57 protein-coding genes and 2 riboswitches (2 of these 59 running past the window's edge) are annotated in these 55,427 nt (G+C 69.7%); of the genes, 43 read left to right on the forward strand and 14 right to left on the reverse strand.

From position 1 onward, the window contains the following. The 4 genes from ACZ3HV_RS02070 to ACZ3HV_RS02085 all read right to left on the reverse strand — a co-directional run. Positions 1-488: the 5' portion of a DUF4394 domain-containing protein gene (locus ACZ3HV_RS02070; protein WP_465679977.1), read on the reverse strand. It extends 445 nt beyond the left edge of the window; the window shows 488 of its 933 coding nt (coding positions 1-488); the start codon lies at positions 486-488; its stop codon lies off the left edge, out of view. A 132-nt stretch (positions 489-620) separates the two neighbouring features. Beyond that, complete coding sequence (locus tag ACZ3HV_RS02075; RefSeq protein ID WP_465679979.1) at positions 621-1,484, reverse strand: C40 family peptidase; 864 nt, start codon at positions 1,482-1,484, stop codon at positions 621-623. Continuing rightward, positions 1,481-2,545, reverse strand: a complete 1,065-nt coding sequence (locus ACZ3HV_RS02080; protein WP_465679981.1) for a mandelate racemase/muconate lactonizing enzyme family protein — start codon at positions 2,543-2,545, stop codon at positions 1,481-1,483. Before ACZ3HV_RS02080 ends, ACZ3HV_RS02075 begins: the two co-directional genes overlap by 4 nt. Further along, the gene (locus ACZ3HV_RS02085) at positions 2,542-3,345 is read right to left on the reverse strand and encodes a serine hydrolase (RefSeq protein ID WP_360378259.1); all 804 of its coding nucleotides are present in this window, start codon (positions 3,343-3,345) and stop codon (positions 2,542-2,544) included. The genes ACZ3HV_RS02080 and ACZ3HV_RS02085 overlap by 4 nt, the downstream gene beginning before the upstream one ends. 42 nt (positions 3,346-3,387) lie before the next feature. On the opposite strand from ACZ3HV_RS02085, the gene ACZ3HV_RS02090 reads away from it, so the two are divergent. The 7 genes from ACZ3HV_RS02090 (at position 3,388) to ACZ3HV_RS02120 (ending at position 11,543) form a co-directional block, all read left to right on the forward strand. Next, positions 3,388-4,317 carry a cobalamin biosynthesis protein gene (locus ACZ3HV_RS02090; RefSeq protein ID WP_465679983.1) on the forward strand — a complete coding sequence of 310 codons (930 nt, stop codon included), beginning with the start codon at positions 3,388-3,390 and terminating at the stop codon, positions 4,315-4,317. Further along, the gene (locus tag ACZ3HV_RS02095) at positions 4,308-4,988 is read left to right on the forward strand and encodes a phosphoglycerate mutase family protein (RefSeq protein WP_465679984.1); all 681 of its coding nucleotides are present in this window, start codon (positions 4,308-4,310) and stop codon (positions 4,986-4,988) included. The genes ACZ3HV_RS02090 and ACZ3HV_RS02095 overlap by 10 nt, the downstream gene beginning before the upstream one ends. After that, positions 4,979-5,947, forward strand: a complete 969-nt coding sequence (locus ACZ3HV_RS02100) for a DUF3500 domain-containing protein (protein WP_465679986.1) — start codon at positions 4,979-4,981, stop codon at positions 5,945-5,947. Before ACZ3HV_RS02095 ends, ACZ3HV_RS02100 begins: the two co-directional genes overlap by 10 nt. A gap of 309 nt (positions 5,948-6,256) precedes the next feature. Further along, positions 6,257-6,398: riboswitch (cobalamin riboswitch) on the forward strand. A 28-nt stretch (positions 6,399-6,426) separates the two neighbouring features. Further along, positions 6,427-10,134 (forward strand): cobaltochelatase subunit CobN, encoded by a 3,708-nt coding sequence (gene cobN / locus ACZ3HV_RS02105; RefSeq protein ID WP_465679988.1) that lies wholly within the window; start codon positions 6,427-6,429, stop codon positions 10,132-10,134. A gap of 12 nt (positions 10,135-10,146) precedes the next feature. After that, a complete protein-coding gene (gene surE / locus ACZ3HV_RS02110) occupies positions 10,147-10,911 on the forward strand; it encodes a 5'/3'-nucleotidase SurE (RefSeq protein ID WP_465679990.1) in 765 nt (254 codons plus the stop codon). Then, positions 10,908-11,117: an alpha/beta fold hydrolase gene (locus ACZ3HV_RS02115; RefSeq protein ID WP_465679992.1), complete on the forward strand. Its 210-nt coding sequence runs from the start codon at positions 10,908-10,910 to the stop codon at positions 11,115-11,117. The genes surE and ACZ3HV_RS02115 overlap by 4 nt, the downstream gene beginning before the upstream one ends. Positions 11,118-11,270: 153 nt before the next feature. Continuing rightward, a complete protein-coding gene (locus tag ACZ3HV_RS02120) occupies positions 11,271-11,543 on the forward strand; it encodes a hypothetical protein (RefSeq protein ID WP_465679994.1) in 273 nt (90 codons plus the stop codon). On the opposite strand, the gene ACZ3HV_RS02125 is transcribed toward ACZ3HV_RS02120, so the two are convergent. Together ACZ3HV_RS02125 and ACZ3HV_RS02130 are read right to left on the reverse strand one after the other, a co-directional pair. After that, positions 11,537-14,455: a helix-turn-helix transcriptional regulator gene (locus ACZ3HV_RS02125; protein ID WP_465679996.1), complete on the reverse strand. Its 2,919-nt coding sequence runs from the start codon at positions 14,453-14,455 to the stop codon at positions 11,537-11,539. The two genes, ACZ3HV_RS02120 and ACZ3HV_RS02125, sit on opposite strands and share 7 nt — an antisense overlap. An 82-nt stretch (positions 14,456-14,537) precedes the next feature. Next, entirely contained in the window at positions 14,538-15,155 is a 618-nt protein-coding gene (locus ACZ3HV_RS02130) for a TetR/AcrR family transcriptional regulator (protein ID WP_465679998.1), read from the reverse strand. 88 nt (positions 15,156-15,243) lie between these two features. Here ACZ3HV_RS02130 and ACZ3HV_RS02135 point away from each other — a divergent pair, with 88 nt between their 5' ends. The 11 genes from ACZ3HV_RS02135 to ACZ3HV_RS02185 all read left to right on the forward strand — a co-directional run bounded on the left by ACZ3HV_RS02135 (position 15,244) and on the right by ACZ3HV_RS02185 (position 27,286). Beyond that, positions 15,244-16,263: an aldo/keto reductase gene (locus tag ACZ3HV_RS02135; protein WP_465679999.1), complete on the forward strand. Its 1,020-nt coding sequence runs from the start codon at positions 15,244-15,246 to the stop codon at positions 16,261-16,263. A gap of 10 nt (positions 16,264-16,273) precedes the next feature. Next, positions 16,274-17,149 (forward strand): LLM class flavin-dependent oxidoreductase, encoded by an 876-nt coding sequence (locus ACZ3HV_RS02140; protein WP_465680001.1) that lies wholly within the window; start codon positions 16,274-16,276, stop codon positions 17,147-17,149. A 127-nt stretch (positions 17,150-17,276) separates the two neighbouring features. Next, positions 17,277-17,413, forward strand: a riboswitch (cobalamin riboswitch). 71 nt (positions 17,414-17,484) lie between these two features. Next, positions 17,485-19,497 carry a putative cobaltochelatase gene (locus tag ACZ3HV_RS02145; protein ID WP_465680003.1) on the forward strand — a complete coding sequence of 671 codons (2,013 nt, stop codon included), beginning with the start codon at positions 17,485-17,487 and terminating at the stop codon, positions 19,495-19,497. A 1-nt stretch (position 19,498) separates the two neighbouring features. Further along, on the forward strand, positions 19,499-20,113 hold the full coding sequence (gene cobO / locus ACZ3HV_RS02150) for a cob(I)yrinic acid a,c-diamide adenosyltransferase (protein ID WP_465680005.1): 615 nt from the start codon (positions 19,499-19,501) through the stop codon (positions 20,111-20,113). Beyond that, on the forward strand, positions 20,110-21,462 hold the full coding sequence (locus tag ACZ3HV_RS02155; RefSeq protein WP_465680007.1) for a cobyrinate a,c-diamide synthase: 1,353 nt from the start codon (positions 20,110-20,112) through the stop codon (positions 21,460-21,462). The genes cobO and ACZ3HV_RS02155 overlap by 4 nt, the downstream gene beginning before the upstream one ends. After that, complete coding sequence (gene bluB / locus ACZ3HV_RS02160; RefSeq protein ID WP_465680009.1) at positions 21,459-22,826, forward strand: 5,6-dimethylbenzimidazole synthase; 1,368 nt, start codon at positions 21,459-21,461, stop codon at positions 22,824-22,826. The genes ACZ3HV_RS02155 and bluB overlap by 4 nt, the downstream gene beginning before the upstream one ends. Beyond that, complete coding sequence (locus ACZ3HV_RS02165; protein ID WP_465680011.1) at positions 22,823-23,425, forward strand: LURP-one-related family protein; 603 nt, start codon at positions 22,823-22,825, stop codon at positions 23,423-23,425. The genes bluB and ACZ3HV_RS02165 overlap by 4 nt, the downstream gene beginning before the upstream one ends. A gap of 124 nt (positions 23,426-23,549) precedes the next feature. Then, the gene (locus tag ACZ3HV_RS02170; protein ID WP_465680013.1) at positions 23,550-24,635 is read left to right on the forward strand and encodes a LolA family protein; all 1,086 of its coding nucleotides are present in this window, start codon (positions 23,550-23,552) and stop codon (positions 24,633-24,635) included. 56 nt (positions 24,636-24,691) lie between these two features. Continuing rightward, a complete protein-coding gene (locus ACZ3HV_RS02175) occupies positions 24,692-25,570 on the forward strand; it encodes an ABC transporter ATP-binding protein (protein ID WP_465680015.1) in 879 nt (292 codons plus the stop codon). After that, positions 25,557-26,426 (forward strand): ABC transporter permease, encoded by an 870-nt coding sequence (locus tag ACZ3HV_RS02180; RefSeq protein WP_465680017.1) that lies wholly within the window; start codon positions 25,557-25,559, stop codon positions 26,424-26,426. Before ACZ3HV_RS02175 ends, ACZ3HV_RS02180 begins: the two co-directional genes overlap by 14 nt. Positions 26,427-26,449: 23 nt before the next feature. Continuing rightward, a complete protein-coding gene (locus tag ACZ3HV_RS02185; protein ID WP_465680019.1) occupies positions 26,450-27,286 on the forward strand; it encodes a putative RNA methyltransferase in 837 nt (278 codons plus the stop codon). Between the two features lie 108 nt (positions 27,287-27,394). Here ACZ3HV_RS02185 and ACZ3HV_RS02190 read toward each other — a convergent pair whose 3' ends face one another. Continuing rightward, entirely contained in the window at positions 27,395-28,063 is a 669-nt protein-coding gene (locus ACZ3HV_RS02190) for an FMN-dependent NADH-azoreductase (RefSeq protein WP_360378319.1), read from the reverse strand. Positions 28,064-28,180: 117 nt separating this feature from the next. Between ACZ3HV_RS02190 and ACZ3HV_RS02195 the strand changes: the two genes are divergently transcribed. Next, a complete protein-coding gene (locus tag ACZ3HV_RS02195; RefSeq protein WP_465680022.1) occupies positions 28,181-28,741 on the forward strand; it encodes a MarR family winged helix-turn-helix transcriptional regulator in 561 nt (186 codons plus the stop codon). Between the two features lie 87 nt (positions 28,742-28,828). Here the strand turns inward: ACZ3HV_RS02195 and ACZ3HV_RS02200 are convergent, their stop codons facing one another. Together ACZ3HV_RS02200 and ACZ3HV_RS02205 are read right to left on the reverse strand one after the other, a co-directional pair. Next, a complete protein-coding gene (locus tag ACZ3HV_RS02200; protein ID WP_465680024.1) occupies positions 28,829-29,485 on the reverse strand; it encodes a response regulator transcription factor in 657 nt (218 codons plus the stop codon). A gap of 1 nt (position 29,486) precedes the next feature. Beyond that, complete coding sequence (locus ACZ3HV_RS02205) at positions 29,487-30,845, reverse strand: sensor histidine kinase (RefSeq protein WP_465680026.1); 1,359 nt, start codon at positions 30,843-30,845, stop codon at positions 29,487-29,489. Positions 30,846-31,221: 376 nt separating this feature from the next. Between ACZ3HV_RS02205 and ACZ3HV_RS02210 the strand changes: the two genes are divergently transcribed. From ACZ3HV_RS02210 to ACZ3HV_RS02270, 13 genes are all read left to right on the forward strand, one after another. Then, positions 31,222-32,247 (forward strand): ABC transporter substrate-binding protein, encoded by a 1,026-nt coding sequence (locus ACZ3HV_RS02210; protein WP_465680028.1) that lies wholly within the window; start codon positions 31,222-31,224, stop codon positions 32,245-32,247. Between the two features lie 10 nt (positions 32,248-32,257). Then, the gene (locus ACZ3HV_RS02215; protein WP_465680030.1) at positions 32,258-33,079 is read left to right on the forward strand and encodes an ABC transporter ATP-binding protein; all 822 of its coding nucleotides are present in this window, start codon (positions 32,258-32,260) and stop codon (positions 33,077-33,079) included. Then, complete coding sequence (locus ACZ3HV_RS02220; RefSeq protein ID WP_465680032.1) at positions 33,076-33,855, forward strand: ABC transporter permease; 780 nt, start codon at positions 33,076-33,078, stop codon at positions 33,853-33,855. Before ACZ3HV_RS02215 ends, ACZ3HV_RS02220 begins: the two co-directional genes overlap by 4 nt. Before the next feature lie 118 nt (positions 33,856-33,973). Beyond that, on the forward strand, positions 33,974-35,062 hold the full coding sequence (locus tag ACZ3HV_RS02225; protein ID WP_465680034.1) for an Ldh family oxidoreductase: 1,089 nt from the start codon (positions 33,974-33,976) through the stop codon (positions 35,060-35,062). Continuing rightward, positions 35,062-35,457, forward strand: a complete 396-nt coding sequence (locus tag ACZ3HV_RS02230; RefSeq protein WP_465680036.1) for a RidA family protein — start codon at positions 35,062-35,064, stop codon at positions 35,455-35,457. Before ACZ3HV_RS02225 ends, ACZ3HV_RS02230 begins: the two co-directional genes overlap by 1 nt. 159 nt (positions 35,458-35,616) lie before the next feature. Beyond that, positions 35,617-36,453: a fumarylacetoacetate hydrolase family protein gene (locus ACZ3HV_RS02235; protein ID WP_465680038.1), complete on the forward strand. Its 837-nt coding sequence runs from the start codon at positions 35,617-35,619 to the stop codon at positions 36,451-36,453. Then, positions 36,450-37,148, forward strand: coding sequence for a GntR family transcriptional regulator (locus ACZ3HV_RS02240; RefSeq protein ID WP_465680040.1), 699 nt, complete (start codon positions 36,450-36,452; stop codon positions 37,146-37,148). The genes ACZ3HV_RS02235 and ACZ3HV_RS02240 overlap by 4 nt, the downstream gene beginning before the upstream one ends. Further along, the gene (locus tag ACZ3HV_RS02245) at positions 37,145-37,906 is read left to right on the forward strand and encodes an SDR family NAD(P)-dependent oxidoreductase (protein WP_465680042.1); all 762 of its coding nucleotides are present in this window, start codon (positions 37,145-37,147) and stop codon (positions 37,904-37,906) included. Before ACZ3HV_RS02240 ends, ACZ3HV_RS02245 begins: the two co-directional genes overlap by 4 nt. Next, positions 37,903-39,477 carry an FAD-dependent monooxygenase gene (locus ACZ3HV_RS02250; protein WP_465680044.1) on the forward strand — a complete coding sequence of 525 codons (1,575 nt, stop codon included), beginning with the start codon at positions 37,903-37,905 and terminating at the stop codon, positions 39,475-39,477. Before ACZ3HV_RS02245 ends, ACZ3HV_RS02250 begins: the two co-directional genes overlap by 4 nt. After that, complete coding sequence (locus ACZ3HV_RS02255; RefSeq protein WP_465680046.1) at positions 39,474-39,863, forward strand: cupin domain-containing protein; 390 nt, start codon at positions 39,474-39,476, stop codon at positions 39,861-39,863. The genes ACZ3HV_RS02250 and ACZ3HV_RS02255 overlap by 4 nt, the downstream gene beginning before the upstream one ends. Position 39,864: 1 nt before the next feature. Further along, positions 39,865-40,764: an amidohydrolase family protein gene (locus ACZ3HV_RS02260; protein WP_465680048.1), complete on the forward strand. Its 900-nt coding sequence runs from the start codon at positions 39,865-39,867 to the stop codon at positions 40,762-40,764. Between the two features lie 144 nt (positions 40,765-40,908). Then, positions 40,909-41,847: an alcohol dehydrogenase catalytic domain-containing protein gene (locus ACZ3HV_RS02265; RefSeq protein WP_465680050.1), complete on the forward strand. Its 939-nt coding sequence runs from the start codon at positions 40,909-40,911 to the stop codon at positions 41,845-41,847. A 152-nt stretch (positions 41,848-41,999) separates the two neighbouring features. Further along, positions 42,000-42,689, forward strand: a complete 690-nt coding sequence (locus ACZ3HV_RS02270; protein WP_360378813.1) for a GntR family transcriptional regulator — start codon at positions 42,000-42,002, stop codon at positions 42,687-42,689. Here the strand turns inward: ACZ3HV_RS02270 and ACZ3HV_RS02275 are convergent. Beyond that, positions 42,655-43,398, reverse strand: a complete 744-nt coding sequence (locus tag ACZ3HV_RS02275; RefSeq protein WP_465680052.1) for a PIG-L deacetylase family protein — start codon at positions 43,396-43,398, stop codon at positions 42,655-42,657. The two genes, ACZ3HV_RS02270 and ACZ3HV_RS02275, sit on opposite strands and share 35 nt — an antisense overlap. A 3-nt stretch (positions 43,399-43,401) precedes the next feature. Further along, positions 43,402-43,866 carry a PPOX class F420-dependent oxidoreductase gene (locus tag ACZ3HV_RS02280; RefSeq protein WP_360378818.1) on the reverse strand — a complete coding sequence of 155 codons (465 nt, stop codon included), beginning with the start codon at positions 43,864-43,866 and terminating at the stop codon, positions 43,402-43,404. A 63-nt stretch (positions 43,867-43,929) separates the two neighbouring features. Here ACZ3HV_RS02280 and ACZ3HV_RS02285 point away from each other — a divergent pair, with 63 nt between their 5' ends. From ACZ3HV_RS02285 to ACZ3HV_RS02295, 3 genes are all read left to right on the forward strand, one after another. Further along, positions 43,930-44,829, forward strand: coding sequence for a hypothetical protein (locus tag ACZ3HV_RS02285; RefSeq protein WP_465680055.1), 900 nt, complete (start codon positions 43,930-43,932; stop codon positions 44,827-44,829). Continuing rightward, positions 44,829-46,421 (forward strand): DNA polymerase Y family protein, encoded by a 1,593-nt coding sequence (locus ACZ3HV_RS02290; RefSeq protein ID WP_465680057.1) that lies wholly within the window; start codon positions 44,829-44,831, stop codon positions 46,419-46,421. The genes ACZ3HV_RS02285 and ACZ3HV_RS02290 overlap by 1 nt, the downstream gene beginning before the upstream one ends. Positions 46,422-47,511: 1,090 nt before the next feature. Further along, entirely contained in the window at positions 47,512-48,141 is a 630-nt protein-coding gene (locus ACZ3HV_RS02295) for a DinB family protein (RefSeq protein WP_465680059.1), read from the forward strand. A gap of 71 nt (positions 48,142-48,212) precedes the next feature. Here the strand turns inward: ACZ3HV_RS02295 and ACZ3HV_RS02300 are convergent, their stop codons facing one another. Continuing rightward, on the reverse strand, positions 48,213-48,827 hold the full coding sequence (locus ACZ3HV_RS02300) for a GNAT family N-acetyltransferase (protein ID WP_465680061.1): 615 nt from the start codon (positions 48,825-48,827) through the stop codon (positions 48,213-48,215). A gap of 87 nt (positions 48,828-48,914) precedes the next feature. On the opposite strand from ACZ3HV_RS02300, the gene ACZ3HV_RS02305 reads away from it, so the two are divergent. Both ACZ3HV_RS02305 and ACZ3HV_RS02310 read left to right on the forward strand, forming a co-directional pair. Beyond that, complete coding sequence (locus ACZ3HV_RS02305; RefSeq protein WP_465680063.1) at positions 48,915-49,301, forward strand: VOC family protein; 387 nt, start codon at positions 48,915-48,917, stop codon at positions 49,299-49,301. Continuing rightward, a complete protein-coding gene (locus ACZ3HV_RS02310; protein ID WP_465680065.1) occupies positions 49,298-50,065 on the forward strand; it encodes a class I SAM-dependent methyltransferase in 768 nt (255 codons plus the stop codon). The genes ACZ3HV_RS02305 and ACZ3HV_RS02310 overlap by 4 nt, the downstream gene beginning before the upstream one ends. On the opposite strand, the gene ACZ3HV_RS02315 is transcribed toward ACZ3HV_RS02310, so the two are convergent. Together ACZ3HV_RS02315 and ACZ3HV_RS02320 are read right to left on the reverse strand one after the other, a co-directional pair. Next, positions 50,054-51,244: an RNA polymerase sigma factor gene (locus ACZ3HV_RS02315; protein WP_465680067.1), complete on the reverse strand. Its 1,191-nt coding sequence runs from the start codon at positions 51,242-51,244 to the stop codon at positions 50,054-50,056. The genes ACZ3HV_RS02310 and ACZ3HV_RS02315 overlap by 12 nt on opposite strands. Next, positions 51,244-51,612 carry a YciI family protein gene (locus ACZ3HV_RS02320; protein ID WP_465680069.1) on the reverse strand — a complete coding sequence of 123 codons (369 nt, stop codon included), beginning with the start codon at positions 51,610-51,612 and terminating at the stop codon, positions 51,244-51,246. The genes ACZ3HV_RS02315 and ACZ3HV_RS02320 overlap by 1 nt, the downstream gene beginning before the upstream one ends. 211 nt (positions 51,613-51,823) lie before the next feature. Here ACZ3HV_RS02320 and ACZ3HV_RS02325 point away from each other — a divergent pair, with 211 nt between their 5' ends. The 6 genes from ACZ3HV_RS02325 to ACZ3HV_RS02350 form a co-directional block, all read left to right on the forward strand. Then, positions 51,824-52,420 carry a CDP-alcohol phosphatidyltransferase family protein gene (locus tag ACZ3HV_RS02325; RefSeq protein WP_465680071.1) on the forward strand — a complete coding sequence of 199 codons (597 nt, stop codon included), beginning with the start codon at positions 51,824-51,826 and terminating at the stop codon, positions 52,418-52,420. A 78-nt stretch (positions 52,421-52,498) separates the two neighbouring features. Then, positions 52,499-53,287 carry a DUF881 domain-containing protein gene (locus ACZ3HV_RS02330; protein WP_465680073.1) on the forward strand — a complete coding sequence of 263 codons (789 nt, stop codon included), beginning with the start codon at positions 52,499-52,501 and terminating at the stop codon, positions 53,285-53,287. Continuing rightward, positions 53,284-53,616 carry a small basic family protein gene (locus ACZ3HV_RS02335; protein WP_131352136.1) on the forward strand — a complete coding sequence of 111 codons (333 nt, stop codon included), beginning with the start codon at positions 53,284-53,286 and terminating at the stop codon, positions 53,614-53,616. The genes ACZ3HV_RS02330 and ACZ3HV_RS02335 overlap by 4 nt, the downstream gene beginning before the upstream one ends. Before the next feature lies 1 nt (position 53,617). Continuing rightward, positions 53,618-54,544 carry a DUF881 domain-containing protein gene (locus ACZ3HV_RS02340; protein ID WP_465680075.1) on the forward strand — a complete coding sequence of 309 codons (927 nt, stop codon included), beginning with the start codon at positions 53,618-53,620 and terminating at the stop codon, positions 54,542-54,544. 31 nt (positions 54,545-54,575) lie between these two features. Next, positions 54,576-54,956 (forward strand): glycine cleavage system protein GcvH, encoded by a 381-nt coding sequence (gcvH, locus tag ACZ3HV_RS02345; protein ID WP_465680077.1) that lies wholly within the window; start codon positions 54,576-54,578, stop codon positions 54,954-54,956. A 157-nt stretch (positions 54,957-55,113) separates the two neighbouring features. Further along, positions 55,114-55,427: the 5' portion of an FHA domain-containing protein gene (locus ACZ3HV_RS02350; protein ID WP_360378853.1), read on the forward strand. 223 nt of this gene lie beyond the right edge of the window; 314 of the gene's 537 nt are visible here — the first part of the coding sequence; its start codon is at positions 55,114-55,116; its stop codon lies off the right edge, out of view.

Below are 55,427 nucleotides of genomic sequence, written 5' to 3' on the forward strand. Positions count from 1 at the left end.
AGGTTCTGGCCGGTGTCACTGATCACCCGCAGCCGGTTCGCGGCCGGGTTGAAGTCGACGCCGAAGTTCTGCCCGGACAGCGGGACGGTGAGCTGCGAGACCTTCGTGGCCTGCCCGAAGGAGGCACCGGTGGTGATCGTGTAGATGCCGCCGCGGTCGCCGACGCCGTACAGCTTGCCGTTCTGAACGCGGTAGTCGATGCCGACCAGCCGCTGGTCGCCCTCCAGTCCCTGGACCCGCGCCGTACTCCGGATCTTGTCAGGGGAGGTGCTCCGGAACTTCACCAGCCGGCCTTTGTCGGTCAAGCCGACCACCTCGGAGCGCTGGGGCTGGGCCGCCGCGGCCGGAGCCGGTGCGGCCGCGGCCACGGTCGGCGTGACGCGGGCCGTCGCCTGTGTCCCGCCGGTGAGGGCCAGTGCCGTCGCGGGCAACGCGATCGCGGCCGCCGTGGCGGCGACGACGAAGACGTGTCGTCGTGGTTGGTACATGCTGATTCACCTCTCGGTCGCGGCGCCGATCCACCTCGCGCGGCCGGTCGCCGGGCGGACCCGCCGGTGGGCCCAGCTCCGGCGGCGTCTCAAGCCCGTCTTCGTCGCGGGCGGCCGATCGGATGTGCGCGATCAGAAGCGGGCGGCGGTGACCAGGGTGGCGCGGCGTTCGTCGGAGACGGGTTCGTCTTCGAGGCGCTTGCCGGTTTCGGAGGCGTGCAGCATGCCGGTGGGGGAGACGAAGCCGACGTGGTGGACCTGCTTGCCGGGCCGGGCGAAGAAGTAGAGGTCGCCTGGCAGGGCGTCGTCGACCGGGATGTTCTCGAGGGCGTCGGCCTGGTCGTGGGCGTCGCGCGGGATGCGGACGCCGAGGACGCGGCAGACGGTGTGAATCAGCCCGGAGCAGTCCAGTCCGTACGCCGAGGTCCCACCCCACAGGTACTCGAGCCCGAGGAACTGCGCCCCCAACCGCAGCCGGTCCTCGACCGTGGCGGGTTCCTCAACAGAGCGCAGTACGTCGTCCGGCAGCCAGGCAGAACCATCCGGTGTGGCGACCCGGGTGTACCCGTCCGCGTGCTCGACCGACGCCAGCACAGTCCCGAACGACAACTCGCCCACGGCACCACGACCCGGCTCCGGCTGCAGCACAGCAGTCGGTACGGCGATCGCGACCGGCGCGGTCGCACTCCCGGGCAACTCACCCAGGTGGCTGGACGGGACCCAGCCCGGGTAGCCCAGCTCGTCCTGGGACGACGGCTGCCACGGCGCGACGATCTCGGACCAGCCATCACGTTCGGAGCGGACCAGCACAGGTTCGGCGAACAACAACTGGGTCAGGGTCCGGCCGTGCAGGCCGAGTCGGGTCTCGGCATCCATGGACTTGGCCCACGCGGCCACATCGGGTTGGGCGGCGATCGCAGGGGAATCGATGTCACGCGGGGCGTCCGGTGCGGTCCACACGGTGCTGACCGGGACCTTGGCGGCGACTAGCTTCATACGGTCAAGCCTGTCACGCCGAGTCCAGGAGCCGTAGGCAGGTGGATCAGCGAGCCTTCGTACCGGATGCCACCGGCCACCGGCGCCTCGCGCAGCCACCAGGCCGCATCCAGATCGTTGACCGCGGAGGTCGGGTACGCCGACACCAGTGCGGCCGCCGCACCTACACCGACGTGGCTCTCCATCATCGAGCCGACAATGGTCCGGATTCCGTGCTCCCGGGCCAGTTCCAGGAGTGTCCGGGCCGGTCCGAGTCCACCGCACTTGGCCAGCTTCACGTTGACCATGTCCGCGGCGCCGAGCCGGATCACGTTGACCAGGTCGCGTACGCCGTACACCGATTCGTCGGCGAGGATCGGCGTACTGACCCGATCGGTCACCCACGCCATGCCTTCGAGATCGTCGGCCGCGACCGGCTGCTCGACCAACTCGAGTGCGCAGCCGGCGTCCTCCAGCGCACGGATCGCATTCACCGCGTCGCGCCGGGACCAGCCCTGATTGGCGTCGAGCCGGAGCGTCGGCCCCGGTCCGATCGCCTCGCGCACCCGTCGGACCCGTTCGACGTCGGCAGTCGCGTCGGTGCCGACCTTGACCTTGAGTACGTCGAACCCGTCCGCGACTCGAGCCTGTCCGGCAGCCGCGAGCGCATCCGCGTCACCAACGGACAGCGTCACATCGGTACGCACGGTGTCGACCGTCGAGCCGAGGAATCCGTGCAGGGTTTGACCACGACGCCGCGCGGCCAGATCGTGCAATGCGATGTCGACAGCGGCCTTGGCGCCGAAGTTGCCGGCAGCAGCGTTCTGCACGCGGCGCAGCGCTTCGGTGAGATCGTCCGGCCCGAGACCGTCCAGCGCGGTGGTGATCGGACCTTCGACGCAGGCCTGCGCACCGGCGAGCGACTCGCCCGTGACCTTCCAAACCTGCGGAGCCTCGCCCCAGCCGCTCAGTTCGTCGTCGCTGATCTCGACCAGCAGCGAGTCCGCGTGGGTCGCCGTACGCAAGGCCGTCACGAACGGCGTGTGCAGCGGCGCCGAGACCAACTGCGTGCTGACCTTCATCGCACCCCTCCGAGGTCGTGCCGGTGGTTCCAGGCTTCGAGGGCGATCGCGGCGATCAGCTTCTGGGCTTCCGCGTCGGGCAGGTCGGACGTCGTACACACGACCAGCACGAAGGGCTCCGCGTCGGCCGGCCGAACGATGCCGCCGTCGTGGCGGATCCGGGTGTCCCAGCCGTTCTTGTGCTCGACCCGGGTGCCGTCGGGCAGCAACGCCGGGATCTCGCCGTTCCACTGATTGGCCGCCAGCAGATCCCGCAGGTAGTCGCCCTTCTCATTGCCCACAGCAACCAGGACGCCGGCCAGCCCGGCCGGGCTCATCAGGTTGCTGATACCTGCCCGCTGCGCGGCCGCGTCGTCGATCCCGCGGCGGATCGCGCTGTCGCCGGCGCCGTACTCCGCGAGGACGGCCTGCGCGGCGGGGACGCCGACCTGCTCGAGGACGAGATCGGTCGCGAGGTTGCTGGAGCGGGTGATCATCTCGGTCGCCAGCCACCCGAGCGGCGCCGTCGTACCGAGCTTGGTCCAGGTCGCCGGTGCTTCGTCCTCGTCCGGGTTCACACCGAACCGCCCGCCGGCTGCGGACGCGAAGTCGTTGTGCACGGTCACCGGCTGGTCCAGCGCCAGCTCACCGGCCTCGACCTTGCGCATCATCGCCATCGCCACCGGCAGCTTCATCGTGCTCGCGGCGTAGTGCGTCCGCTCCGCCGCGTGCTCGAACACCGGTACGCCGTCCAGCCGGCCGAGCCAGACCCCGAACTCCCCGCTCCCGTCGACCGCTCGGAGCAGCTCCGCGATTCCCATGCCGGTCACCCAATCACAGACTCACCTGGCAGACTGCCGAGGGTGTCCCGGGCTCTCGGCATCCTCCTCGGCTTCGCCGCCGATCGTGCCTTCGGCGATCCGCGCCGCTTCCACCCCGTCGCCGGTTTCGGCCAGGCGGCCGCCCGGCTGGAGTCCCGCTGGTACGACGACTCCCGCGCGGCAGGTACGGCGTACGCCACCGTCCTCGTCGGCACGGCGACCGCCGCCGGAGTCCTCGTCGAGCGGCTGACCAAGAACCGCCCGATCGCGCACACGCTCGTCACCGCGGCCGCGACCTGGACCGTGCTCGGCGCGCGCAGCCTGGAGCGGGAGGCCTCGGTGATGGCCGGGCTGCTGGAGGACAAGGACATCCCGGCCGCGCGAGACCGACTCAGCCATCTGTGTGCGCGGGACGCGACCGACCTGGAGGCCGACGAGCTCGCCCGGGCGACTGTCGAGTCGATCGCCGAGAACACGTCGGACGCGTGTGTGGCGCCGCTGCTGTGGGGCGGAGCACTCGGCGTACCGGGGCTGCTTGGCTACCGGGCGGCCAACACGCTGGACGCGATGGTGGGCTACAAGTCGGCGAAGTACCTGAACTTCGGATGGGCGTCGGCGCGGCTGGACGACGTACTCAACCTCCTGCCCGCTCGCGCCTGTGCGGTGCTCACCGGACTCGCGGCCGGGCGGCCCAGGGAGGTTGTGGCGGTGTGGAGGCGGGACGCGCCGAAGCATCCGAGTCCGAACGCCGGGCCGGTGGAGGCGGCGTTCGCCGGGGCACTCGACCTGACCCTCGGCGGGACCAACAGCTACGGGTCGTATCAGGAGGACCGTGGCACGCTGGGGGACGGGCCCACGCCGGCCGTCGCGGATGTACGCCGTACCGCCGCGCTGGCTCGACGCGTCGGGATCGCAGCTGCCGGGGTCGCGGCGATCGTGGCCCTCGGGTGGAAAGGGAAGCGATGGGGCTGAGCCGACGGCCGATGCGGATCGCGCTGATCCGGCACGGCGAGTCCGAGGCGAACCTGGACAAGACGATCTTCGAGCGCGTCCCCGACCACGCGATCCCGCTGACCGCGCACGGCCACGAGCAGTCGGCCAAGGCGGGCACGTACCTGCGGGAGCTGTTCGAGAACGAGCCGGTCGGGGTGTACGTCTCGCCGTACCTGCGTGCCCGGCAGACGCTGGACTCGCTCGGGCTCGACGATCTGATCGGCATCGCCAGGGAGGAGCCGAGGCTGCGGGAGCAGGACTGGGCGAACTACCAGGACACCGCGGACATCGAGCAGCAGGAGAAGCTGCGGGACCGGTACGGGCACTTCTTCTACCGGTTCACGCACGGTGAGTCGGGGTCGGACGTGTACGACCGGGTGTCGACGTTCCTGGAGACGATGCACCGCGACTTCGAGAGCGCGGACGCGCCACGCAACGTGCTGCTGGTCTCACACGGGCTGACGATGCGGTTGTTCTGCATGCGCTGGTTCCACTGGTCGGTGCGGTTCTTCGAGACGTTGCGGAACCCGGAGAACGCCGAAACACGCGTCCTGCTGCGCCAGCCGGATTTCCGGTACAAGCTGGACCGGCCGTTCGAACAGTGGACACACTACGAACCGACGGAACGGGAGCGATCGGCATGGTTGTAGAACAGACCCGGGAAGCGGTGCTCGAGCTGCTGGCGAGCCTCTCGCCCGACCAGCTCGACAAGATCAAGGCACCCTTCGACACGCCTGATCACCAGCAGTGGACGTATCTGCCCGGTCCGGTGCCCGGCCTTGCGCTGACCGAGCTGACGCCGGCGCAGCAGCGGCTGGTCGAGCGCCTGGTGGCGATCGGGTGCAGCGAGCGGGGTGCGGCCGATGCGTGGGCGGTGTGGGACGCCGAGGTCATCGTCCGTGGCATTCCCGCGCTGCCGCCGTCGGGGGAGTGGGAGGGGTCGGTCGTGGGCGACCGGTACTTCCTCCGGGTGCTGGGCGATCCGGAGGGGACGGAGCCGTGGGCCTGGCGGCTGAACGGTCACCACCTCGCGCTGCACGTCACGCTCGTCGACGGCGCCATCTCGTTCACCCCACAGTTCTTCGGGTCGAACCCGGCGGAGGTCCGCACCGGCCCGTCGGCCGGACGACGCTTCCTGGCCGCCGAGCAGGACCTCGGCTTCCAGCTGCTGCACGCGCTCGAGCCCGGCCAGCTCTCCGTCGCACTGGTCTCCGACGCGGCACCGGACGACATCCTGACCCGCCACGACCCGATCGCCGACGCGTCGCTGCTCCACCGCGGTCTGGCGTACGGCGACATGACCGCGGACCAGCGTCAGCTCTTCAGCCTCCTCATCGGTCAGTACGTCGGCCGCGCCGCCGGACCGATCGGGTTGCAGACCTGGCAGGACATCACCGACCAGGGCATCGAGCGCCTGACCTTCGCCTGGGCCGGCGAGACCGAACCCGGCGTCGGCCACCGCCACTACTACTCGATCGCCGGCCCGACGTTCCTCGCCGAGTACGACAACACCCAAGACGACGCCAACCACATCCATTCAGTCTGGCGTGACGTTCGCAACGACTGGGGAATCGACCTCCTCGCCGCCCACTACGCCGCGCACCGCTGACGCGGCGCACGGCGCTTCGGCTGCTCAGCTGTGGAGCGGCCGGAACTCGTGGGTGATCGTCCACGTGGCGGTGCGGTGACCGAGGCGGCTGGCGTCGGTCATGGCCTTCCGGAAGTGGAAGCCGAGCCAGATCCTGGCATTCATGGTCTCGGCATCGAGGGCCGCGGCGCCTCCTTCAGGTGAAGCCGGACTGATGGCTTGCGCTGAAGAAGACGCTGCCGTGCGACGCCGAGAGGGCGTTCACAGTACAAACCCTTAGCATTCCGGCCTACACCTGATGCCGTGTCGGGTCAACGGCGAGGCCTGTGCCCAGTGGGCCGGAACGTCGGTCGGCTAGAGTCGGCTCGTCATCGACGGCATCAGCAGGAACCCGGTGTGAGTCCGGGACGGTCCCGCCACTGTGAACCCTCATGGGGAAGTCAGGAACTGCCGCCGTCGTACCTCCGTCCGGGGCGTGGACACCCCGAGGAAGGACTGGCGTGCCTGCCAACCTGCTGCTGCTCTCGACCGCCGATACCGACCTGCTTGCCGCTGCCGAGGCGGGTGCGGGCTGGGCGGTCGCCAACCCAGCCCGGCTGGAGCTCGACGGCCTGGCTCCTCTGCTCGACGCCGCCGAGGTTGTCGTGGTTCGCTTGCTCGGCGGGCGGCGCGCCTGGGAAGAAGGGCTCGACGCGGTCGTCGCGTCCGGCAAGCCGGCCGTGGTGGTCAGCGGCGAGGCCGCGCCCGACGCCGAGCTGATGTCGCTGTCGACCGTGCCCGCGGGGGCGGTGACCGAGGCGCTGGCGTACCTCCGCGAAGGCGGTTCCGAGAACCTGCGTAACCTGGCCGGCTTCCTCCGCGACACGCTGCTCCTGACCGGTGACGAGTTCGAGCCGCCTCGCGCACTTCCGGCGTACGGCGTGCGTGGGACGTACGTCGAGGACGACCGGCCGGTGGTCGGGATCGTGTACTACCGCGCGCACGAGATCTCCGGGAACACCGCCTTCGTCGACACCCTCGCCACCGCCGTCGCGGAGGCGGGCGCGCAGCCGCTACCGGTGTACTGCGGCACCCTGCGCGGACTCGATCCGACGTCATCCGAGAACGCCGAGCTGTTCGAGCTCCTGCGCAGGTGCGATGTCCTGGTCACGACGCTGCTCGCCGCCGGTGGATCCGTCGCGGCCAACGCGAGTGCCGGCGGTTCGGACGACGCCTGGGACGCCGGCGCGCTCGCGTCCCTCGACATCCCACTGATCCAGGGCCTCGCGCTGACGTCGCCCCGCGAGCAGTGGCTGGCCAGTGACGCCGCGATCAGCCCGCTGGACGCGGCGACCCAGGTCGCGATCCCGGAGTTCGACGGGCGCCTGATCACGATCCCGTTCTCGTTCAAGTCGTACGACGCCGACGGGCTGGCCCGGTACGCGCCGGACCCGGAGCGGTGTGCCCGGCTGGCCGGGATCGCAGTCGCGCACGCTCGCCTCCGCCACGTGCCGGCTGCGGACAAGCGGCTCGCTCTGGTGTTGTCGTCGTACCCGACCAAGCACGCGCGGATCGGAAACGCGGTCGGGCTGGACACGCCGGCCTCGGCGGTCGTCCTGCTCGGGCAGCTGGAGCAGGCCGGGTACGACCTCGGCGGGCTCGACCTCAGCGAGCTGCAAGGGGCGGACGGTGCCGACGGGTTGATCCATCGGCTGATCGCGGCCGGTGGTCACGACGTCGACTGGCTGACCGACGAGCAACTGGAGTCGGCGGTCGCCAAGATCCCGCTGCCGGTCTACGCGCAGTGGTTCGGGCGGGCGCCGGAATCGTTGCGCGAGGCAATGACCGAGGCCTGGGGCGCGGCGCCCGGTTCGCTGTACGTCGACACATCCGGTGACGAACCCGCGATCGCGCTGGCGGCGCTGCGGTTCGGGAACGTCGTGCTGATGATCCAGCCGCCGCGTGGCTTCGGCGAGAACCCGGTGGCGATCTACCACGACCCGGACATGGCGCCGTCGCACCACTACCTGGCGGCGTACCGCTGGCTCGAGGCTCCGGCGGAGGAGGGTGGCTTCGGCGCGCACGCCGTCGTACATCTGGGTAAGCACGGGACGCTCGAATGGCTGCCGGGCAAGGGCATCGGGATGGCGGCCGACTGCGCGCCGGACGCCGTCCTCGGGAATCTGCCGATGGTCTATCCGTTCATCGTCAACGACCCTGGCGAGGGGACGCAGGCCAAACGGCGCGCGCACGCGACCGTCGTCGACCACCTGGTGCCGCCGATGGCGCGCGCGGAGACGTACGGCGATATGGCCAAGCTGGAGTACCTGCTCGACGAGTATGCGACCGTGTCGGCGCTGGATCCGGAGAAGGTGCCGACGCTGCGGGCGCAGATCTGGACGCTGATCCAGGCGGCGCAGTTGCATCACGACCTGCACACCTCCGAGCGGCCGGAGGACGACGACTTCGACGAGTTCGTCCTGCATCTCGACGGGTATCTGTGCGAGATCAAGGACGTGCAGATCCGTGACGGGCTGCACATCCTCGGTGGTGCGCCGGACGGCGAAGCGCGAGTCAACCTGGTGCTCGCCGTCCTGCGGGCCCGCCAGCTGTGGGGTGGTTCGTACTCGATCCCCGGGCTGCGGACCGCGCTGGGGGAGACCTTCGGGGTGGATGAAGCAGAGTTGCTTGCGAACCCTGGACAGGCCGCCGAGCTCGCAGACCTGGCGACGCTCGCGGATCTGCCTGCCGTGAGCGGCGCCGATGGTGTGGACTTGCTGGAGGCGGTCGCGCGGAAGCTCGTCGTCGGGATGGAGACGCTGAGCTGGGACGCCGCGAAGGTCCCGGTCGTCGTGACCGAGATCCTCGGCCGGTCGTCGGCCCAGGTCGAGTCATCGCTGACGTTCGCCGCTACGGAGGTCGTGCCGCGGTTGGCCCGGACCGGTGACGAACTGACGAACGTCCTGCGGGCACTCGACGGCCGCTTCGTCGAGGCCGGGCCGTCGGGATCGCCGACCCGTGGTCTGGTCAACGTGCTCCCGACCGGCCGCAACTTCTATGCCGTCGACCCGAAAGCCATCCCGAGCCGCAACGCCTGGGACGTCGGCGTCGCCCTGGCCGACTCCCTCCTGGCCCGGCACCAGGCCGAGACGGGGGAGTGGCCGCGCTCGGTCGGACTGACCATCTGGGGTACGTCGGTCATGCGCACCCAGGGCGACGACCTCGCCGAGGTGCTGTGGCTGCTCGGTTGCCGCCCGGTCTGGGACGAGGCCTCGCGGCGGGTCACCGGCTTCGAGGTGGTCGGTCCGGAGGAGCTCGGCCGGCCCCGGATCGACGTCACGATCCGGATCTCCGGGTTCTTCCGGGACGCGTTCCCGCACGTGGTCGCGCTGCTGGACGAGGCCGTGCGTACGGTCGCCGCCCTCGACGAACCCGCCGACGGCAACTACCTGCGCGCCCACGTGGACGCTGATGTTGCTGAGGGCAATGATCTGCGATCGGCCACCGCCCGCGTCTTCGGCTCCAAGCCCGGCTCGTACGGCGCCGGCCTGCTGCCGCTCGTGGACGCGCGGAACTGGCGCACCGACGCCGAACTGGCCGAGGTGTACGCGGTCTGGGGCGGGTACGCGTACGGCAAGGGCCTGGACGGCGCGGAGGCCCGCGGCTCGATGGAACGCGCGTACGCCCGGATCCAGGTGGCGGCGAAGAACGCGGACACCCGCGAGCACGACATCATGGACTCCGACGACTACTTCCAGTACCACGGCGGCATGATCGCGACGGTCCGCCACCTGACCGGCGCGAACCCGAAGGCGTACGTCGGCGACTCCGCCGTACCGGCGCAGGTGCGCACCCGGACGCTGGAGGAGGAGACCAAACGGGTCTTCCGGGCGCGGGTGGTGAACCCGCGATGGATGGCGGCGATGCGGCGGCACGGGTACAAGGGCGCCTTCGAGATGGCCGCGACGGTGGACTACCTGTTCGGGTACGACGCAACCGCGGGCGTGGTGGACGACTGGATGTACGAGACGCTGACCACGGAGTACGTCGCCGATCCCGAGATGGCGGAGTTCTTCCGCAAGTCGAACCCGTGGGCGCGGCACGGCATCGCCGAACGCCTGCTGGAAGCAGCCCAGCGCGGTCTGTGGTCATCGCCGTCCGATGAGGCGCTGGAGACGCTGCGGAGTGCGGTCCTTGAGACGGAGGGTGACATCGAAGACCGCGGCTGATTGGGTAGAGGCATGGCGCCCGAACAGCTGAGAGTCCTGATCACCAACGACGACGGCTACCGGGCTCCGGGGATCCGCGCGCTCGCGCCGGCGATCGTCGAGCTCGGGTACGACGTCCTCGTGGTCGCGCCGCTCGAGGACGAGAGCGGCGTCGGGTCGGCCCGGGCGGGGATGGTCGGGCGCCCGATCCGGACGGCGTCCGAGGAGGAGGCCGGGGTCACCTACGTCGGCATCGACGGTACGCCGGCTCTCGCGGTGACGCTGGCGTCCGTGGGGGCGTTCGGGCGGGCTCCGGATCTGGTCCTGTCGGGGATCAACCGGGGCCACAACATCGGCGTACCGATCTTCCACTCCGGCACCGTCGCCGCGGCGCTCACCGCCGCCGGGCAGGGGACGTCGGCGGTTGCCATCAGCATCGATTCGGAGGACCCGGCGCACTGGCGGACCGCGGCGGCGGTCGCCGGCGAGGCGCTCGGCTGGATCGCTCCGGAACCGGCCGGCACGGTGCTGACCATCAATGTTCCCGACCTTCCGCTCGACCGGCTGGCGGGTGTCCGTCACGCGTCGTTGGCCCCGATCAAACGTTCTCGTGTCACCGGGACGACCGCCCCGACCGGGGAGCCGATGATCGAGCTGGAAGCGCCGCGGCCCAATCCGGTCGCCGACTCCGACGAGGCGCTGCTCGCCGCCGGGTTCGTCACGGTCACGCCGATCGTCGGCATCCGGGAGGTCAAGGACGACGCGGCGGCCACCGCGCTCGCGAAGCGGCTCTCTTGAAGTTGTTTGTGGCCGGGTACGGCGCGGTTGATGCGCCGGCGTTGCTCTTCATCCACGGCCACGGCGGCGGCTACCACTACCAACGCTGCCAGGCCGAGCTCCTGTCGCAGGATCTCCACCTGATCGCCCCGGACCAGCGCGGCGTACTGCGGTCCGCCCCGCTGGCACCCGGCGAGCAGATCAACTTGGAAGCCCGTTCGTCCTAGAGGTAACCCAATAGCTCCGCGTTGGAGGCGACCGCCCAGGCCCACAGCTAAGGGGGGTACGTCGCGGATCTGAGGGGGTGCGCCTGATGTGGCGGTCCCTGCCCTCGACGGACGGTGGAGGGCAGACGGCGATCCACGCCGTGAGGAGGAGTTATGAAGCACATCGCCACCCTGGTCGCCGTACCGGTACTGACCTGCGGGTTCCTGCTGGTCGGCACGACCCAGGCTTCGGCGCGCTACGTCGACCCCGAGACCGGCACTCGTGGAGAACCTGTCGCGGTCATCCACGATCCGGGACCGATCGTCCAGGTCGACGACAACGTCGCCGAAGGACTGCAAGCCGCTGGAAGCGCCATCGGCGGAGCCGGTATCACGCTGGCAGCCCTCTGGGCCTACCGGCGTCGCCATCCGGTCGGCGCTCAGTGACCCGGCAGCCGTCGCTCAGCCAGAGCGGCGGCTGCCACCCGGCTCGTCGTACCGGTCTTCCGAAGAATGTTCGACACATGCACACTGACCGTCTTGTCACTGATGAACAACTCCCTGGCAATCTCCCCATTCGACCGCCCAGCCACCAAGAACCCCAAAACCTCCCGCTCCCGCCCGGTCAGCTCAGCCAACCGCGGATCATCGACAGCAGCCTCGACCGGCACCGGCGTACGGAGATCGACCCTCGCCCGCCGCGCCAACGCTTCGACCTCGACCCGCAACGGCTGGGCGCCCAGTTCGACCGCACACCGATGAGCCTCCCGCAGGAGCTCACCCGCCTTCGACGGCAACCAGCCACTGGACAAGCCCGCCTCGGCACACCGCCATCGAGCCATGGCCTCATGCCAACGGTTTCCCGCCGTACTAGCGGCCGCGACGACCCGCTGCCACAGCTCGGGCTGATCCGCAGTGTCGCGGCAGCGGGCCAACTCGGCCGCGAGCAGCGCCCGATCCGTCGCCTGCACGTCGGCACCGGACAGTGCGGCCTCGAACGGTTCCCGCGGCCACTTGGCGAGGACGCTGTCGATCATCGCCGCGAGTGCCGGTCCGTCGCCGTCGCGGGCGGCATCGGCCACCGCCCGTGCGAACGCGGGAAGAGCTTCGTCGTCGTCCGGCTCCGGGTAGTCCGGAACCGACAATCGTGGGCGTGCCCAGGTGACGGCCTCCTCGGCTCCGCCTTCGGCGATCATCAGTTCGATCCCGGTCAGCGTCATGTACGGGCGGTGTGGGTTGAAGTCCTCGGCCACCAGCTCCAGCGCCCGATCGAAGTGCTGCCGCGCCTCCTGGATCCGTCCCGAGCGCACGGCCAGCAGGGTCGCGGCCAACCTGACTCCGGCCCCTGGAATACCGGTGCAGCGTGCGGCCAGAGCCGACCGCAGCAGTTCCCGGGCTTCCTGCCAGCGGCCGAGGTCGATCAATTCGTCGGCAACCATGTAGGCCAGGAAATGAGCCCAGCTGCCGACACCTTCGACGACCGCGGTGTTGTAGGCCGCGCGAGTGCGCTCGGCGGCCTCGGCTCGACGGCCGAGCGCACGCAGGGCGGTGAAGCGCCAGAGGGCAGCGTCGCCCGCAACGTCGATATCCCCGCAGGATGTCGCCAGCTCCGTCGACAACTCCGCGTCGGCCAGTGAGGTCAGGGGCGACTTGACGTCCCCGACGGCCGCGCGGGCGCAGAGTGCTTTTCCGAGCGCTCGCGTCGAGCCTGACCTCTGGGCGACTCGGAACGCCTCGGCTGCATGCGCGGCATCGTCCGGCATGCCGTACATGGTCTCGGTCTCGGCCAGCTCGGCGAAGGCGGCCGCGCGCTCCGCACTGTCCGGAAAGTCCTCGGTCAACGCGATCGCCGCCCGTAACTCCTCCAGATCTGCCAGTGCGGGCGTTGTCGTCTGCCAGTCCGCGTCCGCCCGGGCGACGAGCAGATCGCAAGCCAGCAGCGGTTCCTGCTCGTTGTCCACCAGGCTGAGGGCCTCGGTGAGCAGCGTCACCTGGACTTCCGGCCACCCGGCTCGATCGCACGCGGTGCCCGCCCGACGGAGAAGTCCGATCCGGTCGTCTCGCGTTCCCCGAATCGCCGGTGACGCTGCCTCCCAGAGCGCGCACGCCCGGCGAAGCTGTATCGCCTCCTCGGTCGGCGCTCGCAACTGTGCCGCTTGATCGGCGGCGGCGATCGACCATCGGTAGGTCTCGTCAACGTGGCCGGCCTTCTCGTGATGGACGGCCAAGTCCGGCGCGAGACCCTCCGTCTCGTTGGCAGGCAGCGATTCGAGCACGTGGATGTAGTCGGCATGGAGCTCGATCGCTTGACTGGCAGGCAGACCGTCGTACAGGACCTCAGCCAGCAGCGGGTGCCGGAACCACCAGGTCTCGCCCGCGGCAGTCACCACGCCTCGGTCTTGCGCCTCCGACAGGCATGGAGGGATCACGGTGGAGTCCAGGCCGTTGATGGATGCGACCTCGGCTAGTACGGCGGATGAGGTTGGGCGGCCGCCTACGGCGAGGATTCTGGTGATCAGGCGGGACTGCTCGGGGAGGCTGTGCCAGGTGGCAAGGAGGGCCTCGCGGAGGGCGGTCGGGACGGTCGTGGGGAGGGCGTGTTCGCGGCCGGTCAGACCGCGGACCATCAGTTCGATGAGGTACGGGTTGCCGTCTGATCTGGTCAGGACCTCGCTGGCGAGTTCGATGTCGGGTGCTTGGCCGAGGAGGCCTTCGATCTGGGCGGTGGCGGCGTCCAGGTCCAGCGACTCCAACCGGATCTCGCTGAAGAGGGGCATTCGTCGCATGTCTGCCAGCCAGCCGTGCAGTGGATGGCCCTCCGGGCGTTCCTCGGTGCGGCAGGTGGCGAGCAGGATCAGGCGCTGGTCGCGGAAGCCGGCGATCAGGTACGACAGCACATCGAGTGAGGCGACGTCGGCCCACTGAAGGTCGTCGACCACCACCACAGTCGGCCGTCGGGCCGCGATCCGGTTCAGGACGAGGTCGACGAGCACCGGCAGCCTCGTCGTGTCGGCGGTGGTGCTTCCGAGGGTGGGCAGTAGGGCAGCGAGCCCGTCGATCCCGTCGAGCACCTCGGCCCGCTCATCGGAACTCGCCCAGGTCAGCCAGTCCTGCAACACCCCGGTGATCGGTGCGAATGGGACCGACGAGCTGCCGAAATGCACACACGATCCCCAGAGCACATTCAGCTCCGGATCTGAACAGATCTCGCGGGTCAGGCGGGTCTTGCCGATGCCGGCTTCGCCGTGGATGACGATTGCTTGGGGGACGCCGGTGACGGCGTGCCGTAGTGCGTCGCCGAGGAACTGTTGTTCGGCAGCGCGTCCGGCGAAGCGATGATCGGGCTGCGGACCCCCCATGTGTACTCAGTGAACACCCTGCGTCGCCTTACCGGGAGGCCTTGTTCAACTGGCCATTGATCAAGCGTTCGAGCCTTGGTGATCAGGTGCGGAGGCCTGCGATGAGGAGGGTGACCATGCGGCGGGCGTCGTACCCGGTGTTGTTGCCGGCGCCGATGCAGAGGTTGCCGACGCCGCGCATCAGTTCGTAGGCGTCCACATCCGAGCGGACCTCGCCGGCCGTGGCGGCCGCCTTGAGCAGTTGGGCGCACACGGGAACCAGGCGGTCGAGGAAGTAGGCGTGCAGATTCTGGAAGGCGGCATCGTCGGACTGCAGAGCCTCGGCAAGACCGTGCTTGGTGGCCAGGAAGTCGACGAACAGGTCGATCCAGCCGGCCAACGCCGCGTGCGGTGAGGTGCTGTCCGCCAGCAGCCGCGGACCCGCCTCGGCGCAGGCCTCGACCTGGTGCCGGTAGACGGCGACGATGAGGTCGGCTCGCGTCGGGAAGTGGCGGTAGATCGTGGCCACTCCGACGCGGGCCCGGCCGGCGATGTCACGGACGGGGGCGTCGACGCCAGAGTCGACGAAGGCCGCTGCGGCGGCATCCAGCAGCGTCTTCTCGTTCCGCCGGGCGTCGGCCCGCTTCCGCTGCGCCGGCGGCTCCGATCCGCCGTCGGCCTGCTTCCGCGGGGCAGGCTGGTCTGATCCGCTGCCGGGCATGGTCCTCCTTGCTAAACGGAACAGCGTTCCGTATGTTGGGTAACGGAACATCGTTCCGCATACCCATCATGCCAGGAGGAGCACCGCTATGCAGTACCGCACCTTGGGTCGCACCGGCGTCCAGGTCAGCACCCTCGCGCTCGGCGCGATGAACTTCGGCGCGATCGGCCGGACCGGCCAGGACGAGGCGACCGCGATCGTCGACGCCGCCCTCGAGGCCGGGATCAACCTGATCGACACCGCCGACATGTACGGCCAGGGCGAGTCCGAGGAGATCGTCGGCAAGGCCATCGCCGGCCGCCGCGACGACCTTGTGCTGGCCACGAAGGCGACCATGCCGATGGGGGACGAGCGCAACCATCAGGGCAGCTCGCGCCGCTGGCTGGTCACCGAGTTGGACAACAGCCTGCGCCGTCTCGGCGTCGATCACGTCGACCTCTACCAGATCCATCGCTGGGACCCGACCACCAGTGACGAGGAGACGCTGTCGGCGCTGACCGACCTGCAGCGCGCCGGGAAGATCCGCTACTTCGGTTCCTCGACGTTCCCGGCGTACCGCATCGTGCAGGCCCAGTGGGCTGCTCGCGAGCACCACCTCGGCCGCTACGTCACCGAACAGCCCAGCTACTCGATCCTGCAGCGCGGGATCGAGGCCCACGTCTTGCCCGTGATCGAGGAGTACGGACTCGACGCGCTGGCGTGGAGCCCGTTGGCGTCGGGCTGGCTGTCGGGTGCTGTCCGCGCCGGCCAGGAGATCAGCACCAACCGCTCGGTGGTGGCGCCTGAGCGCTTCGACACCACCCTTCCGTACAACCAGGCCAGGCTCGAGGCCGTCGAGCAGCTGGCCAAGGTGGCCGACGAGGCCGGCCTCACGCTGATCCAGCTTGCCCTCGGTTTCGTCACCGCCCACCCGGCCGTCACCAGCGCCCTCATCGGACCGCGAACCCTGGATCACCTGCACTCGCAGCTCGCGGCGGCCGACACCGTGCTGTCCGCCGACGTGCTCGACGCCATCGACACGATCGTTGCCCCCGGCACCGACCTCGCTCCGCACGAGAAGTTCGACACGCCACCCGCGCTGCTCGAGCCGTCGCTGCGGCGTCGCTGAAGGAGGACTTATGCCCAGTTTCGGGATCATGACCGCGCCGATGCAGGTCGACTACCAGGACGTACTGCGGGTGTGGCGCGAGGCGGACGCCATCCCGGAGATCGAGCACGCATGGTTGTTCGATCACCTGATGCCGATCGGCGGTGATCCGGGCGGACCGACATACGAAGGCTGGACGTTGCTCTCGGCGCTGGCCGCGCAGACCGAACGACTGCGCCTCGGCCTGCTTGTGACCAGCAATCGGTTCCGTCCGCCGGCGATGCTGGCCAAGATCGCCACGACCGTCGACATCGTCTCCGGCGGACGGCTCGACTTCGGTATCGGCGCGGGCTCACGACCGAGCCACCCACTGGCCCGGCGCGAGTACGACGCCCACGGCCTGCCGTACGACGACTTCGCGCACTCCGTCGGGAGCCTCGCCGAAGCCTGCACGGTGATCCGGCGGCTGTGGACCGAGGCCGAACCGTTCGACTTCGAGGGCGAGTACCACCGCCTCACCGGAGCGTTCGGCAACCCCAAACCGGTCCAGCGCCCGCACCCGCCGATCCTGATCGGCGGACGTTCGTCCGGCACGCTCCGGGTGGTCGCCGAGCACGCCGACCTGTGGAACATCCCAGGCGGCGACATCGACGACGTCGTACGCCGCAGTGCACTGCTGGACCGCTACTGCGCCGAGATCGGCCGCGACTCCGCGTCGATCACCCGCTCGATCCACCTGCCCGTCTCGTACACCCAACCGGGTGCCACCAAGGACGCGATCGCCGAGGCCGTCGACGCCGGCTTCGGGCACATCGTGCTCGGACTGCCGGACCCCTACCCGGCCCACGTCGCGCGGTGGGTTGCCGACGAGCTCATCGGCACCTCTTCCGTACCGAACAACGGGTAGTGGTCAGCCTCAGCCTCGGCGCCCCCGCGTGAAGAGCGGCCGCCGATCGACGTCGGAGGGGACCACTACCCGTTCTTCGGTACGCGTCGGTGTGAACCTCGTCGCTGAGCGCCGGGGTGGCGTGTGCCATGATCGGGCCGACGGTTGTGGAGGAACACCGGTGACCGGCTGCGGCCGGGATTCCGGGGCGGTCCCGCCACTGTGACCGGGTCGGTTCAGTCGCCGCCCGGGAGCCAGGACATCCGCGTCCGTCCGTCGGGCCGCGGTCTCCGCGGTACGGCGTACCAGCTGCCGTAGCGGGCGTGGATACCCGCTCGACGAAGGGACCCACCGCGATGCGGCCTGCCTCACCGTCCACCGGATTCCCGTTCACCGCGGTGGTCGGGATGGACGATCTCCAGCTCGCGCTGATCCTGGCCGCGATCTCCCCGGCGATCGGCGGTGTGCTGATCCGGGGTGAGAAGGGTACGGCGAAGTCGACCGCGGTCCGCGCCTTGACCGAGATCCTCCCGCCGGTGGACGTCGTCCCCGGCTGCCGGTTCTCCTGCGACCCTGAGCACCCGTCCGCCGACTGCCCTGACGGTCCGCACCCCGAGCCCGTCGGCGTCTTTTCTCGGGCGGCGCGGTTGGTGGAGTTGCCGGTGGGTGCCACCGAGGACCGGGTGCTCGGGTCGTTGCATCTCGAGAAGGCGCTGGCCGAGGGCATCACGGCGTACGAACCCGGGTTGCTCGCCGCCGCGCACCGCGGGCTGCTGTACGTCGACGAGGTCAATCTCCTGCACGACCACCTGGTCGACGTCCTGCTCGACGCCGCCGCGATGGGTGGCGCGACGGTCGAACGCGACGGGGTGTCGGTGACGCATCCGGCACGCTTCGTCCTGGTCGGCACGATGAACCCGGAGGAGGGGGAGCTCCGCCCGCAGTTGCTGGACCGGTTCGGCTTGACCGTCGACGTCGTCGCCAGCCGCGACCCCGCCGTTCGGGTCGAGGTCATGCGCGCACGACTCGGGTACGAGGCTGATCCGGATGCTTTCATCGCCCGGTACGACGGAACGCAGCGCGAACTCGCCGAGCGCATCGTCAAGGCCCGCGACCTGCTCGCCGAGGTGATCCTGACCGACGCCGCGCTCCGCCAGATCGCCGAGATCTGCGCGTCCTTCGACGTCGACGGGATGCGTGCCGACCTGGTCACCGCGCGTACGGCGGTCGCCCACGCAGCCTGGTCCGGCCGCACGGTCGTCGAGGTGGAGGACGTCCGCGCCGCCGCCAAACTGGCCCTCCCGCACCGCCGCCGGCGAAACCCCTTCGACGCCCCGGGCCTCGACGAGGAGCAGTTGGAGCAAGCGATCCAGGACAGCACGCCCCCGCAGGACCCGGACGACGACCCGGACGGCCCGGGAGGGGGAGCGGACCCCACGGATGCCGACGGCAGTCCAGCCGACACCGACCCGGCTGCCCACGACCGTGCCGAGGCGGAGCCCGGGACAGGCCCGGACGAGCGGCCCGGCCCGACGCCGGCGGGTCAGGTGGTTGGGAGTTCGGAGCCTTTCAAGGCTCGGTTGTTGAGTGTGCAGGCTGCTGGCGCGGGGGTTGCGGGACGGCGTTCCCGGGCGATCACCGAGGCCGGTCGCGTGGTGGGTGATCGGCAGCGCGTCGGGCGGGAGTCCGGGCGGCCGCATCTGCTGGCGACGATCCGGTCCGCCGCTCCGCACCAGTACGCGCGGGGGCGCACCGGCGCCGGCCTCGCCGTACGGGCGTCTGACGTGCGGTTCGCCGTCCGCGAGGGGCGTGAGGGCAACCTCGTCCTGTTCTGTGTCGACGCCTCTGGCTCGATGGGTACGAAGAAGCGGATGGGCGAGGTGAAGACGGCGATCGTCTCGCTGCTCCTCGACGCCTACCAGCGCCGCGACACCGTCGGCCTCGTCACCTTCGCGGGCGCCGACGCCACGGTCGCCCTGCCGCCCACCGGCAGTGTCGAGACCGCCGTACGACGGCTCGAGTCGCTGCCGACCGGTGGACGCACACCGCTCGCCGAAGGTCTGCTCCAGGCGGCCGAAGTACTCCGGATCGCCGCGATCCGCGACCCACGCCGCCGCCCCTTGCTGGTGCTCGTCACCGACGGCCGCGCGACCCACGGTGACAAGGCGTTCGCCAAGGCGAAGCAAGCGGCCGGATGGCTTGCCCAGCAAGGCATCTCCGCCGTCGTGGTGGACTGTGAACCGCGCCGCGGCGTCCGGCTCGGCCTGGCCGCGGAGCTCGCCGCCGATCTGGGCGCCGAGTACCTCGACCTCGGGGAAGTTGCCGCAGGCAGCCTCATTCGCACCGTCACCGAACGGAAGGCGGCCTGAGATGCCGAAGGGACAACCGGCCGTGGTGCCGGAGGACGGCCTGACCACCCGGCAACGCCGGAACCGCCCGCTGCTGATGGTGCACACCGGCGAGATGAAGGGGAAGTCGACGGCCGCCTTCGGGATGGCGTTGCGCGGCTGGAACCAGGGCTGGAACATCGGCGTGTTCCAGTTCGTCAAGAGCGCGAAGTGGAAGGTCGGCGAGGAGGGTGCGTTCAAGGCCCTCGGTCAGTTGCATGAGGCAACCGGTCAGGGCGGGCCGGTCGAGTGGCACAAGATGGGTGAGGGCTGGAGCTGGTCGCGCAAGGCCGGCACCGAGGAGGACCACGCCGCCGACGCGCTCGAGGGCTGGCGTGAGATCCAGCGCCGGATCGCCGCGGAGACCCATGACCTCTACGTCCTGGACGAGTTCACGTACCCGATGAAGTGGGGCTGGGTCGACGTCGACGAGGTGGTCGACACCCTCGTGAACCGCCCCGGCCACCAGTACGTCGTGATCACCGGCCGCAACGCGGACCCGCGGCTGGTCGAGGCCGCCGACCTGGTCACCGAGATGACGAAGGTCAAGCACCCGATGGACGCGGGCCAGAAGGGCCAGAAAGGTATCGAGTGGTGATCCCCCGGGTGGTCGTGGCGGCGCCGTCATCGGGCGCGGGGAAGACGACCGTGGCCGTCGGACTGATGGCCGCGTTGCGGCAGGCCGGGCACACGGTTGCCCCGTTCAAGGTCGGCCCGGACTACATCGACCCGGGCTTCCATGCGGTCGCCACCGGCCGCCCCGGGCGGAACCTCGACCCGATGCTGTCGGGTGAGGAGCGGGTCGCACCGCTGTTCGCGCACGGTTCCGTGGGCGCGGACCTGGCCGTCGTCGAAGGCGTGATGGGCCTGTACGACGGCGCCCTCGGGACCGAGGGGTACTCCTCGACCGCGCATGTCGCGAAGTTGCTCAAGGCACCCGTCGTACTGGTCGTGGACGCGTCGGCGGCCGGGCGCAGCGTGGGTGCCGTCGTCACCGGTTTCGTTGCCTTCGACACCGAGGTGCGGATCGTCGGCGTGATCCTGAACAAGGTCGGCTCGGACCGGCACGAGGCCGAGGTCCGGGCCGGCGTCGCGCCGACCGGCGTACCGGTGCTCGGCGTCCTCCGTCGCGACACCCGCCTCACCGTACCGAGCCGCCACCTCGGTCTCGTCCCGGCAGGCGAGCAACGCGAGCAGGCGACCACTGCGGTCGAGGCCGCCGCCGAACTGGTTCGGGCAGGCGTAGATCTGGAGGCCTTCGTCGCGGCCGCCCGAGCCGCCTCGCCGTACGACGCTGAGCCCTGGGACCCGGCCACCGAGGTGACCCCGGCCGACGACGGTCGTCCGGTGATCGCCGTTGCCGGCGGCCCCGTTTTCTCTTTCCACTACACCGAGACCACCGAGCTGCTCGTTGCCGCCGGCGCCGATGTCGTGGTCTTCGACCCGCTGTCCGATCCGTTGCCTGAGGCAACCGCAGCGCTCTACCTCGGCGGCGGCTTCCCCGAACTGCACGCGGAGGCGCTGTCGGCCAACGCCGCTCTGCGCCGTCAGGTGGCCACCGAGATCGCGGCCGGCCTCCCGGTGGTCGCCGAATGCGCCGGCCTGCTGTACCTGTGCCGGGAGCTCGACGGCCATCCGATGACCGGCGTCCTGCCAGCGACCGGCCGGATGACGAGCCGGCTGACGCTCGGCTACCGGACGGCGATCGCCGCGACGACGACCGCGTTCTTCGACGAGGGCCGCCGCGTGCGCGGTCACGAGTTCCACCGTACGGCGGTCGAGCTCGACGGCGAGGTGGATCCGGCCTGGTACCTGCCGGGTGGCGTCGAAGGGATCGCGTTGCCCCGGGTGCATGCGTCTTACCTGCATCTGCACTGGACGGCGAGCCCGGACGTCCCGGCCCGGTTCGTCGCAGCCGCGCGAGTCCATGCGGGGCTGGAGAAGTGAGGCTCGTCGTCGGGGTCGGCTTGCGCGCGGGTACGTCGTACCGTGAGCTCCGCGACCTGGTGGACGAGGCGCTGAGGTCAGCCGGCGGGGGAGAGGTGCGAACAGTGGTCACGGTGGAGGGGCGGGAGTCCGAGCCGGGGCTGCAACGGCTGGTGGCGTCGCTGCGGGCAGAGCTCCAGACTGCGTCGGCGGATGAGCTCGCACGGCAATCCGTGCCGACGCCCAGTGAGCGGGTCGAGCAGTTGGCGGGTACGGCGAGCGTCGCCGAGGCTGCCGTGCTCGTCACGGGGGCCGAACTGGTGGTCACCAAGCGCCGCTCCACGAACGCCACGGCTGCCGTGGGTCGATTGTCTGCTGCCCCTGGTTACACACCATCAGAACGTGAGGTGGTGCACCGGGTGATCGCCGAGCGGCGAGACGTCCGGCGAGGGTTTGTGGATACGCCCATCGACGACGAGGTACTGCAGCGGGTGCTGGAGGCGGCGCATCGGGCGCCGAGTGTCGGGTTGAGTCAGCCATGGGACTTTCTGCTGATCCGGGACATCGTCACGCGGCGGAAGGTGCACGACCTCGCGACCGCTCAGCGGGATGCGTTCGCGGCCTCGCTGCCGGCGGATCGGCGACGGGCGTTCGACGGGCTCAAGATCGAGGCGATCCTCGACACCCCGCTGAACATTGCGGTGACCTGCGACCCGGGTCGCGGCGGGCGGCATGTGCTCGGACGGCACGCGGATCCGCGGACGACCTGGTTCTCGGCCGCGATCGCGATCCAGAACCTGTGGCTGGCCGCGCGAGCCGAAGGCCTCGGCGTCGGCTGGGTCTCGTTCTTCGAGCCGGGTGAGGTGGCGGCGGTGCTCGACCTACCTGCGCACATCGACCTCATCGGGTACCTCTGCGTCGGGCACGTCGACGAGTTTGCATCTGCTCCGGAGTTGGTGCGCACGGGCTGGGCGACGCGCAGGCCGCTCGCCTGGGCGGTTCACGAGGATCACTGGGGTCGACGAGAAACATCGATTGTTGGTGATGCGCTGCAGGCCGTGGAGAGCGCCGTACCGACTGCTGGTCGGCAAACGGTGCGTGTGGTCGTGGGTGGCGATCCGGCGACGGATCTGGAGCACTCCGAGGCTCTGGTCGTCGTACTGGGAGCTGAGAAGCCGCCTGTTGATTTCGGTGTGCTCTGGCGGCCTGCGCGGACGCCGGTGGAGGCGGTCGAGCTCGGAGTCGAGATCGCACGGGATCTGGCGCTGCAGGGTGCCGGGGAGATCGTCGTACACCTCGTCGAGCGGTCCGAGGAGGCGGACGCCTTGGCGCGTGGGCTTCAGGTGGGTGCGTCGGCCTGTGGGATGGCACACTCCTCCGCATGACACCGGAGTCCACCATGTACGTGCCCGCGTTCACGATGAAACAGCGGGTGACGATGATGGCGAACAAGTACGAGCTGATCGCCACCAACCCGGACGGCAGCGACGGACCGCTGCTGGCGTTCGCGCAGCAGAAGCGGATGGCGTTCAAGGAGCAGGTCACCTTCTACTCCGACGACACCAAGTCCCAGCCGGTGTTCTCCTTCAAGGCGCGCAAGACGATCGATCTGGGCTCCGGGTACGACGTGTTCGACGCGAACGGGCAGCAGATCGGGTGGTTCAAGAAGGAGTTCGGCAAGAGCCTGCTGCGGTCCAGCTGGCAGCTCAGCAGCACCGGCGTGGAGTCGGACGGGACCGAGCGCAACCCGACCATCGCGATCGTCCGCCGGATCTGGGACTTCGTCCCGTTCATCGGTGAGATCCCGTTGCCGTTCATCTTCCACTTCGACTTCACCGAGCGGGGGAGCGGGCAGCCGGTACTCTCGGTCGAGCGGCGGATGTCGATCCGGGACCGCTACCGGATCACCGTCCAGGACCAGCGGATGGACTTCCGCGTCGCCGCCGCGATGACGGTGGCCCTGGACGCCCTCCAGAGCCGCTGAGCGCCCCACCTGAGTCGGAGCTGAGTCCGGCGTACGACCACGGTCGTACGCCGGACTCACTCTTTTGGGTGAACCGACCCTGAGACCCCTTGGTTCCGGCCTGTGCCGGTGCGACGCTTGACCCATGGGTGTAGCGCAGCGCAGTCGACGGTGGTTGGTTCCGGTCACGGCGGTCGCGGTAGTGGCAGGGGTGGGGGCACTCGGGCCGGTGGTCGCGGATGCCTCGCCGAAGCTGCCCGGGATCAGCGCGCAGGAGCTGCTGGCCAAAGTGCAGACCGCGAAGGTCGACGGTCTGAGTGGCACCGTCCGCTCCGACACGGACCTCGGCCTGCCCGCGCTCCCCGGCGTCGGGGGCGGCAACCAGCTCACCGAGCTGCTCTCCGGCGAGCACACCGCCCGAGTGGCGTTTGCAAGCCCGGACAAGGCTCGGGTATCGGTGCTCGACAACATGGCCGAGCGGGTCTGGACGACCGACGGCAAGTCCGCGTGGGCGTACGACTCGTCCAGGCGTGAGGCCGTCAAGCTGACCGTGCCGGCGCACTCGGCGAAGCCCGAGGCGGCGCCGGAGTCCTACGACCCGCAGGCGGTGGCCAAGCAGTTCCTCGACGCGATCGACCCGACCACCAAGGTCGACGTGAGCGGCACGGAGAAGGTCGCCGGCCGCGATGCGTACAAGCTGCGCCTGGTGCCGAAGACCGACAAGACGACCGTCGGCTCGGTGACGCTGGCGATCGACTCCAAGACCTGGGTCCCGCTCGAGGTGACTGTGATGCCGCGGACCGGCAAGGACCCGGCCGTCCAGCTCGGCTTCTCCGCGGTGTCGTTCGACGTACCGGCCGCGAGCACCTTCGCGTTCACCCCGCCGAAGGGTGTGAAGGTGACGGAGGAGAAGGCGCCGCAGACGCGCGAGGTCCCGAAGCAGGTCACCCCGCCGAAGGGCGTCAAGCCCCGTACGGCGGACTCCGACCGGCCGACCGTGATCGGTCAGAGCTGGGAGAGCGTGGCGATGGTGCGCGGCGTGAAGACCACCGGGAACGGACCGCTCGACCAACTGCTGCTCAAGGCGCCGACCGTCCAGGGCTCGTGGGGCAAGGGCAAGATCGTCACCAGCAAGATGGTGAGCGCCCTGATCACCGACGACGGCCGCGTCTTCATCGGCCTGGTCACCCCGGACACCCTCCAGGCCGCCGCAGCGAAGGCCCCCCGCTGACCGTGGACGCCCCTGTGGTCACCCATGGGCTGACCAAACGCTTCCGGGGTGGGCAGGTGGCAGTGGATGCGGTCGACCTAGAGGTGCCGGCGGGCAGTGTGTTCGGCTTCCTCGGGCCCAACGGCTCGGGGAAGACGACGACCATCCGGATGCTGCTCGGGCTGATCGCGCCGACAGCAGGGTCGGTCGAGTTGCTCGGCGAGCCGATGCCGAAGGCGCATCTGCAGGTGCTCCCGCGGGTCGGCGCTTTGGTCGAAGGCCCTGCGTTCTACCCGTTCTGGACCGGGCAGGCCAACCTGCTCAGGTTCGACGCGGCGGACCGCACTGCTGACCCCAAGACCCGCAAGGCCCGCGCGGGGGAGGCCCTCGAGCGGGTCGGACTGTCGAACGCCGCCGGCAAGAAGGTCCGCGCGTACTCACTCGGCATGCGGCAGCGCCTCGCCATCGCGGTCGCACTGATGCAGCGCCGGGAGCTGCTGGTTCTCGACGAGCCGACCAACGGCCTCGACCCGCAGGGCACCCGCGAGGTCCGGCACTTGATCCGCGATCTCGCGAACGACGGGACCACAGTCTTCACCTCGACCCACCTGCTGGCCGAGGTCGAGCAGGTCTGCACCCACGCCGCCGTGATGAGCCGCGGCCGCCTGGTCCGCCAGTCCACCGTCGCCGATCTGCGCGCCGAGCTTCGGCCCCGCCTGATCGTGCGTACGCCGGACCTCGGCCAGGCAGCCGACACACTGCAGGGCCTGGGCGTCACCGATCTGCGCACCACCGCCGAGACTGTCGAAGGCGACCCCGGCGAGCTCCCGATGGAGAAGTTCGCCGCCGCGCTGGTCGCGGCCGACGTCCGGATCCACGGCTTCGGCCTGGAACGTCCCAGCCTCGAAGACGCCTTCGTCGCGCTCACCGGGGAGGGCTTCGATGTCGCCGAGTAACGAGACGGCTGTCGCCGATGCGGTGACGATCGGCCGGCCTGACACCGGACGGCACACACTCGCGCTGTTCACCTCGGAGCTGCACCTGGTCTTCGGGCGCGCCCGGACCCAGGTCGGGCTCGGCGTCCTCGCGGCCGTCCCGCTGCTGATCGGGATCGCGATCAAGCTCTCCGGCAACGACAACGGCGCCGAGGGATTCCTCGGCCAGGTCGCCGGCAACGGGCTGTTCCTGATCGTCGCGAGTCTCGGCCTGTCGTTGCCGTTCTTCCTCCCGACCGCGGTGACGGTGATCTCGGGGGAGTCCCTCGCGGGCGAGTCCAGTCTCGGCACCCTGCGGAACCTACTGACCGCACCGGCCGGCCGGTCCCGGTTGCTGGCGGCGAAGATGGTCGCGCTCGCCGTCTTCTGCCTGGCCGCGACGATGACGATCTGGATCTCCGGGCTGATCGTCGGATTCATCCTGTTCCCGGTCGGCGACGTACTGCTGCTGTCCGGGACGACGGTCTCCCTCGGCGAGGGCCTGTTGCGCGCTCTCGGGATCGCCGTGGTGATCTCGGGGTCGCTGCTCGGGCTGGCCGGGATCGGGCTGTTCGTGTCGTCGCTGACATCGACCCCGCTGGCCGCGATGGCCGCGACCTTCGGCACGTTCATCGTGCTCGGCATCCTGACCGCGATCCCGCAGCTCCACGCGATCCACCCGTGGATGCTGATGTACCGCTGGCCGTCGTTCGCCGACCTGCTCCGCGACCCGCCGTACTGGCATGAGATCGGCCGCAACCTGCTCGTGCAGGCCGCGTACCTGGCCGTCTTCTACGCCGCCGCCTGGGCGCGCATCACCAGCCGCGACATCACCTGACCCATCCCTGAGAGACTGGACGGGTGGAAGCCGACCTCGTAACGGTACTGCGGTGTCCCGTCTGCGGTGATGCCCTCGCGCTGACCGACCGTACGGCGAACTGTCCACGCAACCACGCGTACGACCTGGCCAAGCAGGGCTACCTCAACCTGTTGCCCTCAGCATCCAATGGCATCGACGGCGACTCGGCCGCGATGGTCGGCGCCCGCACTGTCTTCCTCGGCGGCGGCCACTACGCGCCGATCCGGGACGCGCTGATCCTCCAGGCCGCGAGCCTCCAAGCCGACGATCTGGTTGTCGAGGTGGGCGCAGGCACTGGGTACTACCTCGCCGGTGTGCTCGGGACAGCAGCCGGCCGCCGCGGAATCGCCTTGGACGTCTCCAGGTACGCCGCTCGCCGCGCGGCCAAGGTGGACCCACGGATCGGGTCGGTGGTGTGCGACGCGTGGCGTGAGCTGCCGCTGCTGGATGACTCGGCCCAGCTGATGCTGAATGTGTTCGCCCCCCGCAACGCCGCTGAGATGGCCCGCGTACTCGCGCCCGACGGCGCACTGCTCGTGGTCACGCCGAACCAGCAGCACCTGGCCGAGCTGGTCGGCGTACTGGGACTCGTCACGGTGGACGAGGAGAAGGAACGCCGGCTGCAGGAGTCGTTCGCCGGCGTGTTCGTGCGCACCGGCTCCGAGGTGATCGAGGACGCGATGCGGCTCGACCGGTCAGCGGTCGAGCAGTTGGTGCTGATGACGCCGAGCGCGCGGCATCTGAACTACCGCGAGCTGCTCGGGAAGATCGCCGTACTGCCGGAGCCGGCCCTGGTCACGTTGTCGGTCACGCTGTCCACCTGGCGACCCGTCGGCTGAGGCGGACGCCCGCCACTCACCAACCTCCCGTGCTCCGAGCGGATCACGCTCGGAGCTCGGCCGGCGCCGGCCATCGGTGGAGGTTGGTGAGTGGTGCAGGTCCGCGGGTCAGGCCGCGTTGGCGGTGAGCTCGCGCGCCACCACGGTGCCGTGCTGCTCCGCGCTGACGAGCGCCTCGGATTCCGACACCTTCGAGGCGTCGATGAGCTCCTCCATCCCCGGGGTGACCGGGGCGAGGGTGAGCTCGGCGGCGGCGGTCCGGATGTTCATGCCGAGGATGTCGCCGAAGACGCGCTCCAGGTACGGCGTGGCGTGGTCCCAGCCGTGCTTCGGGGTGCCCGGGCTGTAACCGCCACCGCGAGCCAGCGTGAAGATGACCGGGCGGCCGGCCGTCGGGCTGGGCCCGCGAACCAGTTCCATGTCGATCAGCAGCAGGTCGATCCAGGCCTTCACGTGCTGTGCGATGCCGTAGTTGTACAGCGGGACCGCGAGCAGGATCGCGTCGGCGTTCTTGACCTCGGCCGCGAGGTCCGCGGCGAGTGCCTTGGCCTCCGCCAGCGGCATCCGTTCGCCGTCGGTGGTGGGCTCCTCGCCGACCTGGGCCGCGGCCAGCGTCGGCCACACGGTCGCGGGCAGCGGGTGCAGCCCGAGATCGCGCCGGACCACGACGCCGTCCGGGTGTTCCGCCTTCCAGGCGGCCTCCGCGCTGTCCGCCAGGGCGCGGGACACCGATCCGTCCAGGCGGATGCTGGCGTCGACGCGTAGCAGGGTGCTCATGTCGTCTGTCTCCATCGAGTGAGGGGGCGTAGCTCGCTTTGAGCTGCTCCGAAGATAATCTGTTGAGCAGAACATATTCAAGTCAGATCGTATTCCGGGTGGCATACACCACGTACGATGGGAGCCGTGACCAGTTCTTCGCCCGAGGTTGCGACCCGGGCCAGCCGAGGGGTCGAGCCCCCGACCGCCAGTGGCGCGCCGGTGGAGTCCGACCTCGGCTGGGCGCTGGGCGTGGTGTTCCGCCGGTATGCGAAGGCGGCCGCCGCCGCCCTGGACGACGTGCCGGGCGGACCGCGGGGTTATCAGGTGCTCGCCACGGCGTGTTCGGAAGGACCGCGGCGGCAGCTCGACCTGGCTGCGCAGCTCGGAGTTGACCGCACGGTGATGACGTACCTGCTGGACGACCTGGAGAAGGCTGGCCTGGTGCACCGCCAGCCGGACCCGGCCGACCGCCGGGCGCGGCTGATCGTGCCGACCGACCAGGGCGTCGAGACCCTGTGTGACCTGGAGCGACGCCTGGCCACCGCCGAGGAGGAGGTGCTCGGCATCCTCGACGAGTCCGAGCGCTCGAGCTTCCGGATGCTCCTGCGCCGGGTCGCGATGAAGGCGAACGCGGTGGACCCGCTGCACAACGCCTGTGCGCTGGCCGACGAAGCGGTCGACCCCGCCGATACCTGAGCTAGGGCGTGTCTCCCAATCCCCCGCCTACTGCGCGGCACTCGGCACGGCACCTGCTCGCTACGGCGCGGGATTGGGAGACACGCCCTAGTGCAGCGGCACGAAGCCTGACTCGTACGCGCGGATCACGGCCTGCGTGCGGTCCCGCGCGTTGAGCTTCGCCAGCACATTGGCGACGTGGGTCTTGACCGTCTGGAGCCCGAGGATCAGCTCGCCCGCGATCTCCAGGTTCGAGAGTCCGCGCGCCATCAACCGCAGCACCTCCTGCTCGCGGTCGGTCAGTTGGTACTCATCCAGGCCGGTAGGCCGCGGTGGCTGCGTGCCCACGTGCGCCAGCGCGAGCGCCCGGATCGCCTCCGGGAACAACAGCGACTCGCTTCCGGCGACCGTACGGATGGCCGCGATGATGTCGTCCGGCGGTGTCCGCTTCAGCAGGAACCCGGACGCCCCGGCGCGGAGTGCGTCGTACACGTAGTCGTCGTTCTCGAAGGTCGTGACGACCAGTACGCGCGGCGCCGGGTCGAGGTTCTCCAGCAGCAGCCGGGTCGCCTGGATCCCGTCCACGGCGGGCATCCGGACGTCCATCAGCACGACGTCGGCGCCGGTCCGGCGGACCACCGGCAGGACCTCTGCGCCGTCCCCGGCCTCGCCGACGACCGTGAGGTCGGGCTCGGCGTTGATGATGGCGCGCAACCCACTGCGGATCAGCGGCTCGTCGTCGACCACGACCACCGACAGGCTCATGTCATCCCTTCGTCGTCACGCTGACCGGCAAGGTGACCGCGAGCCGCCAGCTGTCCCCGTCCGGGCCGGCGTCCACGGTCCCCTGCAGTACGGCGACCCTTTCACGGATCCCGGCCAATCCACGGCCGCCGCCTGAGGTGTCCGAGGCGCCGCTGACCGGGTTGGTCACGGCGAGCCGCAGCCCGGAGGCGTCCAGCCGGATCGACATGTCCACGCTGAGCTCACCAGCTGGACGGCCGGCGTGCCGGATCGCGTTGGTCAGGCCCTCCTGGATGATCCGGTAGGCCTCCCGGGAGACCGCGGCCGGCAGCTGGTCCAGCCGGCCGGACCGCTCGAGCTCGACCGTGATCCCGCCGGCCCGGGTGGCGTCGACGAGCGGGTCGAGGTCGCCGAGCGTCGCCTGCGGCGTGGTCCGGGAGCCAGGCCGCCGGTCGTCGCGGAGCAGGCCGAGCACGTGGTCGAGGTCGGCCAGCGCGGCCCTGGCCGAGGTCTCGATCGCGGCCAGCGCGGTCTCGGTGAACTCCGGGTCGCTCGACAGCACCCGGCGCGCGGCGGCCGCCTGGATGGTGACGAGGCTGAGCGCGTGCCCGACGCTGTCGTGCAACTCCCGGGCCAGACGGTTGCGCTCGGCAAGCGTTGCGGTCTGTCGCTCGAGCAGCTCGATGCGCTCGGCCGCGGTTGGTCCGAGGACGCGAGGCGCCAGATGGGCGAGCAGTGCGCCGACCGCGGCCGACAGCATGAAGAGGCCGACGATCCCGCCCAGTGCGGCGGCCGGCAGCCAGAGGTCCCGCCAGGTGCCGCTGATGTTGTACGACAACCCAGGGGCGATGTCGCGCGGACCGGGGGAGCGCAACGGTGCCACCAGCCACATCGCGCCGACCACGAACACGATCGTGCTGAGAATGCCGACGACCCCGCCGGCGACCAGATGCAGGCAGAACCAGATCGTCGTCCGGCGCCGCTGCGCCCAGGTCCGCGCCGGGCCGAGCGGGCGCTCCTCGAACCGCACGCCGAGCAGCGACTCGACTGCGATGCCCTCCACCTCGCGGACCGCGGGCAACATGCCGAGCACGATCGGCGGCGTGGCCACCAGGATCGCGATGACGATGCCGCTGGCAACCTTCGGCAACTGCAGGTCCTCGGCGACCGAGCCGATCGCGCTGTCCACCAGGATGAATGCCAGCACCAGCGCGGCACCGAGCAGCAGATACACCCAGCGCAGGTACGTCGACGTCCGGACCAGGCTGGTCACCGCGTGAGCGGCGTACGACGCCCAGCGGCGCAACGGGGGCGTGGACCGGCGGCCCGGCGCCGACTCGCGCGCGGGACGCTCCGACCCGCGTACCAGTCCGTCCGTCACCCCCTCATCGTGTCAAATCCCGCCGCCTGCCACCTCCCTCCGCGGAGGGAACCCCGGGAGGGACCCTGCAACCCGGCCCGCCGAGCGTGGGCTGAGTCACCCCGGAAGTGGCGGTTTACACAAATTTGACGGGGTAGGGACGGGTTCGGAGCCGGTGGACGTCGCGATCTGCTGTCCATGCGGGTACGGTCTGTGGTCGGGGCGGGATGCCGGTCCGGACACGGACAGGCATGGGGAACGGCTCCAGGACGGGTGGCCGGCGGCTCGGCGCGGGACCCGGGGCAGTGGACGTTAAGTCGCTGTGAAGTCCCCGTGGGCCGATTGACCACCTTTGCAGATTTGATGTTTGATCAAATATCGGACGAGAGAGGTCGATATGAGGTTGAGGCGTTCCGTCATCGCACTGGTGACGGTCCTGGGGCTCGCCCTGGTCAGTGCTTGTAACAACAGTGACGACAAGGACAAGGCAGCGGACACCGGTTTGACGAAGGTCAGCTACCTGACCTCGTTCAACACCTTCGGCCGCGAGGCCTATGCGTACGTCGCTCTGGAGAAGGGCTACTTCAAGGACGCCGGCTTCGACGTCACGATCAACCCGGGCTCCGGCACGGTCGACGTGATGAAACTGGTCGCCGGCGGCCAGGCCGACTACGGGATCGGCGACTTCACCGCCGTCGTGATCACCCTGGGCAAGCAGAAGCTGCCGGTGACGACGGTCGGGATGATCCACCAGCGGTCGCTGGCCGCGATCATGTCGCTCAAGGGCTACGGCATCGAAAAGCCGGAGGACCTGATCGGCAAGTCGATCGGTGACCAGCCCGGCTCGACCAACACCGTCATGTTCCCGGTCTACGCCAAGGCCGCGAACATTCCGGTGGACCAGACCAAGTTCATCCCGTCGCCGCCGCCGGGCCTGCCGGCCCTGCTCGCCTCGGGCAAGGTGAAGGGCATCGGCCAGTTCGTGGTCGGCAAGCCGCTGGTCGAGAAGGCCGACCCGCAGCACCGGGAGGCCGTCGTGCTGCCGTACGGGAAGTTGCTGCCGGACCTCTACGGCAACGCGATCATCACCCGGACCGACCTGGCCAAGGACCACCCGGACCAGGTGAAGAAGTTCACCGGCGCGCTGCTCAAGGGTCTGCAGGACACCTATGACGACCCGGCCGCGGCCGCCGCGATCCTGAAGAAGTACGTGCCGCAGACCGACCTGACGGTGGCCACCGAAGAGCTGAAGATCATGAAGGAGTACATCAAGCCGGACGGTTTCACCGGCCCGCTGGGCGCGGTCGACCTGAACCGGGTCAAGACGGTGATCAAGCTGCTGGACGACGCCAAGGCGATCCAGCCGGCCGGTTCGGTCAAGCCCGAGGACGTCGTCACGCTGAACCTCGCGCCGAAGGCGTGAGAACAGCTAGATGATCCGGCTGGACGATGTAGGGCAGGTCTTCGACGGACGCGAGGGCCGGGTCACGGCCCTCGAGAAGATCGACCTGCACGTCCGAGCCGGCGAGTTCGTCACGCTGATCGGCCGGTCCGGGTGTGGCAAGTCCACCCTGCTCCGGCTGATCGCGGGACTCCTCCGGCCGACCAGCGGCTCGGTCCAGGTGGCGGGTGATCCCGTCACCGGGCCGCGCCGGGACGTGTCGTTCATGTTCCAGCGTCCGGCGCTGCTGCCGTGGCGGTCGGTGCTGTCCAACGTGATGCTGCCGGTCGAGATCGACGGCGGCGCCGGCGAACGGCGTGCGTCCCGGGGCAAAGCGGCGTACCGGGACCGGGCGCATCAGTTGCTCGAGCTGGTCGGCCTGCAGGGGTTCGAGCGGCGGCTGCCCCACGAGCTGTCCGGCGGTATGCAGCAGCGGGTGTCGCTGTGCCGGTCGCTGATCCGCGACCCGCAGGTGATGCTCATGGACGAGCCGTTCTCCGCGCTCGACGCGCTCACCCGGACCGAGCTGTCCGAGGAGTTGCAGCGGATCAAGATGGAGCTGTCCACCACCATCGTGTTCGTCACCCACTCGATCGAGGAGGCCGTCGTGCTGGCCGACCGAGTGGTCGTCCTGACGCCCCGGCCGGGCCGGATGCGGGAGGTCGTCGACATCGACATCCCGCGGCCCCGCAGCCTCGGCCAGAACGCGCACCTGACCGAGGTCGCGCGGATCAGCGGCCTGCTGCACGGGCTGCTCGCGGAGAAGACCGCGCTGGCGGCCGAGCGCCCGGTCGACGAGGTGCGGCAGCGATGACCAAGCGTTCCTGGCTGACCAGTTCGCCGGCCGCCGCCGTACTGCTCCCGATGATCGGCCTGGCCGGCGCGATCGTGCTGTGGTGGCTGGCCACGGTGGTGTTCTCGATCCAGCCGTACCTGCTGCCCGGCCCTGGTGACGTGTTCGTCAAGTTCTTCGACCAGCCGGGCTACCTGCTGCAGGAGACCGGGACCTCGATGCTGGAGACGATCGAGGGCTTCCTGCTCGCGATCGTGATCGGCGTACCGATCGCACTCGTGATCGTCAGCTCGGCGGTCCTGGAGCGGCTGGTCTACCCGCTGCTGCTGATGGTGAACGCGATCCCGAAGATCGCGGTCGCGCCGCTGCTGGTGATCTGGATGGGCTTCGGTCAGTGGCCGAAGGTCGTGATGGTGCTGCTGATGTGCTTCTTCCCGATTGTCATCTCGACCGCGCAGGGCATGAAGTCGACTCCCACGGAGCTGGTCGAGTTGCTCCGGTCGCTGAACGCGAGCCGGCTGCAGGAGTTCTTCAAGCTGCGGCTGCGGTACGCGATGCCGCAGATCTTCACCGGCCTCAAGGTCGCGATCTCGCTGGCCGTGATCGGCTCGGTGATCGCCGAGTTCGTCGGCGCCACCCGCGGTCTCGGCTACGTGATCCAGCAGTCCGGAGCGAGCGCCGACACGACGCTCGCGTTCGCCGCGATCACCCTGCTCAGCATCATGAGCATCGTCTTGTTCTACGCGCTGGTCCTGCTGGAGCACCTCCTGCTGCCCTGGGCGCAGGAGACGCGGTGACAGCACTTTTGGCCGGGCCTCCGGCGCCGGCGTGGTCATCGGGCCCTGGCTCCCGGCCTTCCCTCGTCGCTCCGGTCGCTTCGCTCCCTGCGCTCCTCAGTCCAGGCCGGGAGGCCCGATGACCGCTCAAGCGTCCGACGCGGATCGGCGCGTGCTCGTGCGGCCTGCCTGGCTGGAAGCGACCGTCTCGGCTGTTTTCACCTCGCTCGGTTTCGACCCGGCCGACTCGGCGAAGATCGCCAATGCCCTGGTCGAGGCCGACCTGCGCGGTGTCAGTTCGCACGGTGTGATGCTGGTTCCGATGTACGTCGAGCGCCTGAACGCCGGCGGTGTCACCCGCGAGCGCGAGCTCGACATCCTGTACGACGCCGGCGCCGCGATGGTCGTGGACGCGCGCGGCGGGATGGGGCAGCTGTCCAGTCCGCAGGCGATGGGACACGCGATCGAGCGGGCCGGCCGGTACGGCATCGGTCTGGTGTCGGTCCGCAACGCGCACCACTTCGGGGCGGCCAGCCGGTGGGCCATGCAGGCCGGTCAGGCGGGGTGCATCGGCGTCGCGATGTCGAACACCACGCCGCTGATGCCGGCGCCGGGCGGGGCCGAGCGGGTCGTCGGCAACAACCCGCTGGCGATCGCCGTGCCGACCTCGGCCGGGGTGGAGATCGTGCTGGACATGGCCCTGTCGGCCGTTGCCCTGGGCAAGATCCGGCTGGCGGCGTCGGCCGGGCGGCCGATCCCCGATACCTGGGCGACCGACCCGTCCGGGACGCCGACCACGGACCCGGAGGAGGCCGTGCTCGGGATGCTGCTGCCCGCGGCCGGCCACAAGGGCTTCGGGCTGGCGCTGATGATCGACGTCCTGACCGGCGTACTGAGCGGTGGCGGCTGGGGCGACCAGGTCCGTCCGCTGTACCGGGAGCCGGACCGGCCGAACGACTGTGCCCACCTGTTCCTGGCCATCGACCCGGAGCTGATGGGCGGAGTGGAGAGTTTCCGGCGGCGCTCGTCCGGACTGGCGACGCGGGTCCGGAGCAGCGCGACGGCGCCGGGAGTGAACCGGCTGCACCTGCCGGGGGAGATCGAGGCGGAACGGGCAGCACACCAGCGGCGGCACGGCGTACTGATCGAGAGGTCGGGGCTGGACGGGCTGCTGGCGGCCGCGCGCGCGGTCGGTGCCGTCGTTCCGGCGGGAGGGCTACTGAACTGATGCCGAAGACACAGATTTCGACGACCACGCTGCACAGCCCGAACGGGGTGTTCTCACAGGCCACCACGATCGAGGCGACCGGGCGGTTCGTGTTCGTCTCCGGGATGACCGCGCGCCGTCCGGACGGCAGCATCGCCGGCGTCGGCGACATCCGGGAGCAGACGCGGCAGGTGTGCGAGAACGTCCAGGCGGCGGTCCAGGCCGCCGGCGGCACGCTCGCGGACGTCTGCCGGGTGGATGTGTACGTGCGCAACATGGAGGACTTCGCCAAGATCCACGAGATCCGGGCGCAGTACTTCACCGAGCCGCTGCCGGCCTCGACGATGGTCGAGGTCAGCAAGCTCGCGCACCCTGACTACCTGATCGAGATCAACGCGATCGCAGTGATCTCATGACTGCGCTCATTGCCACGCCTCCGGCGCGGCGGGTCGTGGGGCTGTTACTCCCGGCCTTCCCTCGTCGCTCCAGTCGCTTCGCTCCCTACGCTCCTCGGTCCAGGCCGGGGGGCCCCATGACCGGGGGGATTCGGATGCGTGGCGTCGAGTGGACCTGAGATGCGGTACGTGATGGTGGAGTACGCCGGGCAGGAGCGCCCCGGCGTACTCGAGGGGGACTCGGTCCTGGTGCTGACGGCAACGGATCTGACCGAGGTGATCCAGGGCGGCGCGGAGCTCTCGGGGGAGAAGATCCCTTACGACGAAGCGATGCTGCGGCCGCCGCTGCGGCGGTTCCGGCGCGACATCCTGTGCACCGGGTGGAACTACTGGGACCACTTCGAGGAGAGCAAGGGCAAGCGCGAGGGCCAGGACGTGGACCGGCCCGAGCATCCGACGTTCTTCACCAAGGGCCCGGACGTGGTGATCGGTCCGTACGACGACATCGCCTGGGATCCGGAGATCTCGGCCAAGTGGGACTACGAGGCCGAGGTCGCGCTGGTGATCGGCACGACCGGCCGGAACATACCCGTCTCCGAAGCTCTGGATCATGTCTGGGGCTACACGCTGGCCAACGACGTGTCGCAGCGCGATCTGCAGCGGGCGCACGGCGGGCAGTGGCTGAAGGGCAAGAGCATCGACAACACCATGCCGCTCGGGCCGTGGATCGTGACCGCCGACGAGCTCGGCGACCCACAGGACATCCAGCTGCAGTGCCTGGTGAACGGTGAGGTGCGGCAGGACGCGTCGACCCGGCAGATGGCCTACGACGTCGCCACTTTGATCAGTGAGTTGTCGTTCGGTATGACACTGCGCCCTGGCGACCTGCTGCTGACCGGGACCCCGGCCGGCATCGGCAACGCCCGGGAGCCGCAGGTGTTCCTGCAGGAGGGCGACGTGGTCGTCACTCGTGCGGACAAGATCGGCGAGCTACGCAACAAGGTGGCCCGCGCATGAGCGGCCCGTTGGAGTTGCTGCCCGGTGGTGGCAAGGGAGGGCGTCGTACTCTCGCGGAGCACGCCGCGGCCGAACTGCACCAGCTGATCCTGTCCGGTGAGCTTCCCAGCGGTACGCCGTTGCGCCTGGTGGAGCTCGCGAATCGGCTGGAGATGAGCCAGATGCCGGTCCGCGAAGGACTCCGCCGGCTGGAGGCGCTCGGACTGGTCGAGATCATCCCGCACCGCGGTGCGTGGGTGCGTGACCTGTCGGTGGAGGACCTGCGGGACACGCATGAGACGCGGCTGGCCTTGGAGTCGCTCGCCGTACGCGCCGCCGCGGGGCGATTCACCGATGACGACTTCGAGAAGGCGGCGGCCGCACTGGCCGACCACCTCCAGCTGTCCCGGACCCACGACTCGGCGGGTGCCCGGCAGGCGCATGCGGACTTCCACTTCGCCATCTACCGCGCGAGCGGGTCGCAGTGGCTTCCGCGGGCGATCGAGCCGGTCTGGCAGAACAGTGAGCGCTACCGGTTCGGCAGCCGGCCGACCGCGTTCCTGATCGAGCGGAACCGGCAGGAGCACCAGGCGATCCTGGACGCGTGTGTCGCCGGCAACCCGGACGCGGCCGAGCAGGCATTGCGCAACCATCTGGCCGGCGCGTTCCAGCGGATCACCGACACCATGACGTCGAAGCAGAAGGAGTCGTCATGAAGGTGAGCTTCGACGCGACCGGTGAGGTCGTGGTGATCACAGGTGGCGCGCGCGGGATCGGTGCGGCCCTGGCCGCGGCGGTGAACGCCTGCGGCGGGACAGCGGTGGTCTTCGACCTTGTGAAGCCGGCCGACCCCGCGGTCGTGTACGTCGAGGTCGACGTCGCGGACCGGGTCTCGGTAGAGACGGCTGTGTCGGCTGTCCTCGACCGGTACGGCCGGATCGATGGACTGGTCGCCGGTGCGGCTGTGCAGCCTCGGTCAACGGTGCTGGAGACGGATCCGGCCGAGTGGACCAGGACTCTGCAGGTGAACCTCGACGGTGTGGTGTGGACGTGTCAGGCCGTAGTACCGCACATGGTGTCGCGGCGGTCCGGGTCGGTGGTCGTGTTCACATCGGGCATGGCTGTCACCGGGTACGCCGGTGCGGCGGCGTACGCGTCGAGCAAGGCCGCACTGATCGCCTTCGCCAAGACACTGGCCGCCGAAGTGGCTCAGCACCGGGTGCGGGTGAACGTGGCCGCGCCAGGCGTGATCGACACCGAGCAGTTCCGAGGAGCGAACGCCGGTGCGGACCGGTCGCACTGGCAGGACACCATAGGTATCGGCGACCCCGAGGACGTGGTCGGTCCGCTGCTGTTCCTGCTGTCCGACGCGGCCGCGATGACCGGGTCCGTCCTGACCCGGGAGCGGGCCTTTGCGAAGCTGACAACCTTCGCGAAGCGAGAAAACGACTACAGCTCCGGGAGTGATGAGTGACTGCTGACCAGCTGCCCGTCGCCGTCGTCGGTGCCGGGCCGATCGGCCTCACCACGGCCCTCGGCCTGGCGCACTACGGCGTACCGTTCGTGCTGCTCGAGGAGGACGCCGTCCTGTCCTCGGACACCAAGGCCGGGACGACGCTCAGCCGGACGCTGGAGATCTGGAACCGGTACGGCGCGGTCGACGGGATCCTGGCGGCCGCACTGCGGATCGACGAGATCGGTGACATCGACCGGGCCAGCAACACGCCGCGGGCCTCGGTGCAGCTGGCCGAGCTGGTCAACGACACGCAGTTCCCGTTCGTGATCAACCTGCCGCAGCAGAAGATGGAGCCGATCCTGGCCGCGGCGCTGGAACAGCCGGTACTGACCCGGCACCGACTGCTGTCGTTCGATGTCCTGGACGACCGGGTCGTGCTGCACGTGGAGACGCCGGACGGGCCGCGCGACATCGAGGCCTCGCACCTGCTCGCGTGTGACGGTGGCCGGAGCAAGATCCGCGATGCGCTCGATGTGAAGGTGGTGGGGCAGACCCTGCCCGAGCGGTACATGCTGATCGATGTCCTGGTGGACCTCGACGTCAACAACGCGCGGGACTATCCGTACCTCGCCTACTTCGCGGACAAGTCCGAGTGGATGGTGCTGATCCGGCAGCCGGACAACTGGCGCTTCCTGTTCCCGCTCGGTCCCGGGGCGGAGCCGCCGGGCGACGAGGACCTGCTGGTCAAGGTGAAGCAGTTCATCGGCGAGGTGGACCGGATCGAGCTCCTCGGCTCGGTCGTCTACAACGTGCACCATCGGGTCGCCGACCAGTGGACGGTGGACCGCAAGGTGTTCCTGATGGGCGACGCGGCTCACCTGATCACGCCGATGTGGGCGCTGGGGCTGAACACCGGTGCTCTGGACGCGTCCAACCTGCCATGGCGACTGGCCTGGGTACTTCGTGGCTGGGCTTCGGATACCTTGCTCGATGGCTACGAGCAGGAGCAGCGGCCGGTGGCGATCGAGGGCTCGGGCGAGATGGCCGAGGCCGCACGCAAGTACATGGCCCATCAGCGTGGTGCCGTCACTGAGGACACGGGTGCTTGGGCGACGGCGTACAACCGCACGCTGCTGAGTGTCCGGCTCGACGTGGACGGTGTGGGCGACTGGTCGATGGTTGCGACCAGTGCTGGACCTCCCGCCGTCCGGGCGGGTGACCGGGCTCCTGACCTGGTGCTGCAGAGCCCCACCGGCCGGACGACGATCCACGACCTGTGCCGGGACTCGTTCGTCGCGCTGTACTTCACCGACGTACGGCGGCGCCCGGACATCCCGGTGAACGACTCGCCGGCGTTGAAGCACTACGCCGTCTCCCGGTGGGACGCCCCGCACGACTCCGGTCTGCGGGACCGGGCTCTGTTCGATCCGGGCAGCATTGCCACGAACAGGTACGACGTACCGCCGGAGAGCGTCGTACTGGTCCGGCCGGACGGGCACATCGCCGCGGTGGCTCCTATAGGCGCCGGTGTGGCCGAGGAGCTCTACACCCGGATCACCGGCCGCCCCGTCCCTCGGGAGGTCTCGTGACGTTCGACGAGCCGCTGCGGGAGGTGTTGCTGCAGACGGAGGACCTGGAGTGGGTGGAGAAGTCGCTCGCCGGGCTGTCGCACAAGATGCTGTGGCGTGACCCGGAGACCGAAGCGTCGATCGCGCTGGTGCGGTTCGAAAAGGGGTCGGGGATCCCGTCGGAGCACAAGCACGCCTCGAACCAGTTCATGTTCTGCCTGTCCGGGCGGTACGTGTACCTGCCGACCGGGACGACTCTGACCAAGGGCAGCTTCTACTGGAACCCCAAGGGTGTCGTGCACGGGCCGACCCTCGCCGAGGAGACGTCCGTCCTGCTGGAGGTCTACGACGGCCCGCACTACCCGGAGCGGCCGGCGTTCTACGACAACGACGAGGACGCCCGCTGACATGGCCGGCTGGGACATCCACACGCACCTGATACCGCCGACTGTGCTGTCGGCGGCTCACCGCGGTGAGTTCGGCCTGTCGATCGACGGCGGTTGGCTGTTGATCGACGGGGAGCGACTGCCGTTGAGGCGCCTGGCTGACCCGGCTGCGCTGCTGCAGTGGATCGCTGACCAGGACCTGGATGGTGCTGTGGTGTCCGTTCCACCCGCCCTGTTCCGGTACGACGCCGGCGTCGAGTGGGCCGAGCTGGTGAACCAGGGGCTTCGGGAGCTCGCCACACCTCAGCTGCGCGTCCTCGGCCAGGTGCCACTGCTCGATCCGTCCGCACCGGCCGTTGCGGCGGACCTGGCGGGCGAAGGCGTCTTCAGCGGCTTCGCCCTGGGTACGCCGAGCTACGCGGGACTGGATCCGCTCTGGCAGGTGCTCGACGAGCTGGCCGCGTTCACCCTCATTCATCCCGGTCACAGTGACGACAAGCGGCTTGAGTCGTTCTATCTATCGAATCTGTTGGGGAATCCGTACGAGACCGGGGTCGCAGCGGCGTCGCTGGTCTTCGCGGATGTGCCGGGGCGGTTTCCGGGGATCCGGTTCTGCCTGTGCCATGGGGGTGGTGTGACGGCGGCGCTGGCCGGACGGTGGCAGCGCGGGGTCGATCAGGACCGGCCGGGGATCAAGCCGCTGTCCCTGCCGGTCGCGGAGGCACTGCGCCGGTTCTACGTCGACGACCTGGTGCACGACGACGCCGTACTGGAACTGCTGACGAAGACGTTCGGCGCCGAGCGGGTGCTGGCCGGGAGCGACTGGCCGTTCCCGATGGGGAGTGATGCGGTCTCTGCCGCGCGCGCGGCAGCGGCCGAAGAACTGACCCGGCCGCTGGCGAAGGGGGTTGTCGCCTCGTGAGACAGCTCTTTCGTCAGGGCCAAGGTGTGATCAGATATCAAATCGTGGTGAACGGGGATGAGGCATGAGCGAGCGCAGCGAGTTCATCATCAAGCACAGCGTGCATTGCGCCTCATCCGCGCCCGGAGTGAAGCGAGGACGTGGATGAGCTGGCGGGGGATTGTGTTACGGAGTCACGGTCCAGGGGAGCAGCTGAAGGCCGAAGAGGTCGAGCTGGTCGCGGGTCCGGGCGAGACGCTGGTGGAGATGCGGCTTGCTGCCGTGACTCAGCAGGACAGGTCGGTGCTGGCGGGCAAACAGCCCAGTGTGCCGTTCGTGCCGGGCTCAGAGGGCGCCGGTGTTGTCGTCAGCTCGTCCGTTCTGGAAGCCGGCACTCCGGTGGTGGTTCGTGGCGAGGGTGTCGGGATGACCGGACCTGGTCTGTGGGGCCAGTACGCCGTCGTACCGGACGCCGCCGTACATCGGCTGCCTTCGGCTCTGGACCCGGCGACCGCGGTGGCGTTGCTGACACCTGCTCTGACCGCTCACACCGCCGTACGACGGGTTGCGGCGGTGGTCGAGGGCGAGACGGTCGTGGTCACCGGGATCACCAGTCTGGTCGGGCGACTGTGTGCTGCGGTGGCGCAGTCGGCCGGTGCGGCGAAGGTGATCGGGCTGGCGTGGACCACTGAGTCCGTGCAAGCGACGGCCGGACTGGTCGACCAGATCGTCAGGGTGGACGAGTTGGGGCAGGTCGGACGCGAGCTGCCCTGGTGTGACGCTGCCATCGACACTGTGGGCGGTCCGGTGACCAGTGGGGTGCTCGGACACATCACTCCCGGCGGACGGCTCGCCGTACTGGGTTATCGAGCCGGTGAGTTCACCACGATCGATCTGCATCAGTTGATCGGCCGCGACCTGCGGGTGCTGCCGGTGAATCTGCAGCGGACCGTTCTGGAGCCTGGTGCGATCAGTCAGGCGATGGCGGATATCGCGCCGGCGCAGTGGCGACCGGAGTACGAGCTGCTGCCCGCGGACCGTGTCGGTGAGGTGCTGGATCGGCAAGCAGGGCGGGTTTTGCTGGACCTGAGCACGCTCAGCTGAGTGCCGTTTGCGGGCAGCGTGGACTAGACCACTCAGGTGTGTTGAGGCTCCCGCCGGGCAATCTGTTGTGGAAAGCCCCGAGATACCCGAGCGGCGGCTACGGTTACCTCCCAGAGTTGTATGCAGTGGAGGAGAGAGGCAGCCCGCACCAGATGACCCGACGACTCGAGCTCACGCCTGGGGGACCGACCGGCCGTCGTACTCTCGCCGAGGAAGCTGCCGCCGAACTGCATGAGCTCATCCTGTCCGGCGAACTCCCCAGCGGTACGGCGCTCCGGCTGGAGGAGCTCGCCAAGCGGCTGGACATGAGCCAGATGCCGATCCGGGAAGGTCTGCGGCGGATGGCGGCGCTCGGGCTGGTCGAGATCGTTCCGCACAAGGGCGCCTGGGTGCGTGAGCTGTCGATGGAGGACTTGCGCGATACGCATGCGACCCGGCTGGCGCTGGAGTCCCTCGCGGTCCGTGCGGCCGCGACCCGGTTCGCGGAGTCGGATGCGGCGCTGGCGCGGACCGCACTGGCCGAGCATGTCCGGCTGTCGAAGCTCGGCGACAACATCGCCTCCCGGCAGGCGCACACCGAGTTCCACTTCGCCATCTACCGGGCCGGCGGCTCGCGCTGGCTGCCGCGCGCGATCGAGCCGGTCTGGCAGAACAGCGAGCGTTACCGGTTCGGCTCCCGGCAGACCAAGGCGCGGATCGAACAGACCCGGCGTGAGCACCAGGCCATCCTTGATGCCTGTCTCGCCCACGACGAGGCCGGCGCGGAGGCCGCTCTGCGTGAACACCTGGAAGGCGCCATGCAGCGCATCACGCAGACGATGGAACGCCGCTCCAAGCCTTGAGGACTTCGAAGCGGTCGTGCTGCCAGCCGGACGCGTCGAAGACTGCCCTGAGCAGCAGGCCGTCACCCCGTGAGTCGTACGACGTGACGAGGTCGGACAGCTCCTGTGTGCCTAGGCCGTCGTAGTACTGGTCGAGTGCTTGGCGTCTCTGCAGCTCGGATGCACCGGAGATCTCCTCCAGCGGTGTGTCGTCGTCGCACCCGACAACGTGGCCTGAACCTACATTTTCGCCAGGTAGCAGTCTTTGCACGAGTTGTTGGCCCGCACGGACGTCCTTCGCGCGTAGGCGTGCACCCAACGCGCGACAGGGCTTTTGTTGTACGGCTCGGCGGACCGCGTCGTGGATGGCGATGTGGTCGGGGTGGCCCGTGAGCCCATCGCTGCCGACCGTGAGCACCAGCTCCGGTGAGAACTGCGCGATGCTCTTCTCGATCTCTTCCGCGACCTCACCGAGCTCAGCGCTCGCCAGGGTGCGCGGTCCGTTGGCACCGCCGTCGTCGATCCACCGGTCCGTGCCGCCGAGCCAGTCCCACTCGTCGATCCCGAGCAGTGCGCAGGCGGCCGGCAGCTTCTCTGCCGCTGTCCAGACTCCTCGAGTGGCAGTGCGCAGTACGACGTGCCACCCCTGCGCACTCAGCACAGAGGTGGCAGCGCCGGTCGCGAACACCTCGTCGTCCGGGTGGGCGTGGACGACGAGCGCCGTACGCATCGCTCAGTCAGCCAGGCGGGCGGGGAAGCCACCCGTCGCGAGCGGGCTCCAGCGTTCCGGGGTGATGCGGATCAGGCACTTGCCCTGAGTCCGCATGGCTTCGCGGTACTCGTCCCAGTCCGGGTGCTCACCGGAGATCGAGCGGTAGTAGTCGACCAGGGGCTCCACTGCGTCCGGGAGCTCGATCACCTCGCCGCTGCCGTCCACCTGCACCCACGCGCCGTTCCAGTCGTCCGACAGCACGAGAACGCTGGCCCGCCCCTCACGCTTCACGTTGGTGCTCTTGGCCCGCTCCGGGTACGACGAGATGACGATGCGGCCCTCGGTGTCGACGCCACCCGAGACCGGCGACGCTTGCGGCGTACCGTCCGCGCGGGTGGTGATCAGCAGCATGTGGTGACGGGGCCGGACGAACTCCAGCAGCCCATCGAGGTCGACCTTGGTGTTGGTGGCAATAGTCCTCGGCATGCCCCCACCCTATGGGCTGGCGATCGGATTGACATGTTCGAACAGGTGTTCGAACATGGGGTTATGACGGGGACTTCCGCAGTCGGCCAGGAAGGTCGGGTCACGGCGCTCGACCAGGCTCGGATGCTCCTTGCCCGGGCTCAGGAAGCTACCCGGGATCTCCCTGATCAGCCCACTCCTCGTCTCACCGCGGTCAGCGGTTTCGACCCGGACTCTCCACACGACCTCGATCCGGACCCCCATGATCACCCCGCCGCTCCCACGGCGCGCCTCGCCTCGGTCACCGGGTTCGATACGCGGGTCACCGAGACGCGGGTGCAGCAGGCGCTGGACACCGCCGGTGTGGAGCGGGCGCTGCCCACGCTGCCGGCGGTGTCCGAGTTGCTGTCCGGGGCCAGCTTGCGCGGCGGATCGGCGTACTCGGTGCGTGGTAGTGCCGCGTTGGTGATGGCGTTGATGGCCGGCCCGTCCGCGGAGGGTGCGTGGTGCGGAGTCGTCGGGCTGCCGTCGTTCGGCGCGGAGGCGGCGCGCGGGCTCGGGGTCGACCTGGAGCGGCTCGTGCTGGTGCCCGAACCGGGACACGACTGGCTCAACGTCGTCGCCGCGCTGGTCGACGCACTGACCGTGGTGGTCGTCCGTCCGCCCGGTGAGGTGACGCCGGGGGAGGCATCCCGGCTCGCCGCGCGGCTGCGGACGCGGGGGGCGATGCTGATCGCGTCCGGTTCCTGGCCGGGAAGTGAGGCCCGGTTCGAGGTGGAGAGCAACACCTGGACCGGCCTGGGCGAGGGTGAAGGTCTGCTCACCGCCCGGCAGGCGACGGTCGTGGTGACCGGCCGGAGAGCCGCCGTGCATCCCCGGCGGCACCAGCTCTGGCTTCCCGGCCCGGACGGCAGCATCCGCTCCGCTGCGGCCGAGACCGTGCAGGAAGAGTCTGGGTGGGATGACATCGAGGCAGTGGGCTGATGGACGGGCTGACTCGCACGATGGTGATCTGGGTGCCGGACTGGCCGGTGACAGCGGCCGCGGTGGCGACGGGCCGTTCCCCCGATGAGCCGATCGCCCTGCTGGAGAAGGGCAAGGTGCTCGCCACCTCCGCCGCCGCACGGGCCGAGGGAGTGCGCCGCGGTCAGCGCGCCCGGGACGCGCAGTCGCGGTGCCCGGAGCTCGTCGTACTGAAGTACGACCCGGTGATCGACGCCCGCGCGTTCGACCCGGTGATCGCGTGTCTGGAGGCGCTCACGCCCGGCGTCCAGGTGATCCGCCCGGGCATGTGCGCGTTGAAGGCGCGCGGTCCGGCCCGGTTCTACGGCAGTGAGTCCACGGCCGCGGAGAAGCTGCTCGACCGGCTGGAGACGTTCGATGTCCTCGGTGGCCGGGTCGGGATCGCCGACGGTCCGTTCGCGGCCGAGCAGGCGGCCCGGGCGAGCTCGGCGCGGACGCGGATCCACGTGGTGCCGGCCGGAGGATCCCCGGAGTTCCTGGCGCCGCTCACCGTCGAGGTCCTCGAGCAGCCCACCCTCACGGACCTGCTCCGCCGGCTCGGGCTGCGGTCGCTGGGCGCGTTCGCGAAGCTGTCCGGCACCGAGGTGCTGACCCGGTTCGGTCCGGCCGGTGCCTTCGCGCACCGGCTCGCCTGTGGGTACGACGATCGCCCGGTGGTGGGCCGGGAGATCCCGCCGGAGCTCACCCGCACCCTCGACTTCGAGCCGGCCGTGGACCGGGTCGACCAGGTCGCCTTCGCGGTCCGCTCGGTCGCCGACGAGCTGATCGCCCGGCTGACCGAGCTCGGCCTGGTGTGTACGACGCTCCGGGTCGAGATCGGCACCGAGTCCGGGCGGATCCACGAGCGGGAGTGGTTGCATCCACGCTGGTTCACCGCGGCCGACGTGGTGGACCGGGTCCGCTGGCAACTGCAGGGGAGCGGTACGGCGACCAGCGAGCTGACGTCACCCGTCGTACGGCTCCGGCTCGTCCCCGACCAGGCGGATCCCGTCGGTGCGCACGTCGACGGGCTGTGGGGTGGTGGGCCGGACGAGCGGATCCACCGGGCACTGTCGCGGGTCCAGAGCATGCTCGGTCACGGTGCCGTCGCGTCGGTGGTGATCGGCGGCGGGCGCGGATTCGCGGAGCGGCAGACGCTGATCCCGTGGGGCGACCGCCCGGTGCCGGCCCGCCCGCCGGACCAGCCCTGGCCGGGTGCGATCGCATCCACCGATCCCGCGCGTTGGCCGGTGCTCGCACCCACCACGATCTTCCCCCAGCCCCTGCTGGCGAAGGTGTACGCCGAGGACGGCACCGAGGTCTCGGTCACCGCCCGCGGCGACCTCTCCGGCACCCCCACCGCCTTCCGCCTGGCCCCCGCCCCCCAAGTTGCCGACAGCAACAAACTCCACCCGATCACCGCCTGGGCCGGCCCCTGGCTCACCGACGAACGCTGGTGGGACCCCACCACCGAGTCCCGCCAGGCCCGCTTCCAGTTCCACACCGCCGACACCCGAGCCTGGCTCTTCACCCTCCACCAAACAACCTGGCAAGCCCAAGCCACCTACGACTAACCCCCCCCGCCCACCCCAGCACCACATCCTCCCCGACCGGCACCTGGCCAAACCCACCCCAGCACCACCCGCACCAAGTACACCCGCCCGGGTAGCACCACCTGAACACCCGCCCCGGCAGCACCACCGCACCGAGTACACCCGCCCGGGTAGCACCACCTGAACACCCGCCCCGGCAGCACCACCCGCACCGAGTACAACCCGCCCGGGTAGCACCCCCAGCCCCACCTACCCCGGAGAACCCCCGCCTGAGCAGCACGTGTCTCGGGCGGCCTGGCCGTACTCCAGGAACACTCGCGCCAGCACAACCCGCCGGGTGTACACCGACTGACCACCGACCGCGCCAGCACCAGCCCCACCCACCCCGTGCGCTCCCACAGCACCACCTGTCCCTGGGTCGGCACCACCCGCCGTGCGCTGGCTCGGTAGCCGGTGGTTGTGGTTGCGGCGAGGAACGCGGGTGTGGATCGAGTCGTGGGTAGTGGTTGGCGTGTGTGTTCTCCGCAGGTGGTGAGTCGTGGGTTGGGGTTGCCGTGTCCGGCGAGTCGGCCGCCTGGATCCACGACTCGGTCGTCGGGGCGGGCGTGGAGCTCGCTGGCCCCGGTCAGCCCGTCGGCGTTCAGCTGGTCGAACATGTCCGCGAACATTTCAGGGGATAACCCCCAAGCTGGAGGGTTGCCCACTCAGAATCCGAGGGGGCAACCCTCCAGCTCGGGGGTTATCCCCTCGAATGTTGTTGGTGCGGGGCGGTCGGGGCGGCTGCTATGGCGGATTCGGGGGCGGATTCGGGGGCGGAATCGGGGGCGGCGCGATTCGGTGGCGGATGCGTAGGTGGTGGGGACGGGGTGTGGTGGACGTGTCGTGGGGGAGGTGGGTAGGGAGTGTCGGTGAGAATGGCGTGATGGATGGAGAGATGGTGGTGGAGGGGCTCGGGGATGCGCAGTTTGGGCCGCATCGGTGGTCGGCGGGGTGGCACGATGATGGGGACAATGAGCGGTTCCGGGGTGCGAGTTTTGTGGTGCGGGATCTGCGGGGCGCGCGGTTCGTTGACTGTGATTTGAGTGGGGTGCGGATCGTCGACGGGTGTTTGGTGGATGTCGATGTGTCGGGGTGGGTCAGCAACCTCGTAGTGAACGGGGTCGACGTCACTGGGTACGTCGAGGCTGAGCTTGATCGGCGGCATCCCGAGCGGGTGCAGTTGCGCGGGATACGGAACGCGGACGACTTCCGGGCGATGTGGGGGACGGTTGAAGGGCTCTGGTCGGAGTTGACGGCGCGGGCTGAGCGGCTGCCGGAGTCGGTTCGGTACGAGCGTGTCCACGATGAGTGGTCGTTCGTCGAGACCCTGCGGCACCTCGTCTTCATCACGGACTCGTGGGTGAGCCGCACGATTCTCGACGAGCCGAGCCCGTTCCACCCGCTCGCGCTGCCGCAGACCGCGTACGCTCCGGCGGATGCCGCGGCGCTCGGCATGGATCTCGACGCACAACCGACGTACGACGAGGTGCAGGCGGCGCGGGCGGATCGGATGGCGGTGGTGCGCGGCGTACTCGACGGGTTGACCGACGCCGACCTCGGCCGACCCTGCCTACGGTCACCAGCGCCCGGCTACCCCGAGGAGGAACGGCCCGTCGGTGAATGCCTGGGCGTACTGATGGAGGAGGAGTGCGAGCATTACCGCTTCGCCTCCCGAGACCTCACCCTCCTCGAAGCCCGCTGACGCCGTCGGGAAGCGCACCGACTGGAAGCTCGCTGAAGCCGTCGGAAGCGCGCCGACTGGAAGCTCGCTGATCAGGTGAGGTCGATGCGCATCACGGTGCGGCGCAGGGTGGGGTGGGTGACCTGGCGGAAGCCGGCTTCTTCGAAGGCTTGGTGGGGGCCGACGTGGAGCTCGCCCCAGGTGATGGTGCGGCCGGGTTGGGTGAACATCGGGTAGGCCTCGAGGGCGCGGGCGCCGCGGGTGCGGGCGTGGTCGATGGTGGCGCGGGCGAGCTGGTAGGTGAGACCGCGGCCGCGGAAGCCCTTGCGGACGGCCATGCAGGTGACGGCCCAGACGCTGTCGTCGTCCTTGTCCTCGGAGCGGTCCGTCCACGGCACGCGCGAGGTCCGGAGCTTCACGTACGCCGTGCGCGGTTCGACCGCGACCCAGCCCGCCGGTTCGCCGTCGACGTACGCGACCAGACCGCTCGTGGACGGCGCGTCCGGGATCCCGCACGCGGTCTGGTCCTGCAGCATCCCCATCCGCTCGTCCAGGGTCGAGGCGGTCCAGATCCAGCCGCGGATCTTGAACCGCTGACACTGGCAGTACCCGGCGTCGGTCGTACCGAAGATCGCCTGAAGGTCCTCCCACGACGCTTCGTTGGCCGGTACGAACGTCACCTGCGTGTCCTCGATCACCTGCCGCATGCCCGCAGGTTAACCCCGGTTCCGGACGATCCACGTCCGGAACAAAATCCCACGCCGTGCAGCCGAACCGCGGCTAGGTTGGGGCGCATGCACCGCAGCCGCGTGTCTACCTTCCTGATCGACGTACGCCGGGACGACACCGACCGAGCCGCCACCTTCTGGGCCGAGGCCCTGGGCGTACGGACGTCGTCGCCGGCGGGCGAGCCGCAGTACACCACTCTCCACGAGGGACTGCCCGGCTATGTGCTGGCGATCCAATCGGTCGACGACGAACCGCGCTACCACCTCGACATCGAAACCGACGACGTCGCCGCCGAGGTCAAGCGACTTCAAGACCTGGGCGCCGTCGAGGTCTCCAGCTGGCAGGGCTGCCACACCCTGCAGGCTCCCGGCGGCCATCTCCTCTGTGTCATCCCGGTCCACAGCGACCCGACGTACTTCACCGACAACGCGACCAAATGGGGGATCGAATGACGGATCTTGCGGGGACGTTCCAGCACGAAGCGGTGGCGGAGGCCTACCAGCATCGCCCGCCGTACCCGGATGAGGTCTTCGACCGGCTCGAAGCGCTGATCGCCGACGAGCCGCGGCGCGTGCTGGACATCGGCGCTGGTGAAGGTGCGATCGCGCGACCGTTGGCGCCCAGGGTTGAGCGCGTCGACGCGATCGACATCTCGCAAGCGATGGTCGACGCGGGGAAGCGCCGGCCCGGCGGGGATCAGGAGACGATCCGCTGGCAGGTGAGCGGCATCGAGACGGCCGAGCTTGATGGCCCGTACGCACTCGTCACCGCCGGCGCGAGCATCCACTGGATGCCGTGGGAGGAGACGTTCGCCCGGATCGTCCCGCACCTGACCCCCAACGCGCAGCTCGTCGTGATCGAGCACGGTCCGGTGGACCAACCGTGGTGGGACGATCTCGTCAAGGTCATCGAACGCCACTCGCGCAAGCAGAACCACGACCCGAGGTTCAGTGTGGTGGACGCGATCCGCGAGCGCGGGCTGCTCGAGCTGACCGGTACGGCGAGGACCGCGCCGGTGACGTATCACCAGCGGGTCGCCGACTACATCGAACAGTTCCACTCGACCTCGAGCCTGGCCCGCGACCTGATGCCCGCCGACGAGGCGGCCGAGTTCGATGCCGGCGTCGAGGCGGCCGTGCGCCCTTACGTGCAGGACGGCGTACTGGCGCTGCAGATCGAGGCCGAGCTGAGCTGGGGCCGGCCGCTAGCCCTCTAGCGCGTCGGCGCGGGACTGGAGATACCGCTGCTCCGGCGCGCTCTGCGTCAGCCGCGCTGCGAGCTGATAGGCGGCCCGGGCGGCCGGCTGGTCGCCCGACAGCTCGAGCAGATGAGCACGTACGGCGGCCAGCCGGTGGTGATCCTTCAACGCGGGATCGGCGTCGTCGAGCAGCGCCAGCCCCGCCGCCGGCCCGTGCACCATGGCGACCGCGACGATCCGGTTGAGCGTGACCATCGGACCGGGCGCGGTCGACTCGAGCAGTTCGTACAGCATCAGGATCTCGCGCCAGTCGGTGTCCTCGGCCCGCTTCGCCTCGTCGTGGACCGCGGCGATCGCGGCCTGCAGCTGGTACGCGCCGACCGGTGCGGACCGCAGCGTCGACGCGATCAACTCGGTGCCCTCGGCAATCGCCTGCGCGTCCCACAGCGTCCGGTCCTGTTCCGGCAACGGCACCAGCGCGCCGTCCGCCGTCGTCCGCGCGGGCCGGCGCGCATCCGTGAGCAGCAGCAACGCGAGCAGCCCGGCCACCTCGCCCTCGGCGGGCAGCTCCGCGTGCAACTGCCGGGTCAACCGGATCGCTTCCGTGCTCACCTCGACCCGGTGCAGCGACGACCCGGACGACGCGGTGTAGCCCTCGTTGAAGATCAGATACAGCACCTGCAGTACGGCGGCCAGCCGCTCAGGCTGCTCGGCCGCCGGTGGCAAGGCGAACCGGGCACCCTGCAACTTGGCCTTCGCCCGGCTGATCCGCTGCCCGATCGTTGCCTCCGGCACCAGAAACGCCCGGGCGATCTCGCTGGTGGTCAGCCCGCCGACAGCCCGCAAGGTGAGCGCGATCTGCGACTGCGGAGTGAGCGACGGATGACAGCAGAGCATCAGCAGCGTCAGCGAGTCGTCGACCGAGGACGCGGGCTCCGGTTCCGGAGCGGTGGCGATCGTCTCCTCCCGCCGCTGCCGCGCCGCCTCGCTGCGCAGTACCTCGATCCGGCGCCGCGACGCGACCGTGATCAGCCAGCTGCGCGGATTGTCCGGTACGCCGTCACCCGGCCACTGCAGTGACGCGGCCAGCAGCGCCTCCTGGACGGCGTCCTCGCACGCGTCGAAGTCGCCGTACCGGCGGACCAGCGCGCTGAGCACCTGCGGCGCCTGCTCCCGCAGCAGCTCCTCGAGCTGCATCAGGTGTACGCCGACAGGTCGCGGACCGGCCGCACTTCGACGACGCTGAACGGCGCCTCCGGGATCTGCCCGACGATCTCGACGGCACGGTCCATGGAGTCGCAGTCGAGCAGGTAGAACCCGGCCAACTGCTCCTTGACCTCGGCGAACGGTCCGTCGGTGGTCATCGGCCGGCCGTCCCGGACGAGCACCTGCTTGGTGAGGCCCGGGTCGTCCAGCGACTCCGACGCGACCAGCTCCCCGCGCGCGGCGAGTGCCTCGTGCAGAGCGGCGTACCCGGCCATGCCCTCTTTCTTCTGCTCGTCGGTCAGCGAGTCCCACACCGCCCGGGACTCCGGGTTGCCGTAAATGAGCACCAGGAACTTCATGCCTACCCCTCCCGTTTGTACAACGAGCTAAGCATCACCCTTGCGTATCGATCGGGTCACTGGTTTGCAGCGGGCGTAGCGGGAACGGGGCCGGCGCGTTCAGGTATCAGGGGAAGGCCCGGCCTGCCCCGGGATGGCCGGGCGTAAACCTGTCGACGCGCCCAAGTACAGTTACGACCGGTATTTCAGGGTGGAGAGAGGGAGGGGTCGCGTGCCGGAGGTGGAAGTGTCCGACCGGGTGCTCACGATCCCGAACGCGCTCAGCTTCCTCCGGTTGCTGGGAGTGCCGCTGTTCCTGTGGCTGATCCTCGGCCCGGAGGAGGACGGCTGGGCGCTGCTGGTGCTGGCCGTCTCCGGGTTCACCGACTGGGCCGACGGCCAGATCGCCCGCCGGATGAACCAGACCACCCGGCTCGGCCAGATGCTCGACCCGGTCGCGGACCGGCTCTACATCTTCGCGACCGTGATCGGCCTGGCGCTACGCGACATCATCCCGTGGTGGCTGGCGATCGCGCTGCCACTGCGTGATCTGCTGCTCATCTTCACCCTGCCGGCGCTGCACCGGCGCGGTTTCAACGCGCTGCCGGTGCACTTCCTCGGCAAGTCGGCCACGTTCTGCCTGCTGTACGCGTTCCCGCTGCTCCTGCTCGGCGACGGCGACAGCACCCTCAACCTGCTCGCCCGCGTGTTCGGCTGGGCGTTCGCGATCTGGGGGACCGGTCTGTACTACTGGGCCGGCGCTCTGTACTTCGCTCAGCTGCGCCACCTCGTCCAGACGGTGAAACCGATCAACGACCCGGCCGGGTAGACCGTGACCCAGCCTGCGCCACCGAAGTCTGCGCCACCGAAGGATGGCCCGCCGAAGCCGCGCCGTGTCGACGCGTCGATGTCGCTGCTGAACAACCTGATGGCGCACCCGCTCGACGAGGGGTACGCCGTCGCCGCCCGGACCCGGCCGAAACAAGGCGGCAAACCGTTCCGGTCCAGACACCGGGTGATGCTGGTGGCGGCCACGCTCGTGCTCGGCTTCCTGCTCGCGGTCGCGGCCGCGCAGAACTACCGCAGTGCGCCCGCGGCGGAGCAGCAGCGCGACGAGCTGGTCACCCGGATCAACCAGGCCGACACCCGGCTGAACGGCCTGCGCACCCAGCAGACCCAGCTGGCCGACGAGGTACGCCGGTTGCAGGCGAGCGGACTGGGTAACACCAGCTCGGGCGCGACGTTGCAGCAGCAGCTGGACGACCTCGAGCTGCGCACCGGCGCGATCGCGGTCACCGGTCCGGGCCTCAAGGTGGTGGTCGACGACGCGAAGGACGCCGACAAGGAAGGCCGCCTGCTCGACGTCGACCTGCAGCAACTGGTCAACGGCCTGTGGACCTCGGGCGCGGAGGCGATCTCGGTGAACGGTCATCGGCTCACCTCGCTGACCGCGATCCGGGGTGCGGGCAGCGCGATCACGGTCGACTACAGTTCGCTGACCCCGCCGTACACAGTGCTCGCGATCGGGGACACGGCGACCGTGCCGGCCCGGTTCGCGCAGAGCTCGGGTGGCCAGTGGGTGCAGTACCTGGTCAGCAACTTCGATGTCCGGATGACGATCACGACGGAGGATTCCGTGCTGGTGCCGGCCGATGCGACCATCGCGTTGCGTTACGCGAAGGTGAGGTCGAGATGATCGCCGTACTCGGGCTGGTGATCGGTGTCGTGATCGGCCTGCTGGTCGCGCCCGACGTCCCGGAGTGGGCCCAGCCGTACCTGCCGATCGCCGTGGTCGCCGCCCTCGACGCGGTGTTCGGGGCGCTGCGGGCGTTCCTGGACGGGATCTTCGACGACAAGGTGTTCGTCGTCTCGTTCGTGTCGAACGTCCTGATCGCGGCACTGATCGTCTACCTGGGTGACCAGCTGGGCGTCGGCTCGCAGCTGTCCACCGGCGTGGTCGTCGTCCTCGGTATCCGGATCTTCACCAACATGGCCGCCATCCGCCGGCACATCTTCAGGGCCTGACATGAGCGACGACAAACCCGATCCGAAGCCCGATCCGAAGCCCGGCGCGAAGCCCGATCCGGTCGAGCCGCAGCCGGTCGAGCCGCAGCCGGCCGAATCGCAGCCGGTCGAGCCGCAGCCGGCCGAATCGCAGGCGGTCGAGCCGCCGCAGCCGGGCGGGCCGACGCCGATGCCGCAGCCGAAGAAGCCGCGGACGCCGAACCTGGCGCTGCGCCGGCTCAAGGCCGGGTTCAAGCCGTCCCGCGGCCAGGCGATCGTCGCCGTCGTCCTGGCGCTCGTCGCCTGCATGGCCGTCGTCCAGGTCCGGGTGAACCGGGCCGACGACGGGTACCAGAACGCCCGCCGCGAGGATCTGATCGCGATCCTCGACGGCCTCGGCCAGAACACCCGCCGGCTGGAGAGCGAGATCGCCGAGCTGGAGGAGCGGAAGAACTCGCTGTCCTCCAGCGCCGACAAGGCCCAGACCGCGCGCGAGCAGGCCGAGGCCCAGGTCCGGGTGCTCGGCATCCTGGCCGGCACGCTGCCCGCGACCGGACCCGGCGTCCGGATCACGCTGAACGACCCCCAGGGCAAGATGACCTCGAGCAACCTGCTGGACGCGATCGAGGAGCTGCGCGATGCCGGCGCCGAGGCGATCCAGATCAACGGGTCCGCCCGGGTGGTCGCGAGTACGGACTTCGTCGACGACGCGCCGGGGATCCGGATCGACGGTCAGAAGGTGAATTCGCCGTACGTTGTCGAGGCCATCGGGGAGTCGCACAACCTGGCCGAGGCGGCCAACTTCCCGGGCGGCCTGGTCAGCGAGGTGACCGGTCCGCAGGTGGGTGGCACGGCCGAGGTGAACGAGCTCGACTCGGTCCAGATCACCGCCTTGCACGCGCCGGAGGAGCATCGCTACGCTCGCCCGGCGCCCAGCCCGACCAAGTAGGCCAGACGTTCCCAGCAGAAAGAGGACCGAGGTGTACCCCGAAGACCTGAAGTACACGGCCGAGCACGAGTGGGTGAAGGCCGGCGAGGGCCCGGTGCGGGTCGGTATCACCGACTTCGCGCAGGACGCGCTCGGTGACATCGTGTACGTGCAGCTGCCCGAGGTGGGCAGCGCGGTGCGGGCCGGCGACGCCTGTGGCGAGCTGGAGTCGACCAAGAGCGTCAGCGACCTGTTCGCGCCGGTCAACGGCACCGTGACCGCCGTCAACGAGGCGCTCGCCGACCAGCCGGACCTGGTCAACAGCGACCCGTACGGCGAGGGCTGGCTGCTCGACATCGAGCTCGAGGACACCGCCGAGGTGGAGGCGCTGATGGACGCCGAGACCTACCAGGGACAGCTCGACCAGAGCTGAGCGTCACCGGCCGGCAACGGGCTTGGCCGGGACTGATAGGTTGGCCGGACCTCAACCGCTGGTCGAGGGTTGAGGTCCGCGAATCTGCGTCCACACTTGTTCACACGGGGTCATTCGAGAACGTCGCCGGACCGCCGGCGATCGGGAGGATCACAGCATGCCGTTCTGCAACCAGTGCGGGCACGAGAACTCCGAGGGCAGCCGGTTCTGCTCGCAGTGCGGAGCGATGCTTCCTGGCGCGGACCGCCCGGCGGCAGCCCCGGCGGCCCCGCCGGCGACTCCTGGTGTCACCGACACCGCGATGCTGACCCCGATCGGTGTGGAGCCCGAGCCCGAGCGCACCGGCGAGCCGCTGTCGGTGGAGGACGAGGCCGCGGTCGGCGCGCTGCCGGCCGGGTCCGCACTGCTGATCGTCCAGCGCGGCCCGAACGCGGGCAGCCGGTTCCTGCTCGACGTCGACGTGGTCACCGC

Source organism: Kribbella sp. NPDC020701 (assembly GCF_055562215.1).

Coding starts and splice junctions, on each gene's coding strand:
- ACZ3HV_RS02075 (WP_465679979.1), bottom strand. CDS start 1,484: ATGAAGCTAGTCGCCGCCAAGGTCCCGGTCAGCACCGTGTGGACCGCA.
- ACZ3HV_RS02080 (WP_465679981.1), bottom strand. CDS start 2,545: ATGAAGGTCAGCACGCAGTTGGTCTCGGCGCCGCTGCACACGCCGTTC.
- ACZ3HV_RS02085 (WP_360378259.1), bottom strand. CDS start 3,345: ATGGGAATCGCGGAGCTGCTCCGAGCGGTCGACGGGAGCGGGGAGTTC.
- ACZ3HV_RS02095 (WP_465679984.1), top strand. CDS start 4,308: ATGGGGCTGAGCCGACGGCCGATGCGGATCGCGCTGATCCGGCACGGC.
- ACZ3HV_RS02100 (WP_465679986.1), top strand. CDS start 4,979: ATGGTTGTAGAACAGACCCGGGAAGCGGTGCTCGAGCTGCTGGCGAGC.
- surE (WP_465679990.1), top strand. CDS start 10,147: ATGGCGCCCGAACAGCTGAGAGTCCTGATCACCAACGACGACGGCTAC.
- ACZ3HV_RS02120 (WP_465679994.1), top strand. CDS start 11,271: ATGAAGCACATCGCCACCCTGGTCGCCGTACCGGTACTGACCTGCGGG.
- ACZ3HV_RS02125 (WP_465679996.1), bottom strand. CDS start 14,455: ATGGGGGGTCCGCAGCCCGATCATCGCTTCGCCGGACGCGCTGCCGAA.
- ACZ3HV_RS02130 (WP_465679998.1), bottom strand. CDS start 15,155: ATGCCCGGCAGCGGATCAGACCAGCCTGCCCCGCGGAAGCAGGCCGAC.
- ACZ3HV_RS02135 (WP_465679999.1), top strand. CDS start 15,244: ATGCAGTACCGCACCTTGGGTCGCACCGGCGTCCAGGTCAGCACCCTC.
- ACZ3HV_RS02140 (WP_465680001.1), top strand. CDS start 16,274: ATGCCCAGTTTCGGGATCATGACCGCGCCGATGCAGGTCGACTACCAG.
- ACZ3HV_RS02145 (WP_465680003.1), top strand. CDS start 17,485: ATGCGGCCTGCCTCACCGTCCACCGGATTCCCGTTCACCGCGGTGGTC.
- cobO (WP_465680005.1), top strand. CDS start 19,499: ATGCCGAAGGGACAACCGGCCGTGGTGCCGGAGGACGGCCTGACCACC.
- ACZ3HV_RS02165 (WP_465680011.1), top strand. CDS start 22,823: ATGACACCGGAGTCCACCATGTACGTGCCCGCGTTCACGATGAAACAG.
- ACZ3HV_RS02170 (WP_465680013.1), top strand. CDS start 23,550: ATGGGTGTAGCGCAGCGCAGTCGACGGTGGTTGGTTCCGGTCACGGCG.
- ACZ3HV_RS02180 (WP_465680017.1), top strand. CDS start 25,557: ATGTCGCCGAGTAACGAGACGGCTGTCGCCGATGCGGTGACGATCGGC.
- ACZ3HV_RS02190 (WP_360378319.1), bottom strand. CDS start 28,063: ATGAGCACCCTGCTACGCGTCGACGCCAGCATCCGCCTGGACGGATCG.
- ACZ3HV_RS02195 (WP_465680022.1), top strand. CDS start 28,181: ATGGGAGCCGTGACCAGTTCTTCGCCCGAGGTTGCGACCCGGGCCAGC.
- ACZ3HV_RS02200 (WP_465680024.1), bottom strand. CDS start 29,485: ATGAGCCTGTCGGTGGTCGTGGTCGACGACGAGCCGCTGATCCGCAGT.
- ACZ3HV_RS02210 (WP_465680028.1), top strand. CDS start 31,222: ATGAGGTTGAGGCGTTCCGTCATCGCACTGGTGACGGTCCTGGGGCTC.
- ACZ3HV_RS02215 (WP_465680030.1), top strand. CDS start 32,258: ATGATCCGGCTGGACGATGTAGGGCAGGTCTTCGACGGACGCGAGGGC.
- ACZ3HV_RS02220 (WP_465680032.1), top strand. CDS start 33,076: ATGACCAAGCGTTCCTGGCTGACCAGTTCGCCGGCCGCCGCCGTACTG.
- ACZ3HV_RS02225 (WP_465680034.1), top strand. CDS start 33,974: ATGACCGCTCAAGCGTCCGACGCGGATCGGCGCGTGCTCGTGCGGCCT.
- ACZ3HV_RS02230 (WP_465680036.1), top strand. CDS start 35,062: ATGCCGAAGACACAGATTTCGACGACCACGCTGCACAGCCCGAACGGG.
- ACZ3HV_RS02235 (WP_465680038.1), top strand. CDS start 35,617: ATGCGGTACGTGATGGTGGAGTACGCCGGGCAGGAGCGCCCCGGCGTA.
- ACZ3HV_RS02240 (WP_465680040.1), top strand. CDS start 36,450: ATGAGCGGCCCGTTGGAGTTGCTGCCCGGTGGTGGCAAGGGAGGGCGT.
- ACZ3HV_RS02245 (WP_465680042.1), top strand. CDS start 37,145: ATGAAGGTGAGCTTCGACGCGACCGGTGAGGTCGTGGTGATCACAGGT.
- ACZ3HV_RS02260 (WP_465680048.1), top strand. CDS start 39,865: ATGGCCGGCTGGGACATCCACACGCACCTGATACCGCCGACTGTGCTG.
- ACZ3HV_RS02265 (WP_465680050.1), top strand. CDS start 40,909: ATGAGCTGGCGGGGGATTGTGTTACGGAGTCACGGTCCAGGGGAGCAG.
- ACZ3HV_RS02270 (WP_360378813.1), top strand. CDS start 42,000: ATGACCCGACGACTCGAGCTCACGCCTGGGGGACCGACCGGCCGTCGT.
- ACZ3HV_RS02275 (WP_465680052.1), bottom strand. CDS start 43,398: ATGCGTACGGCGCTCGTCGTCCACGCCCACCCGGACGACGAGGTGTTC.
- ACZ3HV_RS02280 (WP_360378818.1), bottom strand. CDS start 43,866: ATGCCGAGGACTATTGCCACCAACACCAAGGTCGACCTCGATGGGCTG.
- ACZ3HV_RS02285 (WP_465680055.1), top strand. CDS start 43,930: ATGACGGGGACTTCCGCAGTCGGCCAGGAAGGTCGGGTCACGGCGCTC.
- ACZ3HV_RS02290 (WP_465680057.1), top strand. CDS start 44,829: ATGGACGGGCTGACTCGCACGATGGTGATCTGGGTGCCGGACTGGCCG.
- ACZ3HV_RS02300 (WP_465680061.1), bottom strand. CDS start 48,827: ATGCGGCAGGTGATCGAGGACACGCAGGTGACGTTCGTACCGGCCAAC.
- ACZ3HV_RS02305 (WP_465680063.1), top strand. CDS start 48,915: ATGCACCGCAGCCGCGTGTCTACCTTCCTGATCGACGTACGCCGGGAC.
- ACZ3HV_RS02310 (WP_465680065.1), top strand. CDS start 49,298: ATGACGGATCTTGCGGGGACGTTCCAGCACGAAGCGGTGGCGGAGGCC.
- ACZ3HV_RS02315 (WP_465680067.1), bottom strand. CDS start 51,244: ATGCAGCTCGAGGAGCTGCTGCGGGAGCAGGCGCCGCAGGTGCTCAGC.
- ACZ3HV_RS02320 (WP_465680069.1), bottom strand. CDS start 51,612: ATGAAGTTCCTGGTGCTCATTTACGGCAACCCGGAGTCCCGGGCGGTG.
- ACZ3HV_RS02330 (WP_465680073.1), top strand. CDS start 52,499: ATGTCGCTGCTGAACAACCTGATGGCGCACCCGCTCGACGAGGGGTAC.
- ACZ3HV_RS02335 (WP_131352136.1), top strand. CDS start 53,284: ATGATCGCCGTACTCGGGCTGGTGATCGGTGTCGTGATCGGCCTGCTG.
- ACZ3HV_RS02340 (WP_465680075.1), top strand. CDS start 53,618: ATGAGCGACGACAAACCCGATCCGAAGCCCGATCCGAAGCCCGGCGCG.